The sequence below is a fragment of the Nocardia sp. NPDC049526 genome, from assembly GCF_044465765.1.
Classification (GTDB): Bacteria; Actinomycetota; Actinomycetes; order Mycobacteriales; family Mycobacteriaceae; genus Nocardia.
Map to the genome: position 1 here is coordinate 111,582 of NZ_JBITMA010000014.1, position 57,671 is coordinate 169,252.

The window sequence follows — 57,671 nt, forward strand, 5'->3', positions numbered from 1 at the left end:
GCCGCGCCGTCGGCCACCGCTCCCCCGTCATCCGCCGGCAGCGCCGACCGGTCACCGAGGACGTCCATGAGGTCCGGGGCGATATCCCGCATGGTCTGTGCGATGGCCACGCGCCCGAACAGGCTCGGCGCGCTCAGCGCTGCCTCGATGCGAGCGTGTGCCCGGCCGAGGCGGTAGGCGATCGATCCGTCGTCGAGTCCCCGACGCCCGTCGGGCCCGGTCTCGGCCGCCACCGCCGTCACCCGGTCGGCGGCCACGGCCATCGTCGTGCCGAAGCCGCTCATGATCGCGATATCGGCCAGCCCGTTCGGGTCGGCACCACCGGCGCCGTGCTCGGCCGACAATGGACCGTTGAGTACCCGCCAGCCGTCGTTCACCTCGCCGAGCCGGTATCTGTCCGGAACCCGGACATCCTGGTAGTAGGTGATATTGGTGCGTTCACCGTCGACGGTTCGCAGGCCCTGGATGTCGATGCCGGGCGAGTCCAGCGGCACCAGGAACATGGTCAGATTGCGATGTCTGCGCCCGACCGGATCGGTGTTGGTCAGCAGGAATACGTACCGGCAGTTGTGCGCGCCGGAGGTGAACATCTTCTGCCCGTTGACAATCCAGTCCGCACCCGCGCGCACCGCCCGAGTCGCACAGGCAGCGATATCGGATCCGCCCTCGGGTTCGGTGTAGCCCATGGCGAACCGGATCTCGCCGCGATACACCCCGGGCAGCACCTCATCGAGCAACTCCGGCGAGCCGAACTCGCGCACCGCCCGCAGGATCATCATGGTGGCGCCCCAGGTCACCAGCGGCACCTTGGCCCGGCGCCGCTCGAGATCCCAGATCCGGCGCTGCACCGGTGTGAGTCCCCCGTCTGCCGCATTGTTCGCCTCCCGCTCGAGCCACCCCTGCGCGCCCATGGCCAGATGCAGTTCCTCGACGAATCCGTCGCCGGACTCGTGCGCACGGCGCAGCACATCCTCGGTCACGGTGGCCGCGAGGAAAACCCGGGCCCGGTAGAGGAATTCCTGATCTTCGGCGGTCGGCTCGACCCTGGCAAAGTCCACTTCGGTCCCCTATCTCTGTCGCGAATCTGCGGTATCGGCTCTCGCCTGGGCGGGGGTCCTGCGGGGTGACGCAAGCTGCCTCCTCCGGGGCTGACCGCTCAGGCGGGGGCGATCGCTTGTTCACGAGCCCAGCGGTAGTCGGCCTTGCCCACCGGACTGCGCACGATCTCCGGGCGGAACACCACAGCCTTCGGAAGCTTGTACCGCGCAATGGATTCCGCGGCATGGGCGATCAGTTCCTCAGCCGTCGGCTCGACCCCCTCGGCCGGTGCGATGATCGCGACGACCTCCTGGCCCCATCGCTGGCTCGGACGGCCTACCACCACGACGTCGGCGACGGCCGGATGCGAGGAGATCGCCAACTCGACCTCCTCCACGAAAATCTTCTCGCCGCCGGAGTTGATCGTGACCGCATCGCGGCCCAGCAGTTCGATGGATCCGTCTTCCAGCAGCCGTGCCCGATCGCCCGGCAGCACATATCGCGCACCGTCGATGACCGGGAAGGTGACCGCGGTTTCGGCGGCGTCGCCCTTGTACCCGAGCGGTGTGAAGCGACGTTGCGCGAGCCATCCGATACCGTCGTGGCCCGCTGCCAGCACCGAACCGAAGTCTTCGGCCACCACACAGGTGTCCGCACCCGCAATGAATGTGCCGGTCGATACGGATCCGGACGCCGAGACGTGATTCAGCTGCGTGCCCCCCTCCGAGGAACCGACGGCGTCCATCACGACCAGACCGGGAATCGCCGCGATCCACTTTTGTTTGGCCGACGGGCTCAGCACAGCACCGCCGCTCGCCAAAACCACCAGCGACGATACGTCCGCCGAACTCGACTCGATCGCGGCGAGCAGCGGACGGGCCATCGCGTCACCGACCACGACCAGAACCGCTACCCGCTCCCGCTCGATGGCGCGCACGATCTCGTCGGCATCGAGACGCTTCACCACCGAAGACAGCACGACGGTCTGCCCGGTCATCATCGCGGTCAGGACGGCCCACTGCGCCGCACCGTGGATCAGCGGGGGCAGCAGCATGATCCGGACGCCGGGATTCGCGGCCGCCCGGGCCGCGACCTCGTCATAGGACCCGATGAGCGATCCGCTGAACATATCCCGCCCACCGCAAGCCGCCATGAAGATGTCGTGCTGGCGCCACAGCACACCCTTGGGCATACCGGTGGTGCCGCCGGTGTAGAGCACGTAGAGATCGTCGGGAGAGGGCTGTACGGGCAACGGTTCCGGTGCGGTCGAGGCGATGACGGTCTCGTAATCGACCGCACCGTCCAGCAATTCGTTACCCGACTCGTCGGCAATCTGGATCAGTACGCGCAGCGTCGGCAGCTCGGGCAGTACCTCGGCGAGCGGTGGCGCGAATGCGGCGTGATAGATCAGCGCGGTCGCACCGGCATCGGCCAGCAGGTGCCGCAGTTCGTTCTCGACATATCGGTAGTTGACGTTGAACGGTGCGACACGCGCCCGGAAGGCGCCCATCATCGCCTCCACGTACTCGTGTCCATTGTGGGCGTAGATCCCCAGCAGGTCCTGCCCCACCTCGTGGTCGGCGAGCGCCGAGCGTTCGGTGTGGCAGCCCAACCCCTGGGCGTGCAAGTAGGCAGCCAACCGCTTGGACCGCTCGGCGATCTGCGCGCAGGTGTGGCGGCGATCGCCCTGGCAGATCAGTTCCCGATCCGGGATGGCGGCCGCGGCGGCATCGGCGGCCGCCGCGAGCGTGAATTGCGACGTGGACGGTTCGGATCTGGTCACGGAACGAGACAACAGTGGCTCCTCGGTCGTGTGCTGCGAACGGCGCATGCGAGCGACATAACTGTAAGCTATACAGTAATAGTTACAACAGATCTCGGGAAGGTTTCGAGCCCGGCACTGGGATTCAGCGTGCGGAGCCGCGAGCGCCAAGACGGCGGCGGGTACGCCGGTGTGCGACGCGCAGCGCGATATCGATGATGCGGCGGACGAACCGCGGGAACGGCGGCGCGGCCAGCGCCGTGACGACGAAGGGGAGATCGGTACCGACCACGGTGCGGTAATGAGTGAAGGTGTCGAAACCCGCCGTCCCACGATATGCCCCCATACCGCTGGCCCCGACCCCGCCGAAGGGTGCGTCCTCCGGAAACATATTGAGCGCGAAGTCGTTACGGGAGACGCCGCCGCTGCGCGTATTCCTGACGAAGGCACGGAAGTCCGGCCCGCCGGGTCCGTACCAGTAGGCGACCAGCGGCGAGTGCCCCCCATTCAGATGGTCCACGACATCGTCGAGCTTCGAATACGGCCGCAGGACGAGTACCGGTCCGAAGATCTCCTCGGTGGCGATCCGCATGCCATCGGTGATGTCGCGGACGACGGTCGGCGGGATCTTTCGCGTACTCGGATCGGGCGGCGTCTCACCCGGCGGCACGAACTGTTCGATCCGTGCTCCTCGGTCGCGCGCCTCGTCTATGAGGGCGCGAACCCTGTCGTAGTTGGCCTGGTCGACGCAGGCCGTGTAGTCCTCGTTGGTCGAGATGGCCGGGAACATATCCCGAAAACTCGCACCGACCGCGTCGGCGAAGGCGTCGATGCGGTCCTCGGGCACGAAGACGTAGTCGGGACTCACGCAGACCTGCCCACCGTTGACCATCCGCGCGCGGGCGAGCCGGGCAGCCGCCCGGGTGATATCGGCATTCGGCGCCACGACCACCGGATTCTTCCCGCCGAGTTCCAAGGTCACCGGGACCAGATTCGCCGCGGCGGCCCGCTGCACCAGTCGGCCGACGCGGGTCGATCCGGTGAAGAACAGATGGTCGAACGGCAATTCGGCGAAGGCTGCGGCCACGTCGGGGCCGCCGGTCACCACCGCGAGTTCGGACGGGTCGAAATACTCGGGCGCCAGCGATCGGGTCAGCTCCGCGGTATGCGCGGTGATCTCCGACATCTTGATCATGACCCGATTACCGGCGGCGAAGGCGGCCGCCGCGGGCACGACGACCAATTGGAGGGGAAAATTCCAGGGCCCGATGATGCCGACCACACCGAGCGGAGTGGGTTCCACCTGGGCACGGATCCCGTACAGGCGGGCGGTCGGCTTGGGGTTGCGGGGTCGCATCCACCTCCCGATATGCGAGCGGGTGTGCTCGATGGTCGAGAACATGCCCACGATCTCCGCGAACAGAATCCCGGTTCGGGAGCGGGTGCCGAAATCGCGAGACAGCGCGTCGACATACGAATCGAGGTTGTCCAGAACCATCGCGAGCAACCGGTCGATCCGGTGCCGCCGGACCGCGGCCGAGGGCGGCCCCTCCCGCAGGTAGGCCTGCCGCTGCAGTTCCAGGATCGCGGCGGGCACCAGCGGCCGGCCCGCTGGGGTGTGGCCGGTCGACTGTTCGGTGGTTCCAGTGCTCATGCGTGATGTCTTTCCAGTCGGAACTCAGCTGAGATCGAGCATCACCGCCGAAGGCCGACCCCGCTCGAGCCCGTCTTCCGCCGCCGCGTTCGGGCACGGCGATACGAATGGTGGCCTATCCAGTAATACTAACTGTAACACCACCCAGAAGAGGATGGCACGTGAACGACAGACTCGACGGCTGGGGAACCGCACATCGTCGTCACCGCGGAATTCATCGACCCGAGTCCGGTCGCAGCGCTGTGCGCACTGCTCGAATCCGGCGCGTCCACCATCGAATCCGGCGACCTCTGCCGCCGTTACGACCGGCCCTATGCCACCGCGGTCGAGGGCTATCGGGGACTCGTCGTACCCGACCCACCGATGACGCCGGCGCTCACCGATACGATCCGGCCCGAGACCTCGGATTCGACTCCGGCGCACCTACGGCACCGCAACCTCGCCCCACTGTTCGGTCCGAGTACCACCGAGTCCAGCGGCAGGACAACAGCGATGCCCGATCTCGCGGTCGCCGTCGTCAGCGGCGACGGACTCGCCCGGGTAACCCACACCGTTCGCACCGCCGATTTCGCCACTCCCCCAGCCGAATTCCCTGCGTATGCCGCGCACCACCGCATACTTGCGGCAATATACTGAATAATTTACAGTTAACACCACAAGAGTGATGGAGCCGGCTCACGCTCGACATGGAGCCCGGTGCACATGTCACGGTCCGGGCCGTTGCGCTAGGAGAGAGTATGAGCGACGACGAAGTCCCCGGACTTACACCGCGAACCGTGCAGGCACTGCTCGGCGCGGGTGAGGCGCTGGCCGATCAGGTGCGAACGAAGATCCTGCACAGCCCGCGGCCGGTATTCCTCTACTACATCGAGCAGACCTTCGACGCCTGGCGGACGAAACTGTCGCGGGGACTCGACCCGCATCCGGACACCCCGGCACAGCAGCTGTGCCTGTATCTGATGGTCGCGTACGCGGAGCGACGGACGGGATCGATCGACGCCGATCTCATCCGGATCCACCACTCGCTGCTCGCCGACCACGACGCCCTGGTCGAAGTCTGCCGCGTCGGCGGTAACCCGGGTCCGTCCTACGATTTCGTCGCACTGTGCGACGCGCTGACCGAACGCGGAATGGGCGCGTTCTTCGCCCCGTTCGAGCCGGATGACCTGGTCGCCTGACAGCGGCCACGAGAGGACGAACACCATGGGTTCGGATGCCGCCTTCCATCCTGAACTCCGTATCGCACGCTTCCTGCCACGCTCGCCGGTCGGTGCGCGCACGATGGGCCCGGTCCGCAAGCTGACAGATCTCACCGGGCGCACCCGACCGTCGGGCGGGACGATCGAGGCAGTCGACGCGCATGTCTCGGTGCGGGTGTTCCGACCGGCGCAGGCCCCGCACCCGGCACCCGGCTTGCTGTACATCCACGGAGGCGGCTACATCATCGGCAATGCCGCGATGGGCGATACCTTCTGCCGCCGAGTCGCCGACCGGCTGGGTGTGGTCGCGGCATCGGTGGAATACCGGTTGTCGCCCGAGCACCCCTTCCCGACACCGCTCGAGGACTGCTACGCCGCGCTGCGCTGGCTCGCCGACCAGCCGGATATCGATGCGGAACGCATCGCACTCGCCGGGGAGAGCGCAGGGGGTGGCCTGGCCGCCGCCCTGGCACTGCTGGCCCGCGAACGCGCCGAAGTGCACCCGGTACTGCAGGTGCTGTCCTATCCGATGCTGGACGACCGGACCACCGCGCGCACCGATATCGCCCACCACGGACTACGTCTGTGGAGCCCGCGGAGCAATCGCTTCGGATGGCACTCCTACCTGGGCCCGGCCGCGACCGGTGCGGTGCCACCGCTGGCCGCGCCGGCCCGATACGAGAACCTGTCCGGGGTCTGCCCGGCTTGGATCGGCGTCGGCACCAACGATCTGTTCCACGACGAGAACATCGCCTATGCCGAACGACTGCGCCAGGCCGGTGTCCCCTGCGCGGTCCACGTGGTGCCCGGCGCGTACCACGGCTTCGACCTGATCGAAACCTGGGCGCCCGTCTCACGAGTCTTTCTCCAGGCACGGCTGACGGCGCTGAACGACGTCCTGAACGGCGGTGATCACGCTTGCGGCTGATCCATAGATTTCATTGACTCGATTCAATGACATCTGTCAGTATGTTCTGAGTAGCACTTCGAGAATTCGCTCCGCGATTGCAAATCACAAGCTAGAGAATGCCTTTCGGTGCATGCTTGACCGCGCGGATCGTTCTTCATTGACACTCGTCAGTGACACAAGTAAGAAATTGGCGCGTGAGCGAAGTTCAGGACAAGCCCCAGGGCCGTGAAGCCCAGCGTCTGCAGACCCGGCAGCGAGTATTCGACGCGGCCATCGCCGAATTCAAGAACGTCGGCATGGCCGATGCCGATATCGGCACGATCGTCGAGGCTGCGGGCGTCGCACGCGGCACCTTCTATTTCCACTTCCCCAGCAAAGAACACGCCCTGCTGGAACTGGAGGCACGCGAGGAAGCCCGGATCGCCAAGGAACTGTCCCGCTTTCTGACCGCACCGCACGATCTGGAATCGGCGCTACGGAAAACGATTCAGCTGATAGTCGGCCTGGAACGCCGCCTGGGCGGCCTGCTGTTCAAAGAGCTGCTCGCGATCCACTTCTCGCCGACCCGGCCACTGGACGACGAGTGGCGCGAGCATCCCGTGATCGTGCTGGTGGTCGAGGAGATCCAGCGCGCCCGCGATCACGGCGAGGCCGAGATCGCCGTCGATCCCTACCACAGCGCGGTGTTCTTTCTGCTCGGGCTCTACGCCCTGCTGACTACGACCTCGGGCTCGAAGTCGTTGCGCGCCAACGTACTCGACAACTACCTGATCACCGTCCTACGCAGCCTGGAGCCCCGATGAAGCAAGCATCGCGGACCACACTCGACACTCATCGACCCACTTCGAACCGACGAATATGGAGATACGGCCATGCTGTTGGACCTCGTGCGCATCGCCCTCGCGTGGGGCGCGGTGCTGCTGATCATCGCGTTCTGGTACTGGATCATGAAGAATATCGGTACCTTCTGAGCAGGTCCGGGCCCGGCGGAAGTGGATATTCCTCATGAACGCCGCGGTGCCGGGGCTGGCAATCGAGCGCAGCTGCGCGGTCACGGCCGTCGCATTCTCCGGATGTCGCCGGGAGGGCGTGCGGCTGGTGACCGGTGAGCGGCGCAGTTTCGGTCTGAACACCACCCGCAACGTCGTGCAGGTCCCGTATCCACCCGTGGCTGCGAACTGGACCAGAGCAACGCTGACATGCGGTGTGGCACTGCAGTGTTCGCCGTCGAAAGACCGCATCGCGCGGTACCCGCTGCACGAGCTGTCCCCCCGGGAACTGGGTGCGCTGTCGATCGTCGAGGGCGGCGTGGCGGCGGGCTGGATCGCCGACCGGCTCCCCGGGCTGCTGCCCGAACTCCGTCGGCTGCTGCCCCACCTCGAGATCGCCGAGCACGATCTCGAGGGCGACGAAATACTGGACCGCGCATTGGGTTTGGCGCGATCACGACAGCAGATTCCCATGCATCCGCTGCTGGGCAAGCTTCCGCTGGCCGCTCCCGCACGCGGCGGCTTGGCCGTGGCGGCACGTCGGGCATACGCCCGGATGCCGTGGACGTCGACGCGCAGCGACTCCTATCGCGTCATGTCGGTACCCGTCGGCGGTGACGGCGGCAGCCGCAATACCAACCTGCCCCCGCCGAGCCGACCGGAGAACGAAGACCTCGAAATCCGAGCCGATCAACGCGCGGGCCTGCCCTATCCGGAATGGAACCTGTGGACGAAAAGCTTTCTGCGCGACCACGTCGCGGTACTGGAACGCAAGCACCCCACCCGGCCGCGACCGCTCGCACCGGTCTCCCCCGATATCCGCCGCTGGTTCGAAGAACATACCCACCGTGCCATGCGCAGCGGCCTCGAGGACGGGTCGGATCTCGATATCGACCGGTATGTCGGCCACTACGTCGACATGCTCTCCGGTGCGACGGCCGAGCCACGGGTGTTCCGCGAGCTGCTACCAGGCTCCCGTGATGTCACTACCGCGGTACTCCTGGACGGCAGTTCCTCCCTCGGCGTGCACGGTGGCCGGATCTTCCGGCTCGAATTGGCCTGTGCCGATGCCCTTTCCCGAGCCATGGCCCTCGCCCGGGAACGCCACGGGCTGTTCGTCTTCACCGGCAATACCCGCCACCGGGTCGAAGTGCGCTGTCTGAAGGATTTCGACGATGCCCGTTTCGTGGACCCGAGTAGCCTCGGCCTGATCACCGGCGGCTACACCCGCCTCGGCGCGCCACTGCGGCACCTGACTCGCCGCCTGCTAGAGCAGCCATCCGAACGGCGCCTGATCATCGTGATCGGCGACGGCCTGATGTCCGACGAAGGGTACGAGGGCCGCTACGCGTGGGCGGATGTCGCGCACGCCATCGAGGAGGCCGATGACGCCGGAGTCACGATCTACTACCTCGCCGTCGGGCCGACCCGCGTCGATCCCCTTCCCGAGGTTTTCGGAGCGCACCGGTCGCGCCGGATCCTGCGGGTGGAGGAACTGCCTCGCGTACTCGCCCATATCCACCGCGAGTTGGTCGACCGATGATGTTGCGAATTCCGGAGTTCCGATGACAACCGATCTCTACTACGCCAGCGGCACCGAGGTGCAGCTGTTCGAATGGGCCTTCCGCCAGCACATGCCGGTCATGCTCACCGGACCGACCGGCTGCGGCAAGACGCGATTCGTCGAGCATATGGGCAACCTGCTCGGCCGGCCGGTGGTCACCATCAGCTGCCACGACGATCTCAGCAGCTCCGATCTGGTCGGCCGGTTCCTGGTATCCGGGGGTGACGTCACCTGGCGGGACGGCCCACTGACCAAAGCCGTCAAGTCCGGTGCGATCTGCTACCTGGACGAGGTCGTCGAGGCCCGGCACGATTCGCTGGCCATTCTGCATTCGCTGGCCGACCACCGGCGCGCACTATTCCTCGATCGTGCCGACGAGGTGGTGCTCGCGCCCGCGTCGTTCATGCTCGTCTGCTCCTACAACCCGGCCTACCGCAGTTCGCTGAAGGAGTTGAAACCGTCGCTGCGGCAGCGGTTCGTCACCATCGCCATGGGTTATCTGCCGCCCGAACGCGAGGCCGAGGTGCTGGTCGCGGAGGCCGGTATCGATCTTCCCGTCGCACGGCGACTCGTCAACTGCGCCGGCACCATTCGCAATGCCGACGATATCTTCCATTTCGAATCGCCCTCGACCCGCGTGCTGGTGGCGGCGGCGCGACTCATCGCCGCCGGCGCGAACGAGCTCGAGGCGGCCGAAGTATGTGTCCTCGCGCCGCTGAGCAGCGACGGCGCCATCAACGAAGGCCTACGCGAGATCGCGGCGGCCAGCCTGCGCACCGCCGACGACCCGGCCGTGTAGTCACCCCGAGGAGGACCGTTCGATGAACGAACAAGATCGGCAGCGCCGCCGGGCGCTCATCGTTTTCCAGATCGCCATATACGGATTTCTACTGGCGATGTTCCTGATCCAAATACAGATGTATATGACCAGGGACTGGTAGGGGCGATCATGAATATGCCGACATTCACCCTGCGCCGCAGCTCCGGAAAATCCGCGCAGGAAGCCCCGGTGACCTACGACGAACACCACGAGGAAAGTCGCCGCGCGCAGCGTCGGGCCGATCGGTGGCTCACCGCCGGAACCGCGCTGATGGGCACCTTCATCTTCGGATTCGTCGGATTGCCGATCTTCCTGCGCGGAGTGTGGTTGCAGCGCAAGGCGCAACGCGACGGTCTGTCCGTCCGGCCGATCATCGTCACCCTGATCGGCTATCTGGTCATTCTCGACGCCTTCCTCAACAGCATCGGCTGGGTGCTCGACCTGTTCGCCAACCACACCGTCGTCACGCGCGTGTTCTTCACCGCGTGGGGCAATTTCGTCGATGCCGGATACTTCTGGCACTACAACGAATTGTGGATCGGCGGCGCGGGCGCGCCCGGCGAAAAAGGCTGGGAAGTCGCGCTGATATTCACCGTATTCCCGATGCGGGTCGCGGCCGCTATCGCATTCCTGCAGATGAAGCGCTGGGGCCACCAGTGGCTGATCGTCACCTGCTGGTTCGGTGTGGTGATCTGGATCGGCTACGTCGTCAATATGACCATGTACGCCGACGTGCGCTTCCACGGCGTCGTGCTGCCGGTGACCGGTTGGTGGTTGTACGACATCTTCTACATCACGCCATTCCTCGCGATCCCCTACCTGCACACGGTCAATCGCGAGATCTTTTCCGACTGACGTCGAATCCGGTTCCAGGAGAACACCATGAGCAATCAATCGCCCGCGGCCGAGTCGTCGCCGGAGCAAGATCTGCCGCTCGGTACGACGGCACCGTTCGCGCGAATGCACAAGTGGCTCAAGCGCGGCATCCTCGTCTGTCTGATCGCGTTGGTCGTCGAAGGTTCGCTGACCGTGCCCGCCCTCGCCCTCTGGTACGGCTGGCCCACCTTGTCGATCACCGAAATCTGCGACGAGATGATGAAGGTCCGCTACTCCGACGACACGCTCGAATGCAACCAGGGTGCGCTCAACGCTCCACCACTCGGCGGCAAGCCCGAAGCCGCGGGCCAGACCACGGCCCAGGATCAATGGGGAGTACAGCCGAAACCGCAATGGAAGCATATCGGTTACCGCGAACTCGTCCGGATCCACAACGACCGGATCGCCCGCGAGCGGGTCCAGCAAGCGGGCCATCGGTAAGGCCCGGTTGTGCCCCTGCAACCACTCGATACGGCGCTCGGCCTCGGGATCGCCGCGCGAGAAGCGGTCCGGGCCGGACTCGATCGAGCCGTACCCGGCCGGGCGGCGATTCCACTGCGCATCCACGAGGTGACCGAACACTGGCTCGGCGCGGCACTCGGCCTGCGACCGGGCGCGATCACCTCGGTGCGTGTGCTCGACGCGCACTCCGGCACGGCGGCGCGTGCTCGCATCGCCGTGAAATCCGACAGTGGCGAGGTTCCCGAGCACCTTTTCGTGAAATTGCCGCCGCACAACTACTTACAGCACGTCCTGATGAATGTTTTCCGCCTCGGCACCCGCGAGACCATCGCCTATCGCACACTGGGCGCGAATCCGCCGGTACGGGTGCCGAGATGCTATGTCGCGCAATGTGATCGACTTCGACGCCGCAGCATCCTCGTGCTGGAGGATCTGTCGGGAACCGCGCGATTCCGCACCGTCGTCGATACGGTGACGCGCGCCGAGGCGCAGGCCGTCATCGACGCGATGGCCGATCTGCACATCGCGTTCTGGAGTAGCGGCCGGTTCGCGAACGACCTTCGGTCACTGACCGTGCGCACGACGGCGGATATCCGCCTCGGTGATGTCATCCGCCGCCGGTTCCTGCAGGACGTCACCGGGCATACCGCGGATCTGATACCCGAGGCGATGAAACACGACTGCCGAATCTTCTACCAGCGCAGCGTGGATATCGATGACTTCTGGACCGCGCAGCCACAGACCCTGATCCACGGCGACCCGCATCTGGGCAACCTCTTCTTCACCGAAACCGAACCGGGCTTCCTGGACTGGCAGATCGCCACGGCCGGGGTCGGCATCCGCGATATCGCCTACTTCGCAAACGCCTCGGTCGAGCCGGATCTGCTCCGCACGATCGAGCGAGAACTCATCGAGCGATACACGGCCCGGCTCACCGCCGCTGGGATCGGCGTCGACGTCGAGCGCATGTGGACGCTGTATCGCGCCGCTATCACCGAACTCTTCCTCGCGGCCGTCTGCACTGCCGAGGCCGGAGAGCGCATGCAGCCGTTCGAGGTATCACGGGTCGGCGTCGAACGAGCGGTCGCCGGGGCCGCGGCACATGACAGTTTCGCGGTGTTGAGCGCACTCGTCGACGGCAAGCGAGTCTGACGCGGCAGAGCTGCCGTCCGGAACCGGGGCGCAGACGGCCGTCGGAGGCTCGGGCTCAGGTGAAATCCGAACCGCCATCGACATTGACATTCGCACCGGTCATATACGAATTGCGGCGCGAGGCGAGAAAAGCGACGACCGGACCGATCTCCTCGGGCCGGCCCGCGCGGGGTAACTGCGCCGGATGTCGGTAATGCTTGGAGATCTCGGCCATCAGCCGATACGGATCGTCGCTTTCGACACCGACCGAGTGGACCCAATCGAGCAGTGCCGGGGTCACGAAGGTGCCCGGTGAGACCACATTCACCAGGATTTCCTCCTCGGCCAGCAGCAACGACAGATTTTTGGACGCACTCGTTACCATCGCCTTCGCGGCGGTGTAGGCCGCCAGCGGAATGCTCTGCCGCTGCGTCGAATGCGCCGAAAAGTTCACGATCCGTGCCCATTCGGCCTTGCGCAGCAGCGGCAGCGCCGCGCGGACGCCGCGCACCATGGACAGCACGCCGTCCTGGACGGCCTCGAGCCACTGATCGTCGGTGAGGATGTCGAAGCGACCCTGCACTGTCGGCCCGACCGTATTTACCAGCACATTGAGCGCGCCGTGCCAGTGCTGCCCGAGTTCGGCGAATGCGGCATCGATCTGGTCGGCATCGCGCACGTCCGCGACCAGTCCGATGGCGTCCGGGCTACCGCGGTGGGTCAGCTCCGCGACCGCGTCATCGAGGTCGGTGCGGGAGAGACCGATCACCGCCACCCGAGCGCCCTCGTCGGCCAGGCAGCCGGCGGCGTCCAGGCCCATGCCCCGGCTACCGCCCACTACCACCGCTGCCGCGTCGGTCAATCCGAGATCCATTGCGCTACCCGCCTCTGCCGTGAGCTGAATAGATATACGTACTGTATCTATATCAGTATGGTTGCGCGACGCCCGAACCCGGCGATAGCCGCACCCGCGGGCCGCGACGCGCCGATAGAAGGGATCGCAGTAGGATTTACGGTTATAGGTACGATGGCTGTTGCTGTCGGTTTCCCGAGACGGGAAACGATTGCGTCGGAGCGGACTTCACGGAGGGTGTCGCACATATGGCGAAGCGGGCAGCCGCAGAGAAACGGCCGCGGCGTGAGCGCGGGTCGCTCAACCCGGGGGACATTCTCGACGGCGCATTCGAGCTCGCGGATCAGGTGTCGCTGGACAACCTGAGCATGCCGATGCTGGCCAAACATCTCGACGTCGGCGTGACGAGCATCTACTGGTACTTCCGCAAGAAGGACGAACTGCTCAACGCCATGACCGACCGCGCGCTGCGCCAGTTCGCCACCTTCGTCACCCCCTTCGTGGAAGCCAGCGATTGGCGCGAATCCCTGCGCACGCATGCCCACACGATGCGGGAGACGTTCAATGGCAACCCCATCCTCTGCGATCTGATACTGATCAGGTCGGCATTGAGCCCGGAGGCCGCGCAACTGGGTGCACGGCAGACCGAGGAGGTCATCGCCAATCTGGTGCGGGCCGGGCTGTCGCTCGACGATGCCGTCGCCACCTATTCGGCGGTTCAGCTGCATGTGCGCGGATCTGTTGTGCTGCAACGCCTCTCCGATAAGAACAAGGAATCGGACTCCGGGGCGGGCGCGTACTACGACAGCCTCACCATCTCGCCGGACACCACACCGCTGCTGGCGGAGGCGAGTTCGAAGGGCCTGCACAGCGGGGCGCCGGATGACCGGAATTTCGAGTACGGCCTCGACTGCATTCTCGAACAGGCAAGCCGGTTGCTCGAGTCGGGGTCGGATACGAAGGCCAAGAAAGCACCGCCCAAAAAGGCACCTGCTAAAAAGGCACCCGCTAAAAAGGCACCGGCCAAGAAGGCAGCGGCGACGAAGTCGCCCGCAGCGCGCCGTCCCACCAAGGCCGCGGCGAAGTAGTTACGCACTTCGCGTCGCCCACCGACTCCCCGAAAACTCGCCGAGTTTCGCTGACGGCATCTCACACGGCTCGACCAGCCGAACGGCGATATCTCCTGTCGCCGTGATCCGTTGTCGCCCTTCGTGTCCGGAGACAGCGCGCTTTCGCCTGTCGTAATTCGTTGCGAACACCTGGCCACGATTCATCGCGAACGGCTGGGCAAGCCCCTTGCCGTGATGTATCGTCGGTCACACTGTAAGCGCAATAGTTAGACATTCGACCGACTGGGTGCCTGCGTCGTCGCCAGCGCCGGCTGGTCCGCCTGGAGGATCAATGGAACTGGAACGACTGAACGCACCGGTTCGGGAAGTCGGTCAGTTCTTCGCCATGATCGCCGAGGTCGGACGGGGGATGGTGACCACGCGGTTCCGGTTCGGCGAATTCGTCGAGCAGAGCTGGATGCTGGCGCGAGTGTCGCTGCTGCCGACCATTCTGGTGGCGGTGCCGTTCACCGTGCTGGTGAGCTTCACTCTCAATATCCTGTTGCGCGAGATCGGTGCGGCCACCATGAGCGGGGCGGGTGCGGCATTCGGCGCGGTCACCCAGGTCGGCCCGATGGTGACCGTACTGATCGTCGCCGGTGCGGGGGCGACCGCAATGTGCGCGGACCTGGGGTCACGAGTCATCCGCGAGGAGATCGCGGCCATGGAGGTGCTCGGCATCGACCCCATCCAACGGCTGGTGATTCCGCGGGTGGTGGCCTCGACGATGATCGCGGTCCTGCTCAACGGCCTGGTGTGCGCCATCGGAATCACCGGCGGATTCGTATTTTCGGTATTGCTGCAGGGCGTGAATCCGGGAGCGTTCGCCGCCGGCGTCACGCTGCTGACCGGGTCGACCGAGCTGGCTATTTCCGCGGTCAAGGCGATGCTGTTCGGACTGATCGCCGGGCTGGTGGCGTGCTATCGCGGTCTGTCGGTGTCCGGTGGCCCGAAAAGCGTCGGGCAGGCGGTCAACGAAACCGTGGTCTACGCGTTCATCGCCCTCTTCGTGGTGAACACCGTGGTGACCGCGGCCGGAATCCGATTTTCGGGAAGGTGATATCGATGCACGTCGCCGAAACCGGAAAATTCGTCCGCACCCGACAGCGGCTGGGCCGCTGGAACCGCGAAGTCGACGCCGTCGGTGCGCGAATTGTCTTCTATGTCAAGGCAATTCTGCAAACTCCCGGCGCGGTGGCCAGACATCCGGGCGAGACCCTGCGCCTGGTGGCCGAAATCAGTATGGGCAGTGGCGCTCTCGCGATGATCGGCGGAACCGCGGCGATCGTCGGATTCATGACACTGGCGACCGGCAGCACCATCGCGATCCAGGGTTTCAGCTCACTGGGCAATATCGGCATCGAGGCGCTGTCCGGATTCCTGTCGGCGTTCATCAATGTGCGGATCGCGGTGCCGGTGATCGCCGGGATCGCCTTGTCGGCGACACTCGGGGCCGGGGCGACGGCGCAGATCGGGGCCATGCGGATCGCCGAGGAGATCGACGCACTCGAGTCCATGGCCATCCGGCCCGTGCCCTATGTCGTGAGCACCCGGGTCGCGGCGGGCATGATCACGATCGTTCCGCTGTATTCGCTGGCTTTGGCGGCGTCGTTCCTTGCGGGCCGGTTCACCACCGTGGTGATCTTCGGGCAGTCCCCCGGGCTGTACGACCACTACTTCTCCACCTTTCTCAATCCGGTCGACGTGGCGTGGTCGTTCGGGCAGGCGCTCGCGATCGCGGTTCTGGTCATGCTGATCCACACTCATTACGGATTCACCGCCGCAGGCGGTCCGGCGGGCGTCGGTGCGGCGGTTGGGCGCGCGGTGCGGATGGCGCTGATCATGGTGGTCCTCGTCGTGCTCCTGATGTCGCTCGCCTTGTACGGCGGCACCGGCAATTTCCACCTTTCCGGATAGGGCGTGGATGCGATGGTGCAGCAAGCGATGCAGAAGTTGGCGGTATTGGCGCTGGTTGCCTCGATGGTGGGTGTCGGATGGCTGGTGCTGGGCAGCTACCAGCAGCGTTTCGACGACTGGGCGACGGTGACGATGATCGCCGATCGCGCCGGGCTGGTCATGGATCGCGGCGCGAAGGTCACCATGACCGGCGTCGACGTCGGCGAGGTGACCGCGATCGATTTCGGCTCCGATCAGGCCCGGCTCACCCTGCGCCTGCATCGCGCGGCGCTGGCGTCGATTCCAGCCGATGTCACCGCCGAGATCACCTCCAATACCGTCTTCGGCGCGAAGTTCGTCAGCCTCGACGCACCCCTCCCGGCCGTAGCCGACCGGCTGGCCCCCGGCGCGGAGATCGATATCTCCCGCGTCACCGTCGAAATCAATACCATCTTCGAGCAACTCACCAACCTGCTGCGCGTGGTCGATCCCGCCCAACTCGAGGCCACCCTCGGCACACTGGCCACGGCACTGCAGGGCCGCGGTGACCGGCTCGGCGTGGCGATAGACCACGCTGCCGGCGTGCTCGCGCAGTTGAACGCGGCCGATCCCGGACTCGCCGAACTGTTGCGCACTACCGCACCGACCACGGAGCTCTACGCCGACATCGCACCGGATCTGCTGCGGACGCTGGGCGCGCTCACCACGACGAGCCACTCGGTGGTCGACGAGCAGCGCCAACTGTCGGCGCTGCTCGGCAGCACCACGGCCGTCTCGAATACCGGCTCGGATCTGCTGGCGCACAACGGTTCCGCTCTCGCGGACGTGCTCCGACTGCTGGACCCCACCACCGCACTGCTGGCCTTGTACGCACCCGAGATCCCGTGCGTATTCAAGGGAATCACCGCGGGCAACGAAGGCAACCCGGCCGCATACACCGGGCAACCCGGCATCAAGATGTTCGCCGGGCTGATACCGGGCGCGACGCCGTACCACTATCCAGAAGATCTACCGAAGGTCAACGCGACCGGCGGGCCGAACTGTATGGGGCTGCCCTTTACCGACCCGGTCGTCAACGTGCCGTACATGGTCACCGACACCGGCGCGAATCCGTACGATCCATCGCGGCAGGCGATCGGACTGCGGACCCCCGACCTTGTCAGCTACCTGCTGGGTCTCGGGGGTGGCCGATGAACCGGTCGCGCGCAGTGAAATTGGGCATCTTCGTATTCGTCATGCTGTTGGTGAACGGCGCGATGATCCTGGTGTTCACGCAGGTCCACGCCGGGGGCTCGCGGACCTACCACGCGGTGTTCACCGACGCGTCCGGAATGCGTCCCGGCGCGAAGGTCCGCATCGCGGGGGTCCCGGTCGGATCGGTCGACACGGTGCGCTACGGCGCGGACCACCGGGCCCACGTCGACTTCTCGATCACCAGCAACGACCGGCCGACCACATCCACGCGGGCAGCCATCCGATACGAAGACCTCGTCGGCAACCGCTACCTCGAACTCCAGCGCGGACCGGACACGACACCGCTGCCAGTGGGCGGAACCATCCAACCGCCTAACACCGCGCCCGCACTCGACCTGGACGCCCTGCTCGGCGGCTTCCATCCGTTGCTGCAAGCACTGGACCCGCGACAGGTCAACGAGCTATCGATGGCATTGCTGAAGATCTTCCAGGGGCGCGCGGGAACCATCGCGGAGGTGCTGACCCGGGTCGGTTCGGTGACCAGCATGCTGGCCGATCGCGATCAGGTCATTGGGCGGGTGATCACCAACCTGAACACGGTTCTCACCGAAATCGCTTCGCGGGGAGACCAATTCAGCAGCACCCTCGACCATCTGCAGCAGCTCGTGTCGGGTCTGGCGCAGGACCGGGACATCCTCGGGCACGCGGTCGACAGTCTCGGCGGCGCCGCGGACGCGTTCACCGGGCTGCTCGCCGACGTGCGTCCCGACGTATCCGCGACGGTCAGCCAGTTGAACGCCGCGCTCACACCGACCACCAACCACATCGACACCCTCGACGAGGTGCTGAACCGCCTCCCGGACGACTATCGCAAGCTGATCCGCATGGGCACCTACGGGTCCTTCTTCAACTTCTATCTCTGCGGCCTGTCGTTCAAGCTGACCGGCGCGGACGGCCACCCGGTGGTCCTCGAGATGACCGATCAGAAGACCGGCAGGTGCGCGCGGAAATGAAACGACTCACCCAACGCGAAGCCGGTCGCATCGGCCTCATCGGCATCGTCCTCACCGCGGCGATCTGCCTGGTCTCGCTGCAATTCGACAAAATCCCGCTGCTCAGCGGCCAGCCACTGCGGTACGGGGCACTGTTCGACGACGCGAGTGGTCTGCACGTCGGCGACGATGTCTGCGCCGCCGGAGTGCGGGTCGGCACCGTCACCGACATCACCGTGGACAGCGGTCACGCACGCATCACCTTCACCGCCGACCCGCAGATCGCGCTCGGCGACGCGACCACCGCCACCATCAAGACCACATCGCTGCTCGGCCGACGCGCCGTCGAACTGGCGCCCGCCGGTGTGGGCCGTCTGCGCACCGGCGACACCATCCCACTCGACCGGACCCGTTCCGGCTACACGCTGCCGACCATCCTCAACGAGGCCACCACAGCCATTCGGGATATCGACCTCGACCAGTTGACCCGCGCGCTCGACAGCGCCTCCGACGTTCTTTCGGCGGCGGCCCCACAGGTGCGGCCCGCCCTGGACGGTATGCGACGCCTCGCCGAATCGGTCAACCACCGCGACGCCGCATTGCGTGGCCTGCTCGCCGGCGCCGAACAGGTGACCTCGGCACTGGCCAAGCGCGGACCACAGGTGAATTCCCTACTGCTCGACGGCAATTCGCTGCTCGGGGAACTACAGGCCCGCAGCGGGGCGCTGGGCGGGCTCATCACCGGAATCGACCAGCTGTCACGGCAACTGTCGGGTCTGGTGCACGACACCGATGCCGACCTGGCACCGGCGTTGGACAAACTCGGGCAGGTGCTGACGGTGCTGAACAACAACCGCGACAACGTGGCGAAGAGCATCCAGGGCCTGTCCACATATATCGGCACGCTCGGCGACGCCGTCGCCAGCGGGCCCTATTTCTACGCGTACCTGCAGAACCTCGTTCCCGCCGACTACACACAGCCCCTGATCAATTCGGTGCTCGGTCTCCCGCCTGCGCCCCTACCGATCCCACAGATCCGATGATCGCCCGAATCCGAGCCGGCAGCTTGCGAATTCGAACCGGCCTTCCCCGCAGACGGTGGCTGTTCCGACTCGCCGCCGCCGCGCTGGCACTCGCCGTCGTGGTCGCCGGATACGACATCGTCCAGCGGTCGCGCTACTACACCGTCACCGCGCATTTCACCGCCACCAGCGGCCTGTACGTCGGTGACGAGGTCCGCGTGGTCGGGGTGAAGGTGGGCACCATCGAGGCCATCGAGCCGAACGGCACCGAACTCACCGTGCGCATGCGATTGCCGCGGTCGCTGCGGCTACCCGTCGAAGTGCAGGCCGTGATCATGGCCCAGAGCCTGGTCGCCGCTCGATTCATCCAGCTCACCCCCGCCTGGACCAGCGGACCCACCGCCGGTCGCGAGGTCGACATACCGGTCGACCGCACCGCCGTGCCGGTCGAATGGGATCAGGTCGAGGAGCAACTGTCACGGGTCACCAGCGCTTTGGCGCCGCGGACCGATGACCCCACCGGACCCGGCGCCCGCTTCCTCGGATCCGCCGCCGCGGCGATGAGCGGTAACGGCGACACCCTGCGGGCCGGCCTCGACCAACTCTCCGCCACCATGACGACGCTGTCCGCGGGCAGCGCGGACCTGTTCGGCACCGTCCGCAACCTGCAGGCATTCACCACCGCACTGGCGGCCAGCGAGCAGCAGATAGTCGTATTCCAAGGTCGGCTGGCATCGGTCACCGAGGTGCTGGCAGGCAACCGCAGCGATCTGTCGACCGCGCTGACGACCCTCGACACCGCCATCGGCGATATCCAGGCATTCGTCACCAAGCATCGCGACGGTCTCACCACACAGGTGCACCAGCTCGTCGGCGCCACCGATGTGATCGTGGCCCAGCGCGACGCGCTGGAAACCGTGCTGCACCGCGCACCCACCGCGTTGTCGAACTACTACAACACCTACAACCCCGGCCAAGGCGCGATGACCGGTGTACCTGGCCCACAGAACTTCGGCAACCCCATCAATTTCATCTGCGGCGGCATCGCCGCCCTCGCGAACGCCACCTCCGAGCAAGGAGCCCAGCTGTGCGCGCAATATCTCGGGCCGCTACTGAACACGCTGCGGATGAACTATCCGCCGGTGAGCATCAACCCGTCCACCGGCACCGGCGTGGGACCCGGCCAACTCGTCTACAGCCCACCGGAATTGCAGCAGCTCCTGCTGCCGGGACAGCCGCGATGAGCACCGCCCGCCATCGCCGCCCGCTGGCACTGCTGTGCGGAATCGCATTGTGCGCCACGGTGTCCGGATGCCAGTGGACCGGATTGAATTCGCTGCCGCTGCCTGGGACGCAGGGCCACGGCCCCGGCACCTACCACGTGGTCATCCAGATGCCGGACGTCACCACCATCACCCCGAACTCACCCGTGCTGGTCGACGACGTGGAAGTCGGCACCATCACGACCATCACCACCGAGGACTGGCACGCGCGAGTGACCGTGGCGCTCAGCGGTTCCGTCGTACTGCCTGCCAATGCCACCGCCAAAATCGGGCAGACCAGCCTGCTCGGCTCGACCCACATCGAACTCACCGCCCCCGCCGACCCACGCGGCACACTGATCGAGGGCAGTGTGATCCCGCTGGCGCGAGCGGGCAGCTATCCAACTACGGAGCAGACGCTCGCGGCGCTGTCCATGGTGCTCAACGGCGGCGGGCTGGGACATCTGCAGACCATCATCACCGAGGCCACCAAAGCAATTGCCGGGCATGAAGATTCGATCAACAATGTGCTCGACGGGATGAATACGCTACTGGGCGAGATGAATTCGCAGCGGCAGGCGATCACCGCCACCCTGGACGATCTCGACAGGTTCGCCGCGCAACTGTCCGGCGACAACGACACCATCGGCCGGGCCGTCGCTGCCATCGACCCCGCTCTCGGCGTACTCAACGCGCAGCGGCGTGACCTCACCGATGCCTTCGCCGCACTGACTCGATTCGGCGACGCCGGAACCGCCCTGGTCCGACAGATCCACGGGGATCTGAAACAGAACCTGGCCAACCTCTCGCCGACCCTGCAGCAGATCGCCGCAACCGGGGACGATCTCGTCGCCAATATCAACCAGCTCGCTACCTTCCCGTTCCCCCCGGTCGCCGTCACGAACGGCATCCACGGGGACTACATGAACCTCTGGGCGGAAGCGGATCTCACGCTGCCGCGGCTGCAGCAGGGCCTGCTCTTCGGCACCCCATTGGCCGCCCCACCGGCGACCGGAGGCGGCCGATGAGTACAGACTCGACGAGTGGGCGCACTTCACGCCTCGTCCGCAACCAGCTGATCGTTTTCACGATCATCGCGCTGGTGTCGACGACTTTCACCGGCATCTACTATCTGCGGATTCCGGCGGCGCTCGATATCGGCCGCTACCGCGTCACCGTCGAATTACCAAGGGCAGGTGGCCTTTATCGCAATGCCAATGTCACCTATGGCGGGCATACGATCGGCCGCGTCACCTCCGTGGACCTGGCGCCCACCGGAGTCACCGCCACACTGTCGCTCATCGACTCGGTCGCCGTACCCGCGGACCTGACCGCACGGGTCCGCAGCATGTCGGCGATCGGCGAACAGTACGTCGATCTGCAACCCGCGGTCGCCCACGGCCCGTTCCTGCGCGATGGCGATACGATCGCCGTCGACCGCGTGCGGGTCGCCGACCGGATCGGCCCCATCCTGGAGCAGACCCGCGCGATCCTCGCCTCGCTCCCACCCGACACCCTGCACACGGTGCTCGACGAGTCCGCGCGCGGATTCGGCGGTGCCGGAAAGGATCTGGCGAACCTGCTGGACTCCACCGTCACCTTTGTCGACGCCTTGGCCGCCAATGGCGACGCCCTCACCACCCTCGTCCAGCAACTCACCCCGCTGCTGAACACCCAGGTGGTCAGCAGTGCCGAAATCCGCGATTGGACAGCGAATCTGGCATATCTCACCGAACAGCTCCGCACCGCCGACCCGGCGCTGCGGAATATCCTGGAGCGCGGTCCGGCCGCAGCCGACGATGCCAACCAGCTGTTCCAGAACTTGGCACCGACGCTGCCGCTGCTGCTGGCAAATTTGACCACCGTGGGACAGGTTGCCCTGACCTACAACCCCGCCATCGAGCAGATCCTCGTCCTGCTGCCGCCCCTGATCGCTGCCGAGAACACCGCCGGTGCACGCGGTGCCGCCGACGGCGGCGCCAACGTCGTCTTCTCGGTCGAGGTTCAGGATCCCGCCGCCTGCACCACCGGCTATCTCTCCGCCGACGAACGACGCAGCCCCAACGACACCAGCACCCCCGATACCCCACCCAACCTGTACTGCAACGTCCCGCAGGATTCGCAGTTCGCCGTGCGCGGCACGCGGAACCTGCCATGCCTGGAAAATCCTGGTGTCCGCGCCGCCACCCCCGAGCAGTGCCGCAACGGGGTGCTACCGCCCTCCGGCAACAACGGGCCCTTCGAGTCGAGTCCCTCGCCCGCGCCCGCAGGAGTCGCTCACTATCTGCCCGGCAGCCCCATGTATCGCACACCGGACGGAAATCCCTACCGCCACATCGACATCAACCGACCAGCCTCCCAGGAAGCGTCATGGACCGCACTGTTGACCGCTCCGATTCCCTGACCGTGACCGACACTGCGGCAACGACCGCATTGGTGACCGAACCGCCGCCACGGCGTCGGCGGGCCACCCGGCCGACCGGGCCACCGAGCGAATCCCCGGATCACCCGGACGCCGAGGCGGGCACAGATACAACTCCATCCGCGAGCGAACGACCGTCGGAGCCGACACAACCACGTATCCCGCGACTACGGTTCGGTAGTCCGAGGCTGGGGCGCAAAAGTTTTCGCTTCGCCGCGGTCGTGCTCGCCGTCGCCGGGCTCATCGCCGCGACCACGGTGACGGCACTGGCGATGCGCGAGCATCGGCGGACCGAGGCCACCGCGAATCACCAGGCCGCCATCGTCGATACCGCCCGGCGCGGTGTCACCGCCCTGATCAATATCCGCCGCGACAGCGCCGATTCGGACTTTGCCCGTCTCAGTGATATCACCACCGCACCGTTCGCCGACGACCTGCACAGCCAGTCCGGGAACTACCTGCAGGCCATCCGGGATGCCGACGTGTTGTCCACCGGCGAGGTCGTCGCCGCGGCCATCGCCGCCGACGACGGTACCGAGGCTCCGGACGACGAGACGATCACCGTCATCGTCGCCGCGAACGCGCAGGTCACCAACACGCAGACCCGGCAGCAGGAACAACGCTCCTACCGGTTCAGCGTGCGGATCAAGGCAGTCGATGGCATCCCGAAGGTGTCCGACGTGGAGTTCGTGCCGTGAACGATCGATCCGTAATCGTCCTGCGAAATATTGTGCGGCTCAGCATGATTCCACTGCTGACAGCCGCACTTGTGGCACTGACCGTAGCCGCGGTGCTACTCGTGCGAGACAACCGGCACGACGCCGCCACGGCCGCCGCGCGCAGGGACGCACCGACCGCCGCCCGCGACACAGTCGCGGCAATGCTCAGTTACACCTCGGCCACGGTCGACAAGGATCTCGCCGCGGTGGCCGGACTCACCGGCGCGTTCCAGGACGACTACCGCAATCTGGTGAACAAGACGATCGTGCCGGTGGCCAAGGAGAAGGGCGTGAGCACCAGAGCGCGGGTTGTCTCCGCGGGCGTACTGTCGGCCTCGAGCGACCGTGTGACGGTGCTGATGTTCATCGACCAGGTGACAATCAGTACGGCTGTGCCCGCACCGACTACCAGTTCCAGCCGAGTGACCGTCACCGTCGAGAAGCACGACGACCACTGGCTTGTCAGCGGTATGGCACCGCTGTAGCCGGCGAGAGGATGATGTAGATGCCGAATCCCGCGACCTCCGCGGCCCAGCCGCTGGCCGGTGTGCGCATCGTGGAGATCTCCAGCTTCGTCGCCGCACCGCTGGCGGGAATGACGCTGGCGCAGCTCGGCGCGGACGTCATCCGTGTCGACCCGATCGGCGGTGCGGCCGACTACCGCCGCTGGCCGCTCACCGATGACGGCGAGAGCATCTATTGGACCGGACTCAACAAGGGAAAGCGCTCCGTCACAGCCGATTTGCGGGCACCGGCCGGACAGCTGCTGGTCACCCGCCTGATCACCGACGGCAGCATCCTGCTCACCAACGCAGCCGGACGGGATTGGCTCGACTACGACGCGCTCACTGCGACACGACCCGACCTGATCCAGCTGGAAATACTCGGCCGCACCGACGGTTCGGCCGCCGTCGACTACACCGTCAATGCCGCCACCGGATTTCCGCTCGTCACGGGACCCGCCGACCACGAGGGCCCGATCAATCATGTACTGCCCGCGTGGGATCTGCTCTGCGGTGTGTACGCGGCACTGGCGATCACCGCGGCAGTTCGCCACCGCGACGCGACCGGACAGGGCAGCCGGATCACCCTTGCGCTGGAGGATATCGCGCTGGCCACGGCGGGCAACCTCGGCTTCCTCACCGAAGCGGCCCTGTGCGGGCGGCAGCGCCCGCGCGTGGGCAATGCCATCTACGGCCAGTACGGTCAGCACTTCACCAGCGCCGACAGCATCTGCTTCATGGTGGTTGCCCTGACCCCCCGACATTTTCGTGATCTCACCGAGCTGACCGGCAGCACCGCGGCAGTAGACGCGCTGGCCGCGGACTTCACCGACGAGGGCACGCGCTACCGGCATCGCGACGTACTGACCGGATTGTTCACCCCGTGGTTCCGCGAGCGCACAGCCGAGGAGATCGGCACCGCCCTGGCGAAAACATCGGTGCTCTGGGAGCGATACCGCAGTTTCGAAGAACTCGCGACCGACCCCCGCGTGACCGCGAATCCCCTGTTCACCCTGCTCCGTCAACCCGGGATCGGCGAATACCTCGCACCCGGTTCCCCGATCTCGGTGAACGGTGCGCACATCCCGGCCCGCCCCGCACCACGACTCGGGGAACATACCGAATCCGTTCTGCGAGATCGGCTCGGGCTGTCCACCGAATCGATTGCGGCGCTCCACATGTCGTCGATCGTCGCGAATGAGCCCCCGCAACGAGCCGCCCGATGATCGCTGTTGCCGCCACTTCGACCGCGTCGGCAATTCGATGCGGCTCGAGCACGGCAAGCCTGCTTTGAACGTTCAATCGGCAACGTGTGAGAGTGGTTGACCGGCAAGGGCTTTGGTCGCGTTTGCGGCGAATGCCGTTGCCATTGCGGTATAGGACTCTTCCGTGACGCCCCCGATGTGGGGTGTGATGGAGACGTTCTCGCGCAGTAGCGGGTCGGCGGGATCAATGGGTTCGCGCCATGCGACGTCCAGTCCGGCACCGGCAAGATGTCCGGACCGCAGTGCGTCGAGTAGCGCTCGATAGTCGACGATCGGGCCGCGGCCGACGTTGATAAGCCAGCCGCCGGGCGGCATCGAGGCGAATTCCTCGGCACCGATCAGACCGCGGGTGTCCTCGGTCAGCCGGCAGCAGACGACCAGAATGTGGGAGTCGGCCAATGCGACAGCGAGTTCGCCGATCGGACGGTACCGGTCGGGCGGCAGCAGTTCGGTCAACCCTGGATAGTCGTCGTAGCTGCGGTGCCCGACCGCGGCGGTGACGGCATCGAACGCGGCCAGCCGAGTGAGCACCGCTGTTCCGATCGCGCCGGTGCCCACCACGGTCACCGTCTTACCCGCCAGCATGCTTCCGCTCGGCTGTCCGACGCGCCGCTCGGCGATGCTTCGCTGCGCGGCCGGGTAGCGACGCAGCAGGGTCAGCAGATGCAAAATCGCCAGCTCCGCGACGGCGATCGAATTACCGGTATCGGCCCCCGGCACATACGCCACCGGGATTCCGCGAGTCCGTGCCGCCGCTCGATCGACGCCCTGCAAGCCGACCCCGAATTGCTGGATCAGCCGCGGTCTTGTCGCATCCATCAGTTCGGCATCGATGCTTGCGCCCAACGGCACCAGCACATCAACCCTCGGCACATGTCCCTCCGCCACCCCGATATCGACCATTTCTGCGCCCGGCAGTACCGCCCGCAGGCTACGGCGAACCTCCGGAAATCCGTCACCGCACAATCCGATGATCACAGGACCATCCTGCCGGATACCGAGCAGCCTGTCCGCCACGAAAATCCGGGCCGGGCTCAGTTTTCGTCGGAGTCCCTGTGCCGCAACGCATCCAGTGTCGCAATGGCTATGCGGTCCCGAAGAGCGGCGACGAGAATATTCCACTGGCGAGATGGCCCGGATCGTTCTGCGGCCCACGCCACAATGCGCGCACGGACGCCGGGCGTGGGCTCCCGGGTATCCACAGGCTGGTGAGATGTTCGACGGCGGGCGAATACGACGAGTCTTCTCCGAAACAGGCTGCGGTGCATCGGATTCGGCAATCGCACGACGCTCGCGCGGCGTGCTGCGCGAGCCCCGCCCGCTCGCTGACGAGCCAGGACGACCCCTCGGGGTGTCGAGCAACCGTTGCCGCCATCCCACAGACCTGCTAGCGGCAGCACTCCGGGTCGAGGACGAAACACAAGGCGGACAACGCATCCCGGCGTGCCGCGTGCTGCACGGTCATCCCCTGACGCACCGATTCCACCAGACCGGCGGCGCGCAATTGCCCCAGATGATGGCTCACCGTCGACTCCGCCAGCGCTACTGCGGCGGCCAGCTCTCGGGTATTGACCGTGCCGTCCCGCTCGGCCAACAGCAGCGACATCAACTTCACCCGCACCGGATCCGCCAGCGCCTTCAACCGCAGCGCCACTTCCAGCGCGACCCGATCGTCGACCGGGGCCGCCGCCACCGGCGCGCAGCAGATCGGCGCGGACACATCCAGCGCGGGCAGCGTCTTGGGCATCCCTATATCGTGGCATAAATCGAAGGTCCCGATCCGCGCCGCCACGACGAAAACATCAGTCCCCCACCGGAAATACGCCTGCGGCCGCCGCGGTTGGCGACGGCCGCACGAATCGGAGATCTCAGATCTCGGCGAGCTTCTTCGCATCCTTGCGGACACCGAACGAGGTGACGATCTCCATGATGCCCAGAACGATCAGCCACCACCCCGCGACCAACGCCAACGTCGCCACCGACGCGACCGGCCACACGATCAGCACCACACCACCGATCGCGGTGATGATTCCGAAGAAGGCCTCCCAGCCTCGACCCGGCAGCGCGGGCTCGGAGATCGCCGCCATCAGCAGCGCGACACCGCGGAACAGCCAGCCGATACCGATCCACAGGCCGAGCAAAAGAATCGATTCCAACTCGTCACGGAAGCAGAAGATGCCGATGATGATCGACAACACACCGCTGATGAACGCGAGCACCCGGATTCCGGTGCTGGTGTGCGTGCCGAATGCGGCAACCAACTGCAGGAAGCCACTCACCACCAGATAGATGCCGAAGATGATGCCGGCGGCCACCAGTGTCACACCGGGCCAGACCAGGATCATCACACCGAGGATCACCGACAGGACGCCGGTGACCAGCACCGTTTGCCACGCACTGCGCGCAAGCCGTTGCAGAGGACCCTCTAGCACGCTGTTTGTCGTCATAGCGTGATGCTATGCCTCGCTCCAGCGGTTTTCTGGATATTTGCTCGAACGGGGTCGAGCGCCGCGCCCTAGGCGGGTGTCGCGATATTGACCATCCACGCGATACCGAAGCGATCCAGGCACATACCGAATTCGTCGCCCCACATCTGCTTCTCCAACGGCACGGTCACGGTGCCACCGGCAGACAGCTTGTCCCAGTAGCCGCGCAGTTCATCGGGGGCGTCACCGCTGAGACTGATCGAAATGCTGCTTCCTGGTTTGTACTCCATACCTGGCGGGGTATCCGAAGCCATCAGCGTGAACCCGCTCGGCGTTTCCAGCATGCCGTGCATGATCAGATCCGCGCCGGGCGCGTCCTTATCCCCCATATCCCCGAAAGTCTGCATGGTCAGCGTGCCGTCGAACACATCTCGATAGAACTCCAACGCGGTGCGCGCCGAGTCGGAAAAACTGATGTACGGGTTGAGTCGGGAGGTCATAGGAACGCTCCTTGGTGGTAGTGGCCGCCATCGCCGAGGTTAGTCCTCCGACTCGGACAGTGGGCTCGATAACGAGCTACTCGCTCACGTTTATCGCCGAGGGGGCTCGGGTAGTCATCCCTAAGTGGCTCTCGTCGTGTGCACCCATGGGGTGAAGCGGGTGGGTCGGGTTCGCGAGTCTCGGGTGGCTAGGAGAAGAGGGTGGCGGTTGTTCTCGTGCTGCAGGCACGTGGCCTCGGTGATCTGCTCACCGCGGTTCCCGCGTTGCGCGCGCTGCGACGGGCGAAACCGCACGATCAGATCGTCCTCGCCGCTCCGCATCGCTTGAAGCCGATCGTCGACCTCATCGCCTCCGTCGACTCCATGATCCCCACCGCCGACCTCAGTGACCTGCGCTGGGACGCTCCCGAACCCGCACTGGCGGTGAACCTGCACGGCCCGAGCGCCGAGAGCATCGTCGCGCTCACCAAGACCGATCCCGGGCGCATCCTCTCCTACCGCAATCCGGCCTTTCCGGAGCTGGAGGGCCCGGAATGGCAGACGGATATGCATCACGTCGAGCGCTGGTGCCATCTGCTCGAATCCGACGGCATCGTGGCCGATCGCCGCAATCTCGGACTCGTCCCGCCGGTCGCGACTACCAGCCGCCGCAATTGCATCGTGGTGCACGTCGGAGCGGGCGCACCGGCTCGCCGCTGGCCGCCGGACCGGTTCGCCGCGGTCGTCAGGCATCTGCTGGTGCTCGGTCGCGAAGTGGTCCTCACCGGTGACGAGTCCGAGCGCGACATTGCGCTGAATATCGCCGCCCGCGCGGGCCTACCTGGTGGCCGGGTGCTCGCGGGCGAGCAGAACCTCATCGAACTCGCCGCCACCGTCGCCGAGGCCGCGCTCGTGATCTCCGGTGATACCGGCGTCGCGCATCTGGCCACCGCCTTCGGAACCCGCACGGTATTGCTGTTCGGACCGACACCGCCACGCTGGGGCGGACCGCCACCGCATCTCCTCGGCAGGCATGCGGTGCTGTGGGCCGGTCAGCTCGGCGATCCGATGGCCGATGCGCCCGACCCCGGATTGCTGCGGATCGGCGTCACCGAGGTGATCAGCGCGGTCGACAAGCAGCTGGCCAAGCGGGCGTGGCCGGCCAGCGGAAACAATCGCGGGCGAACGGCGTATCGCCGCGTGGGTTGACCACGAGCACTCAGGTGTTTCCCGCAGCGCGGGCGTTGCTCAAAGCCGCGGCATAGGCCGCCAGCGCGCTGGGCCAGAACTGCTCCAGATAGTCGCGCGCATCGCCCAGTCCGCGCGGATCCAGGAAGTACAGCCGCCGATTGCCGTCCGGACGCATCATCACCAGCCGAGCCTCGCGCAGGACACGTAGATGCTGGGAGGCCGCCGAGCTGGTTACGCCGACGAGTTTCGCGAGATCGCCGACCGACAGCGGCGCGGTCGGCAATGCCTCGAAAATGGCCCGGCGAGTCGGGTCGGCGAGCGCCTCGATGGCCTGAACTCCATTAGTCGCCACTGAAACAGTGTCCTCGACACGCATCGAGCCGGTCAACTCAGCGCAGTACGGCATCACGCCAGGTCTGCGATCCATACACTCCGCTTTGTTATCGATCTGTAATCAGTCAACTGGGCTTTTGTTGATCTGTGACGGTTGGCACAGGATTACGGGAGCCGTATGGCCGTCCCGTACGTTCTAGCCATGCCCGTGACCGTACCGTTACCTTATCGTCTCGGCCCGACCCGCTCACGTCGCAACCGCGCCGCAACCCGGGTGGTTGCCGCGGCCGCAGCCGTCAGCGCCTCGCTCGGTGTACTGGCCGCCGTGGAGCCCGACGCACAGGCCGGTAAGTCCGACCAGTCGGCCGACCGGACCAGTGGCGCCGTCGCCTTCACCGCGTTCACCCCGCGCGAGGCCCAAATGCCGCAGACCGTTCCCGAGGCCGTGATCTGGGAGCAGAACCGCATCGCCACCGAGGCGGCCCGGCCGCGCACCGTTCGTCCCATCGAGGGCGTGCTGACATCCAACTTCGGCATGCGCTGGGGTGCGCTGCACGCCGGCCTCGATTTCGCCGACGCCATCGGGACCCCGATCGCCGCGGTCACCGACGGCACCGTCATCGACGCGGGTCCGGCCTCCGGCTTCGGACTGTGGGTGCGGGTGCAGCAGGATGACGGCACCATCGGCATCTACGGCCACGTGAACGACATTCTCGCCACCGTCGGTCAGCAGGTGCGCGCTGGCGATGTCATCGCCACCGTCGGCAACCGTGGCTTCTCCACCGGCCCGCACCTGCACTACGAAATCCACTCGGGCGACGGCGCACCGATCGATCCGATGCCCTGGCTCGGCGCGCGCGGTGTCGCCGTCGGCTTCGCCCCGGAGTAAACGAGCCCGCCCGCCGCTCCGCGTTCGATTCGGCCACCGGCGCATTCGTGATTCGATGAGGGGATTGCGAGTGCATCCGGTGGTCGATTTCTAGTACCGCGGTATCACCCGCGAATGGCGCTGTAGCGGGACGTGGCCGGGCGTCGTCGATTCCTACCGTCGGATCATGCCGACGATCGATACCCTTTCCGCCCCTGGCGATTCCGCGCGCCACCGCCGCCCCGCCGTCGTACCGGACCTGCCGGGCGGCGGTCGCCTCCATCGCCCGCTGCTGTGGATGGTGGCCACGATGAGTGCGCTCGTCTTGTTCTCGGCCGGTGGCATGGTGTTCGACGACCGGATGCTGCTCGACGAATCCGTATGGCTCAAACCGTTCAAGTTCGGGCTCGCATTCGTGCTCTACGGGATCACCCTGGCATGGCTGCTGTCGTTGCCGCACAAGGGAAGTCGGGTCACCTGGTGGATGGGGACGGTATTCGCGATCACCGGATTCGTGGATGTCGGATTCATCGTGGTGCAGGCTGCGCGCGGGACCTACAGCCATTTCAACAGCGAGACCGATGCGGTGAATTCGATCGGTCAGATGGTGTTCGCGTCCGGCGTGCCCGGCTTGTTCTTCGCGAATCTTGTTATCGTGCTGATCCTTTCGTGGCAGCGGCTGGTCGACCGGCCGACCGCTCGGGCCATTCACGCCGGACTCGGTCTCGCCGTCGTCGGGATGGCGCTCGGGTATCTGATGGGGTTCACCGGGAAACAGTTGGTACGCGACGCCGACGGCAATGTTGTCGAGTTGGTGGCCGGACATACCGTCCTGGACAACTCGACACTCGACGCGCGTGACGGTGTCGGCGGCATGCCGATCACCCACTGGAGCACCATCGGCGGCGATCTGCGGATCCCGCATTTCCTCGGCCTGCACGCCATTCAGGTCTTGCTGCTCGCCGTTGTCGCACTGGCCTGGCTGGCGCCGCGCTACCCGTGGCTGCGGGGCGAACGCACGCGCGCCGCGTTGATCGGTGTGCTCGCATCGGGCTATGCCGGGCTGCTCGCGATCGTGTTCTGGCAGGCGATGCGGGCCCAGTCGCTGGTGCATCCGGACGGTCGGACGCTGTTCGCCTTCGGTGTATTGATCTGGGTGGTTGCTCTACTGACCCTCGGCGTCTACTGGCGGGCGCGCGCCCACGACCGCAACGCCCCGAGCGCCGTGCGACTGTTCGCCGCGGGCACGCACGTCCGGGGCAGCAGCGGCATTCACTAAGCTCCTGCTCCTATGGCCCTAAGCGCGACACTGCACAACTTCGCCGTCCAACTCGCCGATGTCGACCGTGGTGTCTATCAGGAGTTGGAGTTGCGGGTTGCGCGCCACCCGTCCGAAACCGCCGAATTCATGTTGACGCGACTGCTCGCCTACTGCCTCGAGTACGAGGAAGGCATCGCCTTCAGCGACGGCGGCGTATCGTCCACCGACGAGCCCGCGGTGCTGGTGCGCGATCTCACCGGACGGGTCACCGCCTGGATCGAGGTCGGTGCGCCCGATGCCGATCGCGTGCACCGCGGCAGCAAATCGGCGGAGCGCGTTGCCATCTACACCCATCGCGACCCGGCAAAGGTGCTCGCACAGCTCACCGGTAAGCGGATCCACCGCGCTGCAGCGATCCCGCTGTACAGCTTCGATCGCGACTTCATCGATTCCGCGGTAGCCGCGATCGAACGCCGCAACACGGTCACGGTATCGATTACCGAGCGACTGCTGTACCTGGACCTCAACGGCACGAACCTGAGCACGTCGGTCGAAGAACGCAGGCTCGGCTAGCGCTCGACGCTCACCGCAGCCGTTCAGCCTCGCGGGTGAGGGTCAACAGTGTGGCGCTCAACGCCTTCAGCTCTTCGGTGTCGGCACCCTCACCGATGGCGGTGGCGACATCCTCGGCGGCGCAGCGGGCGGCGAACCAGCGGTCGGCCAGATCGGCCGCCTCTTGGGCGCTCAGTACCACCGAATCCGCCGGAATTCCGGTTCCCTTCAAGCTGTTGCGGTGTTCGTAGGCGCGTTGGCGACAGGACTGACGGCAGTACCGGCGACGACGTCCGGCCTCCGATTCGACGATCTCCCGCCCACACCACAGGCAGCAGGACAGCAAGCGGCGCGACATGACGCAGAACCCTAATGGTTGTGCCGACCGAATGGGACTCGCGACCCCGGTTTATCGGCGCGGCGTGGGCGTGGCGGAGGGTGGCCGGGACACCGACTACAATGGAACGGTTCGCCAGTACGCCGATGGGGAACTATTGGCGCAGGCACGATCGTTACATCTAAGGTCCAGCGAGCGTCACGCGTTCATCCGGTAGTGACCGATGAAGGACGCGGTCGCGGCGCAACAAGACTCGAGCACACAGGGAGAGGCACACCATGGCAGATCGCGTACTCCGGGGCAGTCGGCTCGGAGCGGTGAGCTACGAAACCGATCGCGACCACGACCTGGCTCCGCGACGGATTGCTCGGTACCGGACCGATAACGGCGAGGAATTCGACGTTCCCTTCGCCGACGACGCCGAGATCCCCCCGACCTGGCTCTGCCGCAACGGCCAGGAGGGCACCCTCATGGAGGGCACCAGCCAGGAGACCAAGAAGGTCAAGCCGCCGCGCACCCACTGGGACATGCTGCTGGAGCGTCGCAGCAAGGAAGAGCTGGAGGAGCTGCTGAAGGAGCGGCTCGATCTGCTGAAGACGCGGCGTCGGGTTTAGTTCCGGCAGGGTCTCTGAAGACAACAGAAGGCCGCTTGCACCAACTGGTGCAGGCGGCCTTTCTCGTGCCCGAGTGCCCGTGGCGGGCAACGGATTTCCGCAGGGGTGAAGCTTCAGGGAGAACGCCGGGGTTTCGGGGTCAGGGTGAGGGCGCTGGGGATGGCTGCGAAGGCAGCGCGGAGATCTGTTGTGAGGGTGGGGGTGTCGATGAGGTCGGAGCGGGAGCCCCAGGCGTCGAGGGCACGATGGAATGCCGCGATGAGGATGTCGAGGACTAGCCGGGGGCGGTGATCGGCAGGGTCGAGGGCGAAGCGGGTGGTCAGGAGGGCGAGGGCTTCGCGGACGGTTCGGTCGCAGAATTGCAGGTTGTGTGCGGCCATCGAGGGAGTGCTCTGGGCGAGTCGATGGCTGCGGATGGCGCGGTCGGCCCAGCCGGCGCTCGGCATCTGGTCCAATGCCCCGCACAAGGTTTCCTGCAAGAGGCGCAGCAGGGTGCCACTGCCGGGCCGGCGGGTGGACAGGTCGGTGAGGAAAGCCCCCCATAGGTCCTGCAGCGGTGCCATGGCGACGTCTTCTTTGCTGGTGAAGGTGCGGAAGAACGTGCGCTTGGAGACGTCGACGGCATCGCAGAGTTCGTCGAGGGTGGTGTTGTCGAATCCGCGTTCGGTGAACAGGTCCAGTGCGGTGTCGATCAGCGCCTGCCTGGTCCGCAGTTTTTTGCGCTCGCGCAGCGGCAGCCGGTCGGTCGCATCAGCCATGGTCGCCAGCCTACCAAACGATTGCCAATTAGAGGCTATTGCCATTTGACAGCTTTTGCCACTTAGTGGCAGATTATGGCCGGTCGCCCATCGCGGCGACCCATTACCCCGTTCTCTGCTCGAAAGGCGTCGTACTATGCGCGCATTGGTTGTCGACCATTCCGCTCCGCCCGGTTTGCGGATCGATCGAGTTCCCGACCCGCGACCGGCCCCGAATCAGGCGCTGATCCGAGTGACGGCAACCTCACTCAACTACGGGGAGGTCCGGTTCGGGCTGGCCGATGCCCCCGACGGCGCGGTTCTCGGATGGGATGCGGCCGGAATCGTGGAACGCACCGCCGCCGATGGATCGGGTCCGGCGGTCGGCACACTGGTGGTGACGCTCGGTGCGGACGGGGCATGGGCGGAACTGCGCGCGGTCGATACCGACCTGATCAGCGCCGTCCCCGCCCACGCGGACCCGGGTGCGATCAGCACCATTCCGGTAGCAGGTGCGAGCGCATTGCGGGCGTTGCATCGGCTCGGACCGATTCTGGGTCGGCGAGTACTGGTCACCGGTGCTGCGGGCGGCGTCGGACGGTATGCGGTCCAGCTCGCGCGGATGGGCGGCGCGCACGTCATCGCGGCTACCGGAAATCCAGCCGCACATGGTGCGAGCCTGGAGGCACTGGGGGCGGCCGAAGTCATCGCCGAGCCCGCGGCACTGCGCACTCCGGTTCACGGAGTGGTGGATATGGTCGGCGGTCGTCAGTTGGTCGATGCCTATCAGCGCCTGTCCGAAGGCGGCACGCTGGTCGCGCTCGGCCACTCCGCGGGTCAGGACGAGACGTTCCCATTCGGTGCGCTCTTCGGCGATCAAGGCCGCGACAACCGCTCGATCGTCACCTTCTTCCTGCTGTCGTGCCCGAATCTGAGCCCGGACCTGAACTGGCTCGCCACCCAAGTCGCCGCGGGAAACCTGGACCCCAACATCTCCTGGCGCGGCGACTGGACACAGGCAGCCGATGCGATCGACGCGCTCCTCTCCCGCCGCCTGCACGGAAAAGCAGTCCTGGATCTGCGTTGACATCGTCGATAACCCACACGCACCCGCCCGCTGCGCGACGCCGGCGCCGGTGCGTGTCAGGCACACCCTATGCAGCAGCTGCACAATGCCCTGTATAGCGGGTGTGCAGCTGCCACAACGAGTGCTGAGTACCGGCCTCGACACCGATTCGGTGCTGCTCGAGGCTGAATGGCCGGCTGATGAGCCAGCATTTCACTCGGCTCGATGACGGTGATCCGTCATGTGGGCACTACTTACTGGCGACCTTGCGGTAGCGCAGCAATGCCAACGGCACGACCACCACCAGGATGGCGAGAGAACACGCCACCGCGTATGCGATGCAGTGGTCGGCGGGCCAACCGGTTGGGGTGCCGAAGCTGGGTGGTGCGCCGTTGTCGAAGAGCTTCCGCCCGGCGGCGGAAACGGCGGTGATGGGGTTCCATTCGGCGACGGTGCACAGCGGACCGGGCAGCGATTCCGCCGAGATGAAGGCCGAGGAGATGAACGTCAACGGGAACAGCCAGATCAGGCCCGCGCTCTGGGCGACTTCGACGGTGGGTGAAAACAGACCGGTGATAGCCCCGACCCAGGACATGGCGAACGCGAACAGCAGAATTATCGCGAAAGCCAGTACGGCATCGACGATCCCGCCGTTGATCCGCCAGCCGACGATATACCCGCAGCCGACCATGACGGCCAGGCTCAGGATATTCACCGCCAGATCCGAGAGTGTGCGCCCCATCAGCACCGCCAGCCGCGACATCGGCAGCGTCCGCATGCGGTCGATGATGCCCTTCTCCAGATCACCCGCCAGGCCGACCGTGGTGAAGGCGGCGTTGAAAGCGACTGTCTGGGTGAAGATTCCGGCGAGCAGGAATTCGCGATACTGGCCGCCGCCGAGTGACGCGCCGAAGATGTAGGCGAAGAGGAAAACGAACATCAGCGGCTGGATCGTCGCGGTCACCAGCAGCGTCGGGACCCGCAGGATGGTCAGCAGATTCCGGTACGCCACGATGGCGCTGTCCCGGATGACCCGGGCGTGTGGTTGCCGAATCTCCGGTGGGGATTCGGCTTTCGCGGTCGATTCCGCTTCGTCGCGCGCGACTGCGGTGCTCATCAAGACAAGATCTCCTCTTGTGCATCGTCGATTTCCGGCTCGAGTTCGTGCGCGGCGGTACCGGTGAGGGACAGGAATACGTCGTCGAGACTGGGCCGGTGCACGCCGGCGTCGACCACGCACACCCCGGCGTCGTCGAGCCTGCGCAGCGCTTCGACCATGGTGCGGGTGCCGTCGGCGACCACGATGGAGACTTCGTCGGCGCCCAGATCGTGGGTCGGCTCACCGATACCGACCTGCGCGAGGATCGTCAGCGCCGGCAGCACATCCTGGCCCGGGGCCAGCGTGACGGTGAGCCGGTCGCCGCCGATGGAGGTCTTCAGCTCATCGGCCGAACCCTTGGCAATGACCCGCCCGCGATCGATGACCGTGATGCGGTCGGCGAGTTGGTCGGCCTCTTCCAGATACTGGGTGGTGAGCAGCACTGTGGTGCCGTCGTCGACGAGATCGCCGATGACGCGCCACATATCGAGACGGCCACGCGGATCCAGGCCGGTGGTCGGCTCGTCGAGCACCACCACCGCGGGCCGCGCCACCAATGCACCGGCGAGGTCGAGCCGTCGCGCCATCCCACCGGAATAGGTACCGGCGCGACGGTGCGCCGCATGGTCCAGGCCGAAAGTGTTCAGCAACTCCGCCGCACGAGAGGTGGCCTGCCGCTGCGACATTCCGTACAGCCGCGCCACCATGCGCAGATTCTCGTATCCGGTCAGGTTGGCATCGACCGCCGCGTACTGACCGGACAGCCCGATGCGCCGCCGCGCGGTCGCCGGATCGCGCAAGACGTCGATGCCCGCCACCCGCACCGATCCGGCACACGGCCGCAGCAGGGTGGTCACGATGCGCACCGTCGTCGTTTTGCCCGCGCCGTTGGGCCCGAGCAGTGCCATCACCGTGCCGGCCGGAATCTGTAGGTCGACCTCATCCAGCACCCGCACCCGGCCGTAAGTCTTGACCAGGCCGCGCACCTCCACCGCCAGACTCACGACACAACCTGCCGAGCCCTGGCCCCCGGCGCCCGCACTCTCGCCGGGCCTGCTACCGATTGCGCACAGCCTGTCGATCCACCGCATTCGTTCACGACTCGCTCCTGTTCCGCCCCTCGACATCGGCGTCCCGGCCCGCGCGGTCGTCGGCGATATCTCGCGCGAATCCGCCTCGGTAACACCGGGTTTCGTCGATGCGTGCGGGTGCTGTGTCGATGGATTGTTCGAAACGCTCTCTCATGACCGTGCCTCCTGCCCCGGTGCGCCTTCCAGGTGCTCGTCGAGCACCGGACCGATAACGGCGAGTGATTCCGGTGTCGTCATGGCCGAGTGTTTGCAGGGCAGGTCGTGGTTGTGAATGCTGCCGGTGACGAAAGGCGCCCACGCCGCGGCGCAGCGGGTCGGGTCGGTGCGGTTGGTCTCGTCATCGGCAGCGGTGAAGAACAGCAGATCACCGTCGAAGGTCCTGGGGCGGAAGCCGTGGGCCAGGACAGTGCCATTCGTATAGCCCGCGTAGAGGCGCTCCAGGTGTTCGACGGTCAGGGCGGCGAACGGGCCGGGACGCGAGCTCAGCAGTTCGGCGGCGTCGCGCAGGGTCATGCGCGGGTCGAGTTCGACGTCATCGGCGTCATTGCCGAATTCGCCGATGATCTCGGCCACCGTGGGGATCGCATGCTCGAGCCATTCGTCGGTGAGCTGGTAGCTGTCCATCATCGACAGCAGCGCGACCTGCTCGCCCGCCTCCTGCAGTTGGACCGCCACCTCGTGCGCGATCAGGCCGCCCAGCGACCAGCCGAGCAGGTGGTAGGGCCCTTCGGGCTGAATCGACTTGATATGCGCCACATAGTTTTCCGCGGCCTCGCCGATCGAATCGAACCCGTCCTCGCCCGCGACATGCGGTGCCTGCAATCCGTACACCGGGCGGTCCGCAGCCAGATGCGCGAGCAGGCCCGAGTAGCACCAGGACAGTCCGATCGCGGGATGGATGCAGAACAGCGGGGCCGGGCTCGCGGTGGTGCGGGCCCGAATCGGCAGTACCGGCTCCAGTGTCGCGGCGATGGCCGCACCGGGGTGACCGGCTCCGTCCAGCCGGGCCGCGATGGCGGCCGGGGTGGAGTCGCCGAACATCAGCTGCACCGGGAGATCGATCCCGTTGGCGCGCAGCTCTGCCACGACCTTCGTGGCCAGCAGTGAGTTGCCGCCGAGTTCGAAGAATCCGTCGTCGACACCTACCGTTTCGACGCCGAGCACCGTCGCGAAGGCTGCGCACAGCCGCACCTCGGTCGGGGTGGTCGGCGCCCGATAGCCCTCGCTCGCGCTGAAGACCGGTTCCGGCAACGCCTTTCGGTCGAGCTTGCCGACCGGGCTGAGCGGAACCTCGTCGATCAGCATGATCGATTGCGGCACCATGTAATTCGGTACCCGCTCGGCGAGATGTTCGGTGAGCTCGGCCGTGCTCGGCGTTGTTCCATCGCACGGCTTCACATACGACACCAACGCCGTCGCACCGGCGGGGGTCCGATAACCGATGGTCGTGGAGAACTCGACCGCGTCGTGGCGTGCGAGCGCGGCATCGATCTCGCCGAGTTCGATGCGGAAGCCTCGAATCTTCACCTGATGGTCGGTGCGGCCGAGGTATTCGATTTCGCGGGCCGAGTCGGAGCTGGGCCCGAACCAGCGCACGAGATCGCCGGTGCGATACATCCTTTCACCCGGCTTGCCGTAGGGATTCGCGATGAACCGCTGCGCGGTCAGCCCCGGCCGGTTCAGATAACCCCGTGCCAGCGCACTACCCGCTAAATGCAGTTCACCGGTCACCCCGACCGGCGCGGGATGCAACCGCCCATCGAGGATGGTCGCGTTGACGCCGCGGATCGGCCCGCCGATTGTGATCGGCTCGCCTGGAGTCATGGGTTGGGAGATCACCGTGACAATGGTGGTCTCGGTCGGCCCGTACGCGTTGTACAGATTGCGTCCGGGTGCCCAGCGCGCGACCACCTCCGACGGCAGCGCCTCGCCGCCCACCAGCACATGCGCCAGCTCGGTGACGCCGGTCGGATCGACCGTGCCCAGTGCCGAGGTGGTGATGAACGCGTGCGTGATCCCCTCGTCGATGAACACCCTGCCCAGTTCGGCCCCGCCGACCACGCCCGGTGGCGTGATCACCAGCGTCGCCGCACCACCGAGCGCGAGCAGCAGGTCGAGCATGGCGGCGTCGAAGCTCGGCGTCGCGAAATGCAGGACCCGGCAACCGGGGTGCACCTCGAACCGCTCCGCGGTCTCCGCGGCGAAGTTCGACAGGCCACCGTGGGTAACCACGACGCCCTTCGGTGTGCCGGTCGAGCCGGAGGTGTAGATGACGTATGCCGGATTGTCCACCCGCAGCACGCGGGTCCGCTCGCTCGTCCTGATCGGCGCGTCGGATGTATCCAGCACCCGACCACGGAATTCGGCATTGTCGAGCACGATCCACTCGGCATCGCCCGGCATCTGGTCGCGGTGCTCGGCCAGCGTGATGCCCAGTGCCGCACCGGAATCGGTGAGCATATGGGAGATCCGCTGCGCCGGATACAGCGGGTCGACCGGCACGAATGCCGCACCCGCCTTGGCCACCGCCAGCATCGTCGCCACCGATTCGACCGAACGCGGAATCCCCAGCGCCACCAGCGTTTCCGGGCCGACCCCGCGTTCGATGAGCACCCGCGCCAGCCGGTTTGTCCACCGGTCGAGCGCGTCGTAGCTCACCTGGGTGTCGCCCGAGCACAGCGCGATGGCCTTGCGATCGACATTCGCCGCGTTCTCGAACACCTCGGGGAAGGTGACCGGCCGGTCCGCCTCCGCGCCGCGCACCGGAGCAAGCCCGGACCATTCGGCAGGATCGAGCAGCTCCAGATCGCCCACGGCGGTGGTCGGATTCGCGGCGACGCCGGTGAGCAGCCGGACCAATCGCCTGCCGAGCCGCTGGGCGGTCTCCTCGTCGAACAGATCGCTTGCGTAGTTGACCGACAGGTTGATGCCGCCGGGTTCCCTTGTGCCGGTGTGCGATTCGGTCAGTGTGAACTGCAGATCGAACTTCGCGATACCGGTGTCGACATCCTCCGATTCGATGCGCAGCCCGGGCAGGTCGAGCACCCGCACCGGGTGGTTCTGCACCGAGAGCATCACCTGGAACATCGGGTGATGGGCCTGCGAGCGGGCCGGATTCAGCACCTCGACGAGCCGCTCGAACGGCAGGTCCGCATGCGCGAACGCATCCAGATCGATATCGCGCACGGCGTGCAACAGGTCGGTGAACCTGGCGTCCGGATCGATCCGGGTGCGCAGCACCAACGTGTTGACGAACATGCCGACCATCCGATCCAGCTCAGGGTGGCCGCCACGGCCGGCGATCGGCGTGCCGACGGTGATGTCGTCGGTCGCGGTCATCCGGTGCAGCAGTACCGCGAGGGCGGCGTGCAGCAACATGAACATGCTGACGTTGTTGCTGGTGGCAATCGTCCGCAGTTCCCGATGGGTCAATGCGTCGATCGGGCACTCGACGATGCCGCCGCGATAGGTCGGCGCGGGCGGACGCGGCCGGTCCGTAGGCAGGTTCAGCAGCTCCGGAATTCCGGCCAGAGTATGCCGCCAGTAGTCGAGCTGGCGGTGCACCACCGAATCGGGATCATCCTCGGTGCCGAGCGTATCCTGCTGCCAGAGCGTATAATCCGCGTACTGGATCTCCGATTCCGGCCAGTCGGGCGTCTTCTGCTCGCATGCGGCCGCATACGCGGCGGCCACATCGGCGGCCAGCGGTGCCAGCGACCAACCGTCCATCGCAATGTGATGGACGACCAGGACCAGAACGTGCTCGGTCGACTCCCCCGGTGTCGTTTCGGTTGATCCGTCCGGGTCGATCGTGATGAGCGCGGCGCGTATCGGCACGGTCGACGCGAGATCGAATCCCGGAGTCGCGAAATCCTGTACGGCACCGGGTATTTCCGCGAGCGGCATCGTCGCGGCGAACAGCGCGACGGCCGCGTCGGCTGGATCGAGAATCTGCTGCGTGGGTACCCCATCGATCTCCGGGAAGACCGTCCGCAGCGTCTCGTGCCGCTGCTGCACCGCATGCAATGCCCGCACCAGCGCATCGACATTCAGCCGGCCGCGCAACCGCAGCACCACGGGGATGTTGTAGGCCCCGGTGGCATGACCCGCGCTGTTGCCGATCTGGTTGAACCGGTTCAGGAACCACAGTCGATACTGTGCCGCCGACAACGGAATCCGCGCGGGCCGATCACGGCGTACCAACTCGGGCCGGGCGTCGGCACCGGGTCCGGAACCGAGCAGCGTCGCGAGTTCGGCAACCGTCGGCATGGTGAAGACGGTGCGCACCTCGAGCCGGGTATTGGTCGCCGCGGCCAGCCGGGCCACGAGTTGGGTTGCCAGCAGCGAATTTCCGCCGATATCGAAGAAGCTGTCGTCGGCGCTCACGCCCTCGACACCGACCAACTCACCCATCACCTCGGCGACCAGCCGCTCGGCGGCGGTCGCGGGTGCGCGCAGCGCCGTGCGCACGGTCAGCTGCGGTTCCGGCAGTGCGGCGACGTCCAACTTGCCGGTCGGGGTCAGCGGAATCCCGTCCAGCACGGTGATACTCACCGGAACCATATGTGCGGGAAGCTGTTCGGCGACACGGGCGCGCACCGCGTCGACATCCGGTGTGATGTCGTCGACGGGCTGGATGTACGAGACGATCTGATCCGCGCCCGCGATATGGCGCACCTCGGTGTGCGCGAACCGCACGTGTTCATGTGCGGCGAGCGTATTGGTGATCTCGTTGAGTTCGATGCGGAAGCCGCGCACCTTCACCTGATGGTCGCTGCGACCCAGGTAGACGATCTCGCCCCGGGCATTCCAGCGCACCACGTCACCGCTGCGGTACATCCGCGACCCCGGCGGTCCGAAGGGGTCGGCGACGAATCGCGTCGCGGTGAGCTCGAACCGGTCGAGATACCCACGTGTGATGCCGAATCCGCCGAGGTACAGGTCGCCGGGCACGCCGACCGGCACCGGACGCAGCCGCTCGTCGAGCACCAGCGCCCGCGCACCGCGCACCGGGGTGCCGATGGTGATCGGTTCGCCGATCGCCATCGGCTCGGAGATCGTGATGACGACGGTGGTTTCGGTCGGCCCATATCCGTTGAACATCTGCCGTCCCGGAGCCCAGCGGGCCACCAGATCTGGACCAAAGGCCTCGCCGCCCACCATGACCGCGCGCAGGCTCGGCAATGACCACCGCTCCCGATCAATGGTGGCCAGCGCGGCCGGGGTGATGAACGTGTGGGTGACGCGTTCGCGCTCGATCAGCGCGGCGAGTTCGTCGCCGCCGTAGACATCCGGCGGGACGATCACCATGGTCGCACCGGATCCGATCGCGAGCAGCAGATCGAAAATGGCCGCGTCGAAGCTCGGGGAGGAGAAGTGCAGTGTGTGCGAATCCTTGTCGATCCGCATCCGCTCGCGGACCTCGTCGCCGAAGTTCGACAGACCGCTGTGCGTGACAGCCACGCCCTTGGGCTTGCCGGTCGAGCCCGAGGTATAGATCACATAGGCCAGATCGGTGATCTCGACCGGACGATGCCGTTCGTAGTCGTCGACCATGCAGTCGTCGAATTCGTCCAGTTCCTCGATGAATTCGGGAGCATCGAGCAGCAGCCAGTCGGTGCCCGCTGTCGCGGGCAGCCGATCGGCGTGCTCGGCCAGCGTGACACCCACCGTGCACCCGGAGTCGACCAGCATGTGCCGCACGCGGTCGGCCGGATAGTTCGGATCCACCGGCACGAATGCGGCGCCGGATTTGGCGACCGCGAGCATCGTGATGACCGAGTCGACCGAGCGGGTCAGACCGAGCGCCACCCGGTCCCCCGGGCCGAGCCCGCGCTCGATCAGTGCCCGTGCCAACCGATTCGAGCGCCCGTCGACCTCGGTGTAGGTCAGCGAGGTTCCGCTCGCGCGAATTGCCGTTCGCTGCGGATACATATGCGCGGTCGCGGTGAAGTACGCGGCCAGTGTGCACTGCGGCGTGGTCGCGCCGCCGATGGCCGGGGTGAGCCGGCGTCGCTCGAATTCGGTGCGCACGTCGATATCGCGGACCAACGCCTGCGGCGCGGCGGTAATGGCCGCCAACACCGCAAGAAACCGATCAGCCAATGTTTTGACCGTCGCCGCATCGAAAAGCTCTGCGGCATACACGAATTCGAAGCCGCGCTGCGACGTGTCCGGTCCGGCTTCGCGGGCGCCGGTACCGACCCGCAGCTCCAGCTCGAATTTGGCCAGCGCGATATCCAGTTCCTCGGCACGCAACGCGAGGTCGGGCAGTTCGAGTGCGGGAACCGGCCCGTCCTGCACCGTCAGCGCCACCTGGAACAGCGGATGGCGACTGCCACCGCGTGTGTCGCGCCCCAGCTCCTTGACGATGCGTTCGAACGGAATGTCCGCATGCGCCATGGCAGCCAGCTCGTTGTCCCGATCCGCGCGCAGCAGCGTCGCGAACGGGACATCCGGGTCGACGTCCGAGCGCAGCACCAGCGTGTTGACGAACATGCCGACCAGCTCGTCGAGTTTGGTATCGGTGCGCCCCGCGACCGGCGTGCCGATCACGATATCCCGACCGCCGGTAATGAACCGCAGCATGACCGCGAGGGCCGAACGCAGCACCATGAACATGCTGACGCCCTGTTCGCGCGCGAGTTCGGCAAGTGCGCGCTGCACCGGCTCGGGCACGGTGAAGCGGACCGAACCCGCCTCCTGCGTCGGCGCGGCCGGCCGCAGCCGATCGTAGGGCAGTGGCAGTTCGTCCGGCAGATCCGCCAGTGCGGTGCGCCAGTAGGCGAGTTGCTCGCCCGCGAGACTGTCCGGATCGGCCTCGTCACCGAGGTAGGCGCGCTGCCACAACCCGAAATCGGCGTACTGCACCGGAAGCGGTGTCCAATCGGGTGCGACACCCTCGCGCCTTGCCACGTAGGCAGCGGCCAGATCCCGGGTCAGCGGGCCGAGCGACCAACCGTCGGCGGCGATGTGGTGCACCACGATACCGAGCAGATGACGCCGAGAGTCGGTGCGCAGCAAAGCGATCCGCAGTGGGATGTCCTTGGTGAGATCGAATCCGCTGCGGGCCATGGCACGCAGTGTCTGCTCGGCGGCGCCCTCGTCGGTCGCGACCGGCTCGACCACCGGCATGGCCTTGGCGGTGGGCAGCACCGACTGCTGGGCGCCGAGATTGTCCTGGGGAAACACCGTGCGCAGCACCTCGTGCCGCTCGACCAGATCGGTCAGCGCCGCCCGCAGTGCCGCCGCATCCAGATCGCCGTCGATCCGAATGACGAATGCGATGTTGTAAGCGCTCGATTCGGGTGAGAATCGATTGAGGAACCACAGTCGCTGCTGGGGCAGCGACAATGGAATGCGTCCCGGACGTGGGGTATGCACAGCCAGCGCCACCCGTTGCGTCCGGGGCGCTTCCGTTATCCGTTCCGCGATACCGGCTACCGTCGGTGCCTCGAAGATCAGCCGCACCGGCAGGTCTACGCCGAATTCCGCGTGCAGTGCGGCGGCGAGGCGGGTGGCGAGCAGCGAGTTGCCGCCCACCTCGAAGAAGCTGTCCTCCGCGCCCGTCATCGGATGGCCGAGGACTTCACCGAACGCGGCGGCGACCCGCAGCTCCAGCAGCGTCCTCGGGGCACGCGAGGAACCCGCCGCCGCGAAAACAGGTGCGGGCAGAGCCTTTCGGTCCAGCTTGCCGGCCTGGGTGACCGGCATCTCGTCGAGTACGGCAATCGAGGCAGGCACCATGTAGCCGGGCAACCGCTGACGCGCGGTCTCGGCGATAGCGGCGGCCTCGATCGGTTCGTCCGCGGTCACATACGCGACCAAGCGGTGCTGGCCGTGTTCGTCGGTGTGCACGACGGTGAGCACGGCGCGCACACCCGGATGGGCGCGCAGCACATGGTCGATTTCGCGCAGTTCGATGCGGAAGCCGCGGATCTTGATCTGGTCGTCGGCCCGGCCGAGGAAGCGCAGTTGTCCGGTCGGATCCGAGACCACGAGATCGCCGGTGCGGTACATCCTCTCACCGCGCCGACCGTGCGGGTTGGCCGGGAAGCCCTGTGCGGTAAGGCCATATCGGCCCAGGTAGCCGCGGGCCAGCCCGGGGCCGGACAGGTAGAGCTCGCCCGGGGTGCCCGGTGGCACCGGATGCAGTCGACCGTCCAGCACGAACAGTCGCATGCCGCGCACCGGCATGCCGAGCGGCACCGGGCGACCCGCCTGCATCGGACCGCTGGCGGTGGCGGCGACGGTGGCCTCGGAAGGCCCGTACATATTGTGGATGCGGTGCCCGGCCGACCACCGCTCGACCAGTTCCTCCGAGCACGCCTCACCGCCGACGATGACGGCCTCGAGCTCGTCGAGACCCTCTTCCGGCACGGTGGCCAGCGCGGCCGGGGTGATAAAGGCATGGGTGACCCGCTCCGTGCGCAGCAGATCGGCGAGTTCCGTACCGCCGTACATGCCCGCGGGTGCGATGACGATGGTGGCGCCCGCCGCGAACCCGAGCAGGATCTCCAGCACCGACGCGTCGAAGCTGGGCGAGGAAAAGTGCAGCGTGCGTGCCGAATCCGTGACACCGAACAGATACATCTGTTCCTGTGCCAGCGATGCGATACCGGCGTGGGTGACGACGACGGCCTTGGGCTTTCCGGTTGAACCCGAGGTGTAGATCAGGTAGGCCGGATATCCGGTGCGCAGCGGGTAGTGGCGGTCCGCATCGGTGACGGGATCGGTTGAGTAGCGGGCAGATTCGGCGGCCAGTTCATCCGAGCCGAGTACCAGCCAATCGACATAGTGCTTGCGGTGCTTACCGCCTCCGGCGGGCCAGGCGGGCATGGTGGCCAGGGATTCCGGCACGGTCAGCCCGAGCATGGCACCGGAATCGGCGATCATATGCCCGATCCGCTCGGCCGGGTAGCTCGGATCGATCGGCACATATGCCGCACCGGTTTTCGCCACGGCCCAGATGGCGGCGATGGAATCGAGGCTGCGCGGCAGGGCGATCGCCACCACGACCTCAGGTCCGGCGCCGTGTTCGATCAGCGTGCGCGCCAAGCGGTTCGACATCTCGTCGAGTTCGCGGTAGCTGGTGTCGACGCCCTCGTAGCGCACGGCGGTCGCATCCGGCAGCCGCTCGGCGATGTCGGTGAACAGCTGCGCCAAGGTGATCGAGGGCTCGCCCGGAGCACCAGCGATCGGCGCGAGCTTCGCGGCCTCGCGCCGGTCCAGGATCTCCAGATCGCCGACCGGTCGATTCGGCTCGGCGACGACGGCACTGAGCACGGCGATGAACCGGCGGGCGAACGATTCGACGGTCCGCTTGTCGAAAATATCGGTGGCATAGCCGAATTCGGCGTGCAGCGGACCGTCGGTGATACCGTCGTGCAGTTCCAGCTGCAGATCGAATTTGGCGATATCGGCGGCAATCGGCAGCACCTGCGCCACTACACCGGGCAGATCGATGCTCAGATCCGGTGCGCGGTCATAAGACAACATCACCTGGAACAGCGGATGCCGGGCGGCGGAGCGCTCCGGGTTGACGAGTTCGACCAGCCGCTCGAACGGCACATCCGCATTGGCGAAGGCATTGAGATCGGTTTCGCGGACCACATCGAGCATCTGGTCGAATCCGGCGGCCGGATCGACCTCGGTCCGCAACACCAGCGTATTGACGAACATGCCGACCAGATCGTCGAGCGCCGGATCCGAGCGGCCCGCGATCGGGGTGCCGATGGCGATATCGGTGCTCGCGCACAGCCGCGCGAGCAGCGTGGCCAGTACGGCGTGCAGCACCATGAACATGCTGACACCCCTGCTGGCCGCGAGTTCGCCTGCGGCACGGCGGATCTCGGGTGCGATGGTGAACTCCACCCGCCCGCCGTCGGTCGAGCGACGCAGCGGGCGCGGACGGTCCAGCGGCAGGTCGAGCTGATCCGGCAGGCCGGTGAGGGCCGTGCGCCAGTAGGCGAGCTGACGACTCAGCGCACTCGCCGGATCGGTTTCGTCGCCGAGCAGTTCGCGCTGCCACAGGGCGAAATCGGCGTACTGCACCGGCAGCGGGGTCCACTGCGGTGCGATGCCCTTCGCACGCGTGGCTACCGCGGCCATCAGATCCCTGGCCAGCGGTGCGATCGACCAGCCGTCGCCGCAGATGTGGTGCAGCACGATGAGGAATACGTGCCGATCCGGTCCGGTGGTCCACAGGGCCACCCGGATCGGGGCCTGACTGCGCAGATCGAAGCCGTATCCGGCGAACTCCTCGGCGAGTTCCTGCACATCGGCGCCGGTGGCGTCGATCGCGTCCAGGGTGAGCGGGATATCGGTGGCCGGATGCACGAGCTGGTACGGCCCTTCCGGAGCATCCGGGAAGGTGGTGCGCAGGGATTCGTGCCGTTCGATCACATCGACGAGTCCGGCACGCAGCGCCACGAGATCGATGGGTCCATCGATCTCGACGGCCAGCGGCATGTTGTAGGCGGCGGCATGTTCGGCGAAGCGATTGAGGATCCACAGCCGCTGCTGAGCCAGCGACAGCGGAATCCGTTGCGGCCGTTCGGCCGGTACCAGCTTCGGAGAGGATGCATCCGGGTTGTGGGCGGCGAAGCGCTCGATCAACGCGGCGATGGTCGAGGCCTCGAACAGGTCGCGGATGGTCAGTCCGGTACCGAGGGCGGCATTGATCCGCGCGACCGCGCGGGCGGCGATCAGTGAATTGCCGCCGAGATCGAAGAAGCCGTCCTCGACACCGATTCCATCGATGCCGAGAACTTCACCGAAGATACCGGCGAGCACCCGCTCCACCTCGGTGCGGGGCTCGGCGGTGAGGTGGCCGGACGGGCGGGCGGCGATGGGTTCTGGCAGCGCCTTGCGGTCGATCTTGCCGTTCGCGCTCAACGGTAGTTCGCCGAGCACCATCAGTACCGAAGGCACCATGTAGCTCGGCAGGGTGCGACGCAAGGCGTTCAGCAGCGCGGTGCTGTCCAAGTGGTCCGAAAAGGCCGGGGCGGCAACGGCATAGGCGACGAGTTCGTCGCCGGTGCGGCCGCGATGGGCGACGCAGACCGCGCGGGCGACCCGTTCGTCGGCCAGCAGCGCCGCCTCGATCTCGCCGAGTTCGATGCGCAGACCACGGATCTTCACCTGGAAGTCGCTGCGACCCAGGTATTCGAGGACACCTCGACCCGAATCGCCTTGGTGGTCACCGAGATCCGGCTCGCCCTGCCAGCGCGCCAGATCGCCGGTGCGGTACATCCGGGTGCCCGGGGTGAACGGGTTGGCCACGAAACGATCAGCGGTCAACCGAGATTGGCCGAGGTAACCGCGCGCCAGTTGGACACCCGCGAGATATAACTCGCCGACGACCCCCGGGGGCACCGGCCGCAGGCGTGCGTCCAGGACGTAGGTCTGGGTGTTCCACACCGGCGAGCCGATCGGCACGGTATCCGGGTCGGCCGGGCACGGCCAGTAGGTGACGTCGACGGCAGCCTCGGTCGGCCCGTACAGATTGTGCAGTTCCGGCCCGTGCAGGGCGGCGTGGAAATCACGGACGGTGGCCGCGGGCAACGCTTCACCGCTGCAGAACACCCGGCGCAGCGTGGTGCAGTCGCGCACATCGGTATCGGTGACGAACACCGAAAGCATGGATGGCACGAAATGGGCGACGGTGATGGACTTTTCGGCGATCGTCCGGGCCAGGTAGCCGGGATCGCGATGTCCGTCGGGGGTCGCGACAACGAGTCGCGCACCGATCTGCAAGGGCCAGAAGAACTCCCAGACCGAGACGTCGAAGGTGTCCGGGGTCTTCTGCAGCACCGCGTCGGTGCCGTCCAGCGGATATTCGTACTGCATCCAGCGCAGCCGGTTGACGATCGCGGCGTGAGTCACACCGACGCCCTTGGGTTTTCCGGTCGATCCCGAGGTGAAGATCACGTACGCGAGATGATCGGCACGCAGTGGGGAGAGACGGTCGGTGTCGGTGATCGGACGGGCATCGAAATCCGTGAGGTCGACGGTATCCATCGCGACCGTGTCCGCACCCGACGGCAGCGCGAGTTCGTCTCGGGCCGTGGTCAAAACACAGACCGGATCGGCCTGTTCGAGGATCTGTTCGATCCGCTCGACCGGATGATCCGAATCCAGCGGCAGGTACGCCGCGCCCGCCTTGACGATCGCGTACATGCCCACGATGAGTTCGAGGCTGCGCCGCAGGCACAGGCCGACCACCTTCTCGGGGCCCGCGCCGCGCGCGATCAGCAGTCGGGCCAATTGGTTGGCCCGCTCGTCGAGTTCGCGGTAAGTCAGTGTCTCGTCACCGAATTCGAGCGCGACCGCATCCGGGCAGATCATCGCGCGATCGGCGAACAGGCCGGACAGGGTCCCCTGCTGCGGCGCGGTCTCGGTGGCGTTCCAAGTGTGCAGCACGCGCTCGCGCTCGTCATCGGTGATGGCGATGAGACTCTCGGCGTGCGTATCGGGATCGGCGACGAGGAATCGGGTCAGGAAGTCCAGGAACCGGCCGTGGTGCGCCGCGACCTCGGACTCCGCGTAGAGCCGCGGATTGGCCTCGAAGTCGATATGGACACGACCGCCCTCGCCGTTGTACAGATTGATGGACAGATCCTCGACCGGGCCGGTGGCCAGCACATGCAGCGACCCGAGCAGACTGCCGAACTTCAGCTCGTCGTGGAACAGCATGATGTTGACCATCGGGCCGAAGAACCCGCGCGCATCGCGGGAGTAGCCGCAATCGCGGCGGATGTCGTCGTGCCGGTAGCGCTGGTGCCGCAGCGCTCCGGTGATCTGCAATTCGGCGGCGCGCACCACATCGCGGACGGTGGTATCGGCATCGAAGCGCACCCGGATCGGCACCACATTCGAGACCACGCCGGCGGAGCGGCGCAGCGCGACCGTGGTCCGCGCCGATACCGGCAGGCTCAGCACCACGTCGGGATTGCCGGTCACCGAGCGCACGTAGGCGGCCAGTGCGGCGACGAACATCGTCGAGCTGTGGGTCTCGAGTTCGGCCGTTGCCGCGTTCATAGCTGCCTCGGCGCGTACGTCGAGGACCGCGCAAGCACGCCGCCGCCCCGCGTCGGGGGCGGCGGTGAGGCCGTTCACGTTGGACAGAGTCATCGGTCCACCCGCGCCCGCTAATTGCTCGAGCCAATAGTCGCGGTCGTTGCGGAACCGGCTGGAGTCGCGGTATGTGGATTCGTCCGCATAGATTTTGGCCAGCGGCGCGGCCCGAGATGCCTCGGGTTCGGTGCGGTTCTCCACCGCCGTATAGATCTCCGCGGTGCGGGTGAGTGCGTTCATCGCGCCGTAGCCGTCGATCACGATGTGATGGCCGCGTGCATACCAGATGTAGTCGGACTCGCCGGTCCGCAGCACTATGTTCGTAGTGAGTGGGTCCCGCTCGAAGTCGATCGGCGAACTGGCGTGCTCATTCATCCAGCGCAGCGCGGCAGCGTGCGGATCAGGCTCGTCGCGCAGATCGATCCGGCCCCAGCCGGGGCGGCGGGCGTGGTCGATCACCTGATGCGGGACACCGTCGATCTCGATCAGCCGCACATGTCCGACCTGTGTTTCGACACCGAACCGTTCGATCGAGTACAGCAGGCGTCCGACGTCCAAGTCTCCGTGGATCTCGACATACTGCGCAATGGTCAGCGGGACATCCGGGCGGATACGTTGGGCGTACCAGAGGGCTGTTTGCGCCGGCGACAGTGCGAATGGTTGTGCCGAGAATTCACCGGAAGAGCATTGGTCGACGCGATCCGTGGCCAATGACTTCATCAATCACTCCTTCTGCCGCTGTTGATGCACAACTCCCCGAGCACCGCCACCGCAGGCGCGCACGCGCCAGCCGTAGGACGTGATCCACGCCCATAGATTCGGAGCATCGAATGCAACGGATGGCCAGCGTTGCGGATTTGTTTCACTTCGAACGACGTTGGCAGCAAGGCACTTTCACAAGCAACATTCCCGCAAACTCTCCAAATTTGCGGCTTGAGCGGCATGAACACCGGAAAACGACGACTTACACCAGCCTGTTTTTGCAAGCTGGCGAACTATACGCTAACGCCCGGAGCCGACCAAAAGATGGTTTCGCAGCCCCGAAACATACCGATTGTTTGGTTAGGGAAAAGCCCTACTCATCGCGCTCAACCGATCTGGCGAGCTCAGCCGACCGGCTGGTCCATGGTGGCCTGGTCGTTCGCGTACCTACCGCGGTTCTTTCGCCGCCGGATAACTGCCACCACGACGGCAGCACCGGACAGGATAACCGAGAGAAGTTCCGCTTCGGCGCCGAATCGGGTCGCGAGTGTCGTGTCGCTCCGCAACGGCAGTTCGGCGACCAGCGCGGCGGGCACGAACTTGGGTGTCTGCTGCTGGACTGTGCCATCCGCGGTGATGATGGCGCTGACACCGGAGGTGGCGGCGACCACGAGGGCGCGGCCGTGTTCGACGGCACGGACCCGGGACATGGCCAGCTGCTGATAGGTCATCTCGCTGTCGCCGAAGGTGGCGTTATTGGTAGGCACGGTCAGCAATTGGGCGCCCGCGTGCATGGAATCGCGGAAGGCGCGGTCGAAGGCGACCTCGTAGCAGGTCGCGACGCCGATATCGATGCCACCGCCGTAGCGACTGCTTGCAGGTCGCTCGAAAGGCTCGGCGCGGACGGTGCCGTCGCCGTTGCCCGGGACGAAGTATCCGGCGCGGTCGGCGTACTCGGAGAACAGGCGGAAGAAGCTGCGCATCGGCAGGTATTCACCGAACGGCTGGATGATCTTCTTGTCGTGCCGCTCCCCCGGACCGGCCGCACCGTTCCAGACGATGACCGAATTCGTCGTCGTGCGATCGCCGTTCACCAGTACGGCGCCGACGAGTATCGGCGCGCCGATCTGCTCGGACGCCTCGGTGATCTCCGCGGCCGCGTCGGCGTTGCGCAGCGGGTCGATATCCGATGAGTTCTCCGGCCAGATCACCACGTCCGGCTTGCGCGCCTGCCCCTGCGCGACTGCTCGAGCCAATTCCTCGGTGCGCCGGACGTGGTTGTCGAGTACAGCGCGTCGCTGGGCATTGAAGTCCAGCCCGAGCCGCGGCACGCTGCCCTGGATGGCGGCGACCGTGATCGTCCGGTCGCCCTCCTCCGGGCCGGGCAGCGCGGTCCGGAGGATCGCTCCGGTGACCGGGATGGTAACCAAAGTCGTCGCCGCGGCGATAATTCCGATGCGGGTCGTGGTGGTACGGCCCGTCTGAGCGGGCGATTGATCGTCCGTCGGCACGACCGTCACGCGAGTCCACACGTACACCAGCACTGCCGCCGCCGCGGTTCCGGTGAGCGCCACCGCGAATCCGATGAGCGGCGCGCCCCCGACCATGGCCAGCGAGAGGTACCACCCGTCGGCCTGACCGAACGCCAAACGCCCCCACGGGAACCCGCCGAACGGAAAGCTCGATCGCAGCCACTCGGTGGCCGTCCACGTCAACGCCACCCACACCGGCCACCCCGGCAGCGAATACAACAACCGCGCAAATAGCCCGAATAGTCCTATATATAAGGAACACACCGTCGATAACGCGAGCCACGGCACCGGCCCGACGTAGATCCCGGTCCACGGCAACAGCGGCACGAAGAACGCCAGCCCCGCCAGGAACCCGTACCCGAACCCTCCACGCATCCGCGCGGCGCCGCGTATGGTCAGCGTCAGCACCACGATCCCGATAGGCGCAAGAAACCAGAACGGCCGCGGCGGAAAACTCCCGAAAATCAACAGCCCCGACACCACCGCCGCGACCGACCGACTCAGCACCGGATACCGACCGAGCGCGACCGCCACGCGGCGCAGAGCCGCGCCGGGTGTTTCAGGCTTCATGGATAGTGACTCCGCGGTGGACGGTACGTAGGCAGGTGGGCAGGGAGGCGTCGGGGTCGAGCGGAGGTAGGCCGGGGACCCTGGAGCGCGGATCAGTGGACCAGCGCTGGACGGTGTCGGCGGCTGCTGCGACGACGAGGTCGGCGGCGTCCCAGATCGCGTAGGAGGCGGGAGCTCCCGGGACCAAGGTGCCCGCGACGCCGTCGCGGATGCCACCCGCGCGCCAGGCCCCGCGGGTGGCAGCGGCAAAGGCGGCACGAGGTGAGAGACTGTGGCCGGGGGTGCGGTGGTTGGCCGCGGCGCGGACCGCCGACCAGGGATCGAGTGCGGTAACCGGTGCGTCCGAGCCGATGGCGAGGGCGATGCCCGCCGCGGCCATGGCCGCGAAGGGATTCAGGGTGGCGGCGCGTTCGGAGCCGAGGCGGGAGGCGTACATGCCGTCCGGGCCGCCCCAGGTCGCGTCGAAACCCGGTTGGACACTGGCGATTACGCCCCAGGCGGCCAGTTTCGCGATCTGATCGGCATCGATCATCTCCGCATGCTCGACGCGGTGCGCGCGGGATGCGACGGCCGGGCCGCCGAGTCCGTCGACCACCTGTCCGAATCCGGCGACGACAGCGTCCATCGCGGCATCACCGATGACGTGGAATCCGGCCTGAATGCCCGCCTCGGTGCAGGCACGCACATGCGCGGCGATCGTGTCGGCGTCGAGGTAGCCGAGACCGGTTCCGGCGTCGTCGGCATAGGGCGCGCGCAACCGAGCGCTGTGCGAGCCGATCGAACCGTCCACGAACAGGTCGCCGCCGAGCGCGTGCACCCCGAGTTCGGCGACCAGCGCCCGCGCCTCGTCCGCGGTGCGCACCGCCGCACCCCAATAGGCCCGGACTTCGACACCGTGCTCGAAGTCGAGTAACTCACGAATATCGGTGCGACCGGCTATCTCCGGTCCCCCGCATTCGTGTACCGCCACGACACCGTGCGCGGCTGCCGTATCCAGTGCGGCCTTGCGCGCCCGATCCCGTTGTGCGCGATCCAATCCCGAGAGCACCGCGGTGCGCACCAGATGGTGCGCTTCGGCGCGCAGGGGCGCACCGCGCGTGAAACCCGAGGCGGCGGTGACTTCCGCAGTCAACAACCCCGACGACACCACCGCCGAATGCGCATCCACCCGTGACAGATACACCTGTCGCCCCGGCTGCACCGCCGCGTCGAGTTCCTCGACCGTCGGCGGCCGACCTTCCGGCCATCCGGTCTCGTCCCAGCCGTCGCCGAGAATCGCGCCGTCGGGATGCGACGCCGCGAATACGCGCAGCAGTTCCAGGCAGTGTTCGAGTGAACGCGCCACCGACAGATCGAGGCCGGTCAGTTTCAAGCCCAGCGCCGTGACGTGCACGTGCGGATCGACGAATGCCGGTGCCACGAAAGCACCGTCGAGGTCGATGATCTCCGCATCCGGATGCAGCGCGCGTCCCGGTTGCTCGGCGCCCAGCCACACCACAGTGCCGTCGGTCACGGCCATTGCCGTCGCGTCGGGTGAACTCGAACTGTAGAAACGACCGCCGATCAGCAACTGGGTACTCACGAGAGACCAGTCTGCCGTATGGGTGTTTCAGTCCGTCGAGTCGGACAGCCTCCGCCCCGTAGCGACTGCTTGCAGGTCGCTCTAAAACGTCGGCGGCGAAACGTCCGCGGGTTGTGCGAGCACTGCCATGACCTCCGCGTATTTCGGCGGCGCGCCGCCGGGTGCGGCTCGCATACCCGCCTCCACCGCGATCAGTTCCAGCCGCAGTGCCGCAGCCGTGAATCCGGAAATCGACTGTCCCGCAGCCGCCGCGGCCTGCCGCACCGCCGCTGCCAGCTCCTCACTCACCGTGACGGTGAGCTCTTCGGTCGCCATCCGGCCACCCTAGTCCTTTGATCCGTCTTACGAAATGGGCACGAGGGTGATAGTTGGCACGGTTTATGTAAGAGACCAGGCGTGAACCCGGTCAGCCGACTGCCACTTTCGAGCGACCGGCAAGCGGTCGCTACGGGAGAGCGGGGCGAGTCGAGGGGCGGGGGTCGTCGTACCACTCGCTGACAACCGCGCCGTCGACCACATCGTCACCGTCGATGATCACGCCGCGATACGGCATCGCGGCGGCCAGACGGCTGAAGCGGCGCGCGGCGAACGCGGCGACCAGCGGACGGACCAGGAAGCGGGTCGGCGGCAGCAGCAGGAGCAGCCCGAAGAACGAGGTGACCAGGCCCGGGATGAACATCAGGAACCCGCCCGCGGCGACGAGCGCGCCGTCCGCGACCGCGGTGCCCGGGTTGATCTCCCCGCGTCCGGCGCGCCGGAATTGTTCGAAAACGCGACGGCCCTGGGAGCCGATGAGCAGCATGCCCGCAGCGGAACCGGCGATGAGCAGCAGGATGGTCGGCATCACACCGATGAGCTGGCCGACGCCGATCAGCGCGGCGATCTCGACGATGATGTAGAGCACGAACAGTACGGCGGGCATGGCGATCCTTTCGGACGATCTACCCGGTTCAACGTCGCACGGTCCGATTTTTCTCCCGATCCAGCCTGATAGCTCGCTGAGATCTCACCCGCCGGGTCGCACCAACCCGGTCTCGTAGGCCAGCACGACCGCTTGAACCCGGTCGCGCAGACCGAGTTTCGTCAGCACCCGCCCGACATGCGTCTTGACGGTGGCCTCGGACAGGTACAACTGCTCGGCGATCTCGGCATTGGACCGCCCCGCCGCGATCTGCTCCAGCACCTCACGCTCACGCGCGGTCAGCACCTCGAGTACCGCCGGATCCCGCATACCACCCGGGTCGTCGGCGATGAGCCGGTCCAGCAGTCGCTTGGTCACCTTCGGCGACACGACCGCATCACCGCCGGCCACACTCCGGATCGCCGAGACCAGATCCTCGGGCGGCGTGTCCTTCAACAGGAATCCGCTCGCACCCGCTCGCAGCGCTCCCAAGGCGTGTTCGTCGAGGTCGAAGGTCGTCATCACCAGCACCTTGCAGCCGTCACCGGCCTCGACGATGCGTTGCGTGGCGGATACCCCGTCGACGACCGGCATCCGCACATCCATCAGCACCACATTCGGCCGCAACTCCTTGGCCCGGGATATCGCGGCGGCGCCGTTCTCGGCCTCGCCGATCACCTCGATATCCGGGTGCGCACCGAGCACCATCTTCAACCCCATGCGCATGAGTTCCTGATCGTCGACAACGAGAACGGTAATCGGCACGTCCCTAATCTATCGGCCCCGTCCAGCGTGTTTTCCGCACCATGCGCGCGGCCTCCGAAAAAGCCTGCGGCTAACCGTTTTCGTTGCCGCGCACCAGTGGGATCGTCGCGTATACCCGCCACGTGCCATCGGAGGTGCGGCCCGCTTCCAACGTGCCGCCGAGTACGGCGATGCGTTCGCGCATGCCCACCAATCCCATACCGCCGCCGACGATCGGGCTCGCGGCCTGCTCCAGCACCGGAACTCCGCCGGTATCGGTGACTTCGATGACCGCATCGGCTTCGCGGCGTTGCACCCGCACCCACGCCTTCGGGTGCGAACCCGCATGCCGGAGCGTGTTGGTCAGCGATTCCGCCACGATTCGGTGCATGCCGAGACTCACCTCGGGGGCGATATCGTCGAGTTCACCGGTCATTTCGAGTTCCACCGCGAGTCCGGTATCGCGCATCATCTCGACCACCTTCGCCAGACCCGCGGTTCCGTGCTGCGGCAACTGATCCGGGGCGTGCTCGATGCGCAGCAGCGCCACGGTTCGCCGCAATTCCCGCAGGGCCTCGCGGCCGGTGCTCGCGATCGTGGTCAATGCCCGCTCGGCCGCGTCCGGATCGCGGTGCAGCGCGTACTTCGCGCCGTCGGCCTGCACGATGATCACGCTCACCGCGTGGGCGACGACGTCGTGTAGTTCGCGGGCTATGCGGGTGCGTTCGGCGGAGACGGCATCGTGCGCCCGGCGTTCCCGGTCGTAGTCGGCGACCGCGAGCCGCGCCGCCACCTCTTGGTCGTAGGCGTGGCGCGCGCCGATGAACTCGGCCAGCGTCCAGCACAGCGCATAGAACATCGCGGTGA

At 66.4% G+C, this 57,671-nt stretch carries 47 protein-coding genes (2 of these 47 cut by a window edge); 27 read left to right on the forward strand and 20 right to left on the reverse strand.

Annotation, left to right across the window (positions count from 1 at the left end):
* The 3 genes from ACIBW7_RS34635 to ACIBW7_RS34645 all read right to left on the reverse strand — a co-directional run.
* Nucleotides 1–1,058 carry the 5' portion of an acyl-CoA dehydrogenase family protein gene (locus ACIBW7_RS34635; RefSeq protein WP_397053798.1) on the reverse strand. It extends 121 nt beyond the left edge of the window, so the window shows 1,058 of its 1,179 coding nt (coding positions 1–1,058); its start codon is at nt 1,056–1,058; its stop codon lies off the left edge, out of view.
* Nucleotides 1,059–1,156: 98 nt separating this feature from the next.
* Nucleotides 1,157–2,821 carry an acyl-CoA synthetase gene (locus tag ACIBW7_RS34640; RefSeq protein WP_397053800.1) on the reverse strand — a complete coding sequence of 555 codons (1,665 nt, stop codon included), beginning with the start codon at nt 2,819–2,821 and terminating at the stop codon, nt 1,157–1,159.
* A 124-nt stretch (nt 2,822–2,945) separates the two neighbouring features.
* A complete protein-coding gene (locus tag ACIBW7_RS34645; protein WP_397053947.1) occupies nt 2,946–4,385 on the reverse strand; it encodes an aldehyde dehydrogenase family protein in 1,440 nt (479 codons plus the stop codon).
* Between the two features lie 432 nt (nt 4,386–4,817).
* Here ACIBW7_RS34645 and ACIBW7_RS34650 point away from each other — a divergent pair, with 432 nt between their 5' ends.
* The 9 genes from ACIBW7_RS34650 (at nt 4,818) to ACIBW7_RS34690 (ending at nt 12,426) form a co-directional block, all read left to right on the forward strand.
* Entirely contained in the window at nt 4,818–5,090 is a 273-nt protein-coding gene (locus ACIBW7_RS34650) for a hypothetical protein (RefSeq protein ID WP_397053802.1), read from the forward strand.
* 101 nt (nt 5,091–5,191) lie between these two features.
* A complete protein-coding gene (locus tag ACIBW7_RS34655) occupies nt 5,192–5,632 on the forward strand; it encodes a hypothetical protein (RefSeq protein ID WP_397053804.1) in 441 nt (146 codons plus the stop codon).
* Between the two features lie 25 nt (nt 5,633–5,657).
* The gene (locus ACIBW7_RS34660) at nt 5,658–6,581 is read left to right on the forward strand and encodes an alpha/beta hydrolase (RefSeq protein ID WP_397053806.1); all 924 of its coding nucleotides are present in this window, start codon (nt 5,658–5,660) and stop codon (nt 6,579–6,581) included.
* Between the two features lie 176 nt (nt 6,582–6,757).
* Entirely contained in the window at nt 6,758–7,366 is a 609-nt protein-coding gene (locus ACIBW7_RS34665) for a TetR/AcrR family transcriptional regulator (RefSeq protein ID WP_397053808.1), read from the forward strand.
* A 202-nt stretch (nt 7,367–7,568) separates the two neighbouring features.
* Nucleotides 7,569–9,095: a nitric oxide reductase activation protein NorD gene (locus ACIBW7_RS34670; RefSeq protein ID WP_397053810.1), complete on the forward strand. Its 1,527-nt coding sequence runs from the start codon at nt 7,569–7,571 to the stop codon at nt 9,093–9,095.
* Nucleotides 9,096–9,117: 22 nt separating this feature from the next.
* Nucleotides 9,118–9,915: a CbbQ/NirQ/NorQ/GpvN family protein gene (locus ACIBW7_RS34675; RefSeq protein WP_397053812.1), complete on the forward strand. Its 798-nt coding sequence runs from the start codon at nt 9,118–9,120 to the stop codon at nt 9,913–9,915.
* Nucleotides 9,916–10,065: 150 nt separating this feature from the next.
* A complete protein-coding gene (locus tag ACIBW7_RS34680; protein WP_397053814.1) occupies nt 10,066–10,791 on the forward strand; it encodes a hypothetical protein in 726 nt (241 codons plus the stop codon).
* A gap of 27 nt (nt 10,792–10,818) precedes the next feature.
* Nucleotides 10,819–11,253 carry a hypothetical protein gene (locus ACIBW7_RS34685; RefSeq protein ID WP_397053816.1) on the forward strand — a complete coding sequence of 145 codons (435 nt, stop codon included), beginning with the start codon at nt 10,819–10,821 and terminating at the stop codon, nt 11,251–11,253.
* A gap of 9 nt (nt 11,254–11,262) precedes the next feature.
* Nucleotides 11,263–12,426 carry a phosphotransferase gene (locus tag ACIBW7_RS34690; RefSeq protein WP_397053818.1) on the forward strand — a complete coding sequence of 388 codons (1,164 nt, stop codon included), beginning with the start codon at nt 11,263–11,265 and terminating at the stop codon, nt 12,424–12,426.
* A 55-nt stretch (nt 12,427–12,481) separates the two neighbouring features.
* Here ACIBW7_RS34690 and ACIBW7_RS34695 read toward each other — a convergent pair whose 3' ends face one another.
* A complete protein-coding gene (locus tag ACIBW7_RS34695) occupies nt 12,482–13,279 on the reverse strand; it encodes an SDR family NAD(P)-dependent oxidoreductase (protein ID WP_397053820.1) in 798 nt (265 codons plus the stop codon).
* A 227-nt stretch (nt 13,280–13,506) separates the two neighbouring features.
* Here ACIBW7_RS34695 and ACIBW7_RS34700 point away from each other — a divergent pair, with 227 nt between their 5' ends.
* The 12 genes from ACIBW7_RS34700 to ACIBW7_RS34755 all read left to right on the forward strand — a co-directional run bounded on the left by ACIBW7_RS34700 (nt 13,507) and on the right by ACIBW7_RS34755 (nt 25,603).
* A complete protein-coding gene (locus ACIBW7_RS34700) occupies nt 13,507–14,346 on the forward strand; it encodes a TetR/AcrR family transcriptional regulator (protein WP_397053822.1) in 840 nt (279 codons plus the stop codon).
* Between the two features lie 313 nt (nt 14,347–14,659).
* Nucleotides 14,660–15,427 (forward strand): MlaE family ABC transporter permease, encoded by a 768-nt coding sequence (locus tag ACIBW7_RS34705; protein ID WP_397053824.1) that lies wholly within the window; start codon nt 14,660–14,662, stop codon nt 15,425–15,427.
* Between the two features lie 5 nt (nt 15,428–15,432).
* Nucleotides 15,433–16,284: an ABC transporter permease gene (locus ACIBW7_RS34710; protein WP_397053826.1), complete on the forward strand. Its 852-nt coding sequence runs from the start codon at nt 15,433–15,435 to the stop codon at nt 16,282–16,284.
* Nucleotides 16,285–16,296: 12 nt separating this feature from the next.
* Entirely contained in the window at nt 16,297–17,457 is a 1,161-nt protein-coding gene (locus ACIBW7_RS34715; RefSeq protein ID WP_397053828.1) for an MCE family protein, read from the forward strand.
* Nucleotides 17,454–18,470 carry an MCE family protein gene (locus tag ACIBW7_RS34720; protein ID WP_397053830.1) on the forward strand — a complete coding sequence of 339 codons (1,017 nt, stop codon included), beginning with the start codon at nt 17,454–17,456 and terminating at the stop codon, nt 18,468–18,470. Before ACIBW7_RS34715 ends, ACIBW7_RS34720 begins: the two co-directional genes overlap by 4 nt.
* Nucleotides 18,467–19,492 carry an MCE family protein gene (locus ACIBW7_RS34725; RefSeq protein ID WP_397053832.1) on the forward strand — a complete coding sequence of 342 codons (1,026 nt, stop codon included), beginning with the start codon at nt 18,467–18,469 and terminating at the stop codon, nt 19,490–19,492. Before ACIBW7_RS34720 ends, ACIBW7_RS34725 begins: the two co-directional genes overlap by 4 nt.
* 23 nt (nt 19,493–19,515) lie before the next feature.
* Nucleotides 19,516–20,715, forward strand: a complete 1,200-nt coding sequence (locus tag ACIBW7_RS34730) for an MCE family protein (RefSeq protein WP_397053834.1) — start codon at nt 19,516–19,518, stop codon at nt 20,713–20,715.
* Nucleotides 20,712–21,761 (forward strand): MCE family protein, encoded by a 1,050-nt coding sequence (locus tag ACIBW7_RS34735; protein WP_397053836.1) that lies wholly within the window; start codon nt 20,712–20,714, stop codon nt 21,759–21,761. Before ACIBW7_RS34730 ends, ACIBW7_RS34735 begins: the two co-directional genes overlap by 4 nt.
* Nucleotides 21,758–23,137, forward strand: coding sequence for an MCE family protein (locus ACIBW7_RS34740; RefSeq protein ID WP_397053838.1), 1,380 nt, complete (start codon nt 21,758–21,760; stop codon nt 23,135–23,137). The genes ACIBW7_RS34735 and ACIBW7_RS34740 overlap by 4 nt, the downstream gene beginning before the upstream one ends.
* On the forward strand, nt 23,104–23,853 hold the full coding sequence (locus ACIBW7_RS34745) for a hypothetical protein (protein WP_397053840.1): 750 nt from the start codon (nt 23,104–23,106) through the stop codon (nt 23,851–23,853). Before ACIBW7_RS34740 ends, ACIBW7_RS34745 begins: the two co-directional genes overlap by 34 nt.
* Nucleotides 23,850–24,359, forward strand: coding sequence for a hypothetical protein (locus ACIBW7_RS34750; protein ID WP_397053842.1), 510 nt, complete (start codon nt 23,850–23,852; stop codon nt 24,357–24,359). The genes ACIBW7_RS34745 and ACIBW7_RS34750 overlap by 4 nt, the downstream gene beginning before the upstream one ends.
* 20 nt (nt 24,360–24,379) lie before the next feature.
* Entirely contained in the window at nt 24,380–25,603 is a 1,224-nt protein-coding gene (locus ACIBW7_RS34755; RefSeq protein ID WP_397053844.1) for a CoA transferase, read from the forward strand.
* 72 nt (nt 25,604–25,675) lie between these two features.
* Here the strand turns inward: ACIBW7_RS34755 and ACIBW7_RS34760 are convergent, their stop codons facing one another.
* From ACIBW7_RS34760 to ACIBW7_RS34775, 4 genes are all read right to left on the reverse strand, one after another.
* Nucleotides 25,676–26,620, reverse strand: coding sequence for an NAD(P)-dependent oxidoreductase (locus ACIBW7_RS34760; RefSeq protein WP_397053846.1), 945 nt, complete (start codon nt 26,618–26,620; stop codon nt 25,676–25,678).
* A gap of 409 nt (nt 26,621–27,029) precedes the next feature.
* Nucleotides 27,030–27,389, reverse strand: a complete 360-nt coding sequence (locus ACIBW7_RS34765; protein WP_327098699.1) for an Rv2640c family ArsR-like transcriptional regulator — start codon at nt 27,387–27,389, stop codon at nt 27,030–27,032.
* A 121-nt stretch (nt 27,390–27,510) separates the two neighbouring features.
* On the reverse strand, nt 27,511–28,089 hold the full coding sequence (locus tag ACIBW7_RS34770; RefSeq protein WP_397053848.1) for an HdeD family acid-resistance protein: 579 nt from the start codon (nt 28,087–28,089) through the stop codon (nt 27,511–27,513).
* Between the two features lie 68 nt (nt 28,090–28,157).
* A complete protein-coding gene (locus ACIBW7_RS34775) occupies nt 28,158–28,568 on the reverse strand; it encodes a VOC family protein (RefSeq protein ID WP_063042208.1) in 411 nt (136 codons plus the stop codon).
* Between the two features lie 201 nt (nt 28,569–28,769).
* Here ACIBW7_RS34775 and ACIBW7_RS34780 point away from each other — a divergent pair, with 201 nt between their 5' ends.
* On the forward strand, nt 28,770–29,756 hold the full coding sequence (locus ACIBW7_RS34780; RefSeq protein WP_397053851.1) for a glycosyltransferase family 9 protein: 987 nt from the start codon (nt 28,770–28,772) through the stop codon (nt 29,754–29,756).
* Between the two features lie 10 nt (nt 29,757–29,766).
* On the opposite strand, the gene ACIBW7_RS34785 is transcribed toward ACIBW7_RS34780, so the two are convergent.
* On the reverse strand, nt 29,767–30,114 hold the full coding sequence (locus ACIBW7_RS34785; RefSeq protein ID WP_397053949.1) for an ArsR/SmtB family transcription factor: 348 nt from the start codon (nt 30,112–30,114) through the stop codon (nt 29,767–29,769).
* Nucleotides 30,115–30,273: 159 nt separating this feature from the next.
* On the opposite strand from ACIBW7_RS34785, the gene ACIBW7_RS34790 reads away from it, so the two are divergent.
* The 3 genes from ACIBW7_RS34790 to ACIBW7_RS34800 all read left to right on the forward strand — a co-directional run bounded on the left by ACIBW7_RS34790 (nt 30,274) and on the right by ACIBW7_RS34800 (nt 32,773).
* Nucleotides 30,274–30,960, forward strand: coding sequence for a M23 family metallopeptidase (locus tag ACIBW7_RS34790; RefSeq protein ID WP_397053853.1), 687 nt, complete (start codon nt 30,274–30,276; stop codon nt 30,958–30,960).
* 166 nt (nt 30,961–31,126) lie between these two features.
* On the forward strand, nt 31,127–32,218 hold the full coding sequence (locus ACIBW7_RS34795; RefSeq protein ID WP_397053855.1) for a hypothetical protein: 1,092 nt from the start codon (nt 31,127–31,129) through the stop codon (nt 32,216–32,218).
* A 12-nt stretch (nt 32,219–32,230) separates the two neighbouring features.
* Nucleotides 32,231–32,773 (forward strand): YaeQ family protein, encoded by a 543-nt coding sequence (locus tag ACIBW7_RS34800; RefSeq protein WP_397053857.1) that lies wholly within the window; start codon nt 32,231–32,233, stop codon nt 32,771–32,773.
* Nucleotides 32,774–32,783: 10 nt separating this feature from the next.
* Here ACIBW7_RS34800 and ACIBW7_RS34805 read toward each other — a convergent pair whose 3' ends face one another.
* Nucleotides 32,784–33,110: a hypothetical protein gene (locus ACIBW7_RS34805; protein ID WP_062990969.1), complete on the reverse strand. Its 327-nt coding sequence runs from the start codon at nt 33,108–33,110 to the stop codon at nt 32,784–32,786.
* Nucleotides 33,111–33,367: 257 nt separating this feature from the next.
* Here ACIBW7_RS34805 and ACIBW7_RS34810 point away from each other — a divergent pair, with 257 nt between their 5' ends.
* Nucleotides 33,368–33,703, forward strand: a complete 336-nt coding sequence (locus ACIBW7_RS34810; protein WP_397053859.1) for an RNA polymerase-binding protein RbpA — start codon at nt 33,368–33,370, stop codon at nt 33,701–33,703.
* A gap of 113 nt (nt 33,704–33,816) precedes the next feature.
* On the opposite strand, the gene ACIBW7_RS34815 is transcribed toward ACIBW7_RS34810, so the two are convergent.
* Nucleotides 33,817–34,461 carry a TetR family transcriptional regulator gene (locus ACIBW7_RS34815; protein ID WP_397053861.1) on the reverse strand — a complete coding sequence of 215 codons (645 nt, stop codon included), beginning with the start codon at nt 34,459–34,461 and terminating at the stop codon, nt 33,817–33,819.
* 136 nt (nt 34,462–34,597) lie between these two features.
* Between ACIBW7_RS34815 and ACIBW7_RS34820 the strand changes: the two genes are divergently transcribed.
* Nucleotides 34,598–35,527 carry a zinc-binding dehydrogenase gene (locus ACIBW7_RS34820; RefSeq protein ID WP_397053863.1) on the forward strand — a complete coding sequence of 310 codons (930 nt, stop codon included), beginning with the start codon at nt 34,598–34,600 and terminating at the stop codon, nt 35,525–35,527.
* A 229-nt stretch (nt 35,528–35,756) separates the two neighbouring features.
* On the opposite strand, the gene ACIBW7_RS34825 is transcribed toward ACIBW7_RS34820, so the two are convergent.
* The 9 genes from ACIBW7_RS34825 to ACIBW7_RS34865 all read right to left on the reverse strand — a co-directional run.
* Entirely contained in the window at nt 35,757–36,623 is an 867-nt protein-coding gene (locus ACIBW7_RS34825; protein ID WP_397053865.1) for an ABC transporter permease, read from the reverse strand.
* Nucleotides 36,623–37,609 (reverse strand): ATP-binding cassette domain-containing protein, encoded by a 987-nt coding sequence (locus ACIBW7_RS34830; protein ID WP_397053867.1) that lies wholly within the window; start codon nt 37,607–37,609, stop codon nt 36,623–36,625. Before ACIBW7_RS34830 ends, ACIBW7_RS34825 begins: the two co-directional genes overlap by 1 nt.
* Before the next feature lie 237 nt (nt 37,610–37,846).
* Nucleotides 37,847–51,493 (reverse strand): amino acid adenylation domain-containing protein, encoded by a 13,647-nt coding sequence (locus ACIBW7_RS34835; protein WP_397053869.1) that lies wholly within the window; start codon nt 51,491–51,493, stop codon nt 37,847–37,849.
* 386 nt (nt 51,494–51,879) lie between these two features.
* Nucleotides 51,880–53,577 carry an apolipoprotein N-acyltransferase gene (gene lnt, locus ACIBW7_RS34840; protein WP_397053871.1) on the reverse strand — a complete coding sequence of 566 codons (1,698 nt, stop codon included), beginning with the start codon at nt 53,575–53,577 and terminating at the stop codon, nt 51,880–51,882.
* The gene (locus ACIBW7_RS34845) at nt 53,567–55,159 is read right to left on the reverse strand and encodes an amidohydrolase (protein ID WP_397053873.1); all 1,593 of its coding nucleotides are present in this window, start codon (nt 55,157–55,159) and stop codon (nt 53,567–53,569) included. The genes lnt and ACIBW7_RS34845 overlap by 11 nt, the downstream gene beginning before the upstream one ends.
* An 81-nt stretch (nt 55,160–55,240) precedes the next feature.
* On the reverse strand, nt 55,241–55,474 hold the full coding sequence (locus ACIBW7_RS34850; protein WP_397053875.1) for a hypothetical protein: 234 nt from the start codon (nt 55,472–55,474) through the stop codon (nt 55,241–55,243).
* Nucleotides 55,475–55,604: 130 nt separating this feature from the next.
* Nucleotides 55,605–56,081: an FxsA family protein gene (locus ACIBW7_RS34855; protein ID WP_397053877.1), complete on the reverse strand. Its 477-nt coding sequence runs from the start codon at nt 56,079–56,081 to the stop codon at nt 55,605–55,607.
* 84 nt (nt 56,082–56,165) lie between these two features.
* On the reverse strand, nt 56,166–56,825 hold the full coding sequence (locus tag ACIBW7_RS34860; RefSeq protein ID WP_397038507.1) for a response regulator: 660 nt from the start codon (nt 56,823–56,825) through the stop codon (nt 56,166–56,168).
* A gap of 70 nt (nt 56,826–56,895) precedes the next feature.
* A protein-coding gene (locus ACIBW7_RS34865) for a sensor histidine kinase (protein WP_397053879.1) crosses the window boundary here: on the reverse strand, nt 56,896–57,671 show its 3' portion. 403 nt of this gene lie beyond the right edge of the window; 776 of the gene's 1,179 nt are visible here — the last part of the coding sequence; its start codon lies off the right edge, out of view; its stop codon occupies nt 56,896–56,898.

Coding starts and splice junctions, on each gene's coding strand:
- ACIBW7_RS34650 (WP_397053802.1), top strand. CDS start 4,818: ATGACGCCGGCGCTCACCGATACGATCCGGCCCGAGACCTCGGATTCG.
- ACIBW7_RS34655 (WP_397053804.1), top strand. CDS start 5,192: ATGAGCGACGACGAAGTCCCCGGACTTACACCGCGAACCGTGCAGGCA.
- ACIBW7_RS34660 (WP_397053806.1), top strand. CDS start 5,658: ATGGGTTCGGATGCCGCCTTCCATCCTGAACTCCGTATCGCACGCTTC.
- ACIBW7_RS34670 (WP_397053810.1), top strand. CDS start 7,569: ATGAACGCCGCGGTGCCGGGGCTGGCAATCGAGCGCAGCTGCGCGGTC.
- ACIBW7_RS34675 (WP_397053812.1), top strand. CDS start 9,118: ATGACAACCGATCTCTACTACGCCAGCGGCACCGAGGTGCAGCTGTTC.
- ACIBW7_RS34680 (WP_397053814.1), top strand. CDS start 10,066: ATGAATATGCCGACATTCACCCTGCGCCGCAGCTCCGGAAAATCCGCG.
- ACIBW7_RS34685 (WP_397053816.1), top strand. CDS start 10,819: ATGAGCAATCAATCGCCCGCGGCCGAGTCGTCGCCGGAGCAAGATCTG.
- ACIBW7_RS34695 (WP_397053820.1), bottom strand. CDS start 13,279: ATGGATCTCGGATTGACCGACGCGGCAGCGGTGGTAGTGGGCGGTAGC.
- ACIBW7_RS34700 (WP_397053822.1), top strand. CDS start 13,507: ATGGCGAAGCGGGCAGCCGCAGAGAAACGGCCGCGGCGTGAGCGCGGG.
- ACIBW7_RS34705 (WP_397053824.1), top strand. CDS start 14,660: ATGGAACTGGAACGACTGAACGCACCGGTTCGGGAAGTCGGTCAGTTC.
- ACIBW7_RS34710 (WP_397053826.1), top strand. CDS start 15,433: ATGCACGTCGCCGAAACCGGAAAATTCGTCCGCACCCGACAGCGGCTG.
- ACIBW7_RS34715 (WP_397053828.1), top strand. CDS start 16,297: ATGGTGCAGCAAGCGATGCAGAAGTTGGCGGTATTGGCGCTGGTTGCC.
- ACIBW7_RS34720 (WP_397053830.1), top strand. CDS start 17,454: ATGAACCGGTCGCGCGCAGTGAAATTGGGCATCTTCGTATTCGTCATG.
- ACIBW7_RS34725 (WP_397053832.1), top strand. CDS start 18,467: ATGAAACGACTCACCCAACGCGAAGCCGGTCGCATCGGCCTCATCGGC.
- ACIBW7_RS34735 (WP_397053836.1), top strand. CDS start 20,712: ATGAGCACCGCCCGCCATCGCCGCCCGCTGGCACTGCTGTGCGGAATC.
- ACIBW7_RS34740 (WP_397053838.1), top strand. CDS start 21,758: ATGAGTACAGACTCGACGAGTGGGCGCACTTCACGCCTCGTCCGCAAC.
- ACIBW7_RS34745 (WP_397053840.1), top strand. CDS start 23,104: ATGGACCGCACTGTTGACCGCTCCGATTCCCTGACCGTGACCGACACT.
- ACIBW7_RS34755 (WP_397053844.1), top strand. CDS start 24,380: ATGCCGAATCCCGCGACCTCCGCGGCCCAGCCGCTGGCCGGTGTGCGC.
- ACIBW7_RS34765 (WP_327098699.1), bottom strand. CDS start 27,389: ATGCCCAAGACGCTGCCCGCGCTGGATGTGTCCGCGCCGATCTGCTGC.
- ACIBW7_RS34770 (WP_397053848.1), bottom strand. CDS start 28,089: ATGACGACAAACAGCGTGCTAGAGGGTCCTCTGCAACGGCTTGCGCGC.
- ACIBW7_RS34775 (WP_063042208.1), bottom strand. CDS start 28,568: ATGACCTCCCGACTCAACCCGTACATCAGTTTTTCCGACTCGGCGCGC.
- ACIBW7_RS34785 (WP_397053949.1), bottom strand. CDS start 30,114: ATGCGTGTCGAGGACACTGTTTCAGTGGCGACTAATGGAGTTCAGGCC.
- ACIBW7_RS34790 (WP_397053853.1), top strand. CDS start 30,274: ATGCCCGTGACCGTACCGTTACCTTATCGTCTCGGCCCGACCCGCTCA.
- ACIBW7_RS34795 (WP_397053855.1), top strand. CDS start 31,127: ATGCCGACGATCGATACCCTTTCCGCCCCTGGCGATTCCGCGCGCCAC.
- ACIBW7_RS34800 (WP_397053857.1), top strand. CDS start 32,231: ATGGCCCTAAGCGCGACACTGCACAACTTCGCCGTCCAACTCGCCGAT.
- ACIBW7_RS34805 (WP_062990969.1), bottom strand. CDS start 33,110: ATGTCGCGCCGCTTGCTGTCCTGCTGCCTGTGGTGTGGGCGGGAGATC.
- ACIBW7_RS34810 (WP_397053859.1), top strand. CDS start 33,368: ATGGCAGATCGCGTACTCCGGGGCAGTCGGCTCGGAGCGGTGAGCTAC.
- ACIBW7_RS34815 (WP_397053861.1), bottom strand. CDS start 34,461: ATGGCTGATGCGACCGACCGGCTGCCGCTGCGCGAGCGCAAAAAACTG.
- ACIBW7_RS34820 (WP_397053863.1), top strand. CDS start 34,598: ATGCGCGCATTGGTTGTCGACCATTCCGCTCCGCCCGGTTTGCGGATC.
- ACIBW7_RS34825 (WP_397053865.1), bottom strand. CDS start 36,623: ATGAGCACCGCAGTCGCGCGCGACGAAGCGGAATCGACCGCGAAAGCC.
- ACIBW7_RS34835 (WP_397053869.1), bottom strand. CDS start 51,493: ATGAAGTCATTGGCCACGGATCGCGTCGACCAATGCTCTTCCGGTGAA.
- lnt (WP_397053871.1), bottom strand. CDS start 53,577: ATGAAGCCTGAAACACCCGGCGCGGCTCTGCGCCGCGTGGCGGTCGCG.
- ACIBW7_RS34850 (WP_397053875.1), bottom strand. CDS start 55,474: ATGGCGACCGAAGAGCTCACCGTCACGGTGAGTGAGGAGCTGGCAGCG.
- ACIBW7_RS34855 (WP_397053877.1), bottom strand. CDS start 56,081: ATGCCCGCCGTACTGTTCGTGCTCTACATCATCGTCGAGATCGCCGCG.